The organism is Lacticaseibacillus sp. 30 (genome assembly GCF_053819265.1).
Map to the genome: position 1 here is coordinate 57,672 of NZ_JBSOQX010000006.1, position 57,671 is coordinate 115,342.

Consider the following 57,671-nt stretch of genomic DNA (forward strand, 5'->3'; position numbering starts at 1 on the left):
TTTTTGGTCAGCTGGCGCTTGAGCCGGGTATGGTGAAAAACACCTATGGCACAGGTGCATTCATTGTGATGAATACCGGCGAAAAACCGACCTTGTCCAACAACAACCTGCTCACCACCATCGGCTATGGACTTGATGGCAAGGTGACCTATGCACTTGAAGGTTCCGTTTTCGTTGCCGGCAGTGCGATTCAATGGTTGCGGGACGCCATGAAGTTGGTCGAGCGTTCAAGCGACTCCGAAGCCGCCGCACGAGCTTCTAAGAGTCAAAATGAAGTTTATGTTGTCCCAGCCTTCACAGGCTTAGGTGCGCCTTATTGGGATTCTGATGCTCGCGGTGCTATTTTTGGCATCACTCGTGGCACGACTCGCGAAGATTTCATCAAAGCAACCTTGCAATCTCTTGCTTATCAGTCACGTGATGTCGTGGATACCATGAATAAAGACACTGGTATCCCGATCCAAGCTTTGCGCGTTGACGGCGGCGCAGCTAACAACGATTACCTGATGCAATTCCAAGCAGATATTTTAGGCATTCCGATTGAACGAGCAGCCAATTTGGAAACGACGGCGATGGGCGCTGCCTTCCTCGCTGGTTTGGCGACTGGCTTCTGGAACAATACCGATGAACTGCAAAGTATCGTGAAGCTTGGCAAACGTTTTGAACCAACAATGGGCGCGCCTGATCGCGACCACCTTTATGAAGGCTGGCAGCAAGCTGTTGCTGCAACCCAAATGTATAAGCACAAGGCGAAGAAAGCTTGATCTATCAACCAAAAAATGATCGAGACTGACTCGATCCGTAATGAAGGAGAACAAAATGGTATTTTCCAACGAAACGCGCAAACAAACGATTCATCAATTAAAGCATACCGAGCTCGACTTGCTCATCGTCGGTGGCGGCATTACCGGCGCTGGGGTGGCGATTCAAGCAGCTGCCAGCGGGATCAAAACCGGTTTGATTGAGATGCAGGACTTTGCGGAAGGCACCAGTTCGCGTTCGACCAAATTGGTACACGGCGGTATTCGCTATCTTAAATCTTTTGATGTTGGCGTTGTCGCTGACACTGTTAAAGAACGCGCCGTCGTGCAAGGGATCGCGCCGCATATCCCGCGGCCATTCCCAATGCTGTTGCCAATTTATCAAGAATCCGGCAGTACGTTTGACATGTTCAGCGTCAAAATTGCCATGGATCTCTATGATCGATTGGCTGGTGTTGAAGGTTCTCAGTACGCCAATTATACCGTGACAAAAGATGAAGTCCTTCAACGTGAACCACAATTGTCCGCTGATAACCTGCAAGGCGGTGGCGTTTATCTCGATTTCGTCAACAACGATGCACGCCTTGTGATCGAAAACATCAAAGAAGCTGACGAACTTGGCGGCTTGATGGCCAGCCATGTTAAAGCGGTCGGCGTGCTGCACAATGACGCTGGTCAAGTGGTTGGGCTGCATGTTAAAGACTTGTTGGACGACACTGAATTCGATATCCATGCCAAACTGGTCATCAACACAACCGGTCCATGGGCTGATAAGTTCAATGCACTTGACGATCACGAAAAACACGCGCCAACTTTGCGGCCAACCAAAGGTGTTCATCTAGTCGTTGACGGTTCTCGCTTGCCAGTTCCGCAACCAACTTACATGGATACTGGCTTAAACGATGGTCGGATGTTCTTCGTGGTTCCGCGAGAAGGCAAAACGTATTTTGGTACCACTGATACAGATTATACCGGCGATTATGAACATCCCCGCGTTGAGCAAGAAGATGTCGATTATCTGCTGAAAGTCGTCAATAAACGCTTCCCCGAAAGCCATATGACGATCGACGATATTGAAGCTAGTTGGGCTGGGTTGCGACCACTGATCAACGACAACGGTAGTTCCGATTATAACGGCGGCGGTGCTAACAGCGGCAAAGTTTCAGACGATTCATTCACGGCCTTGATCGAGGTTGTGAACGCTTATGAAGACGATCAAGCAACCCGCGCCGATGTTGAACGTGCCATTTCCAAACTGGAAACAGCACATGCAGAAGCCGGATTAAGCCCGTCCCAAGTTTCTCGCGGCAGTTCGCTTCACCAAGCGACAGACGGGCTCATCACCCTTTCCGGTGGTAAAATTACAGACTATCGGAAAATGGCCGCTGGTGCCCTCGCACTGATTCGCCGTATTCTGGTCGATCGTTTCAACGTTGACGCGCCAGCAGTCGATTCCAAAAAGCTGCAAGTTTCCGGCGGACATTTTGATCCGACCAATGTTGAAGAAACCATGGCCTTCTACATTCGGATTGGCGTTGATGCTGGTTTATCGGAAAAAGAAGCCCAAGATCTGGCTAACCGCTTCGGTTCCAATACCAGCCGAGTGCTCACTTACGCTGTCGATGGTCCTGCGCCAGGATTAAGTCTGAAGGAAACCATGAGTCTACGTTATTCACTCAATGAGGAAATGACGCTCACACCGGTTGATTATCTCTTGCGCCGAACCAATGCCCTACTTTTCCACGCTGAAACACTGGCTGAGTTGAAACAGCCGGTTGTTGACGAAATGGCGCAAACACTGGGATGGGACGACTCGGTGAAAGCCCAACAACTGGCCGCCTTGAATGCTGCCATTGCCGACAGTCAACTGGCCTATCTAAAAACGGCACCAGCACCGGTTCATCCTGAATAGAAAGAGGAATCAACATGTGGACACAAACATTAGGTGAATTTATCGGCACCTTCATCCTGATTCTCCTCGGTGACGGCGTGGTGGCGGGCGTGTCACTCAACCAATCAAAAGCAAAGGATGCTGGCTGGGTTGCCATCACCCTTGGTTGGGGACTAGCTGTCACCATGGGCGTTTATACCGCGGCTTTCCTTGGCCCAGCCCATCTCAATCCGGCGGTGACCATCGCTTTTGCCGCCATCGGTCAATTTTCTTGGTCATGGGTGCTGCCGTTTGTCGCTGCCCAAATGCTTGGTGCTTTCTTAGGAGCCGCCGTTGTCTGGCTGCATTACTATCCACATTGGACGAAGACCAATGACCAAGCAACCATCTTAGGCGTTTTTGCGACTGGCCCAGCCATTCGCAACTATACCGCTAACTTCTTGTCTGAATTCATCGGCACTGCTGTCTTGATTTTTGGCCTATTAGCTTTTGCGCAAGGCAAATGGACAGCAGGTTTAGCTCCGATGGGCGTTGGTATCTTGATCACTGCAATCGGATTGTCACTTGGGGGGACAACCGGTTACGCAATTAACCCGGCGCGGGATCTCGGCCCACGCTTGGCGCACGCCATCCTGCCGATTGCCCATAAAGGCGGCTCTGATTGGGGTTACTCGTGGGTACCTGTTCTCGGTCCTTTAGCTGGCGGCGTTGTTGGCGCACTCATCTTCGTGACATTACCATAAGTTCAATCACTCATTAAATTATTCAAGCAAAAGGCTACTTAAAAAGCTGAGATCGCGGCATCAACTCTGCCATGATCTCAGCTTTTTTGTGCGAGTGCGAGAACGTTCGTTTACTTCATCAAGGCCGCAACCTGCGCCTGTAATGCCGGCACCACATCGGTCATAAACCATGGATTGCGATTGACCCAACCATAGTTTAGCGGCGAAGGATGCACAATTGGAAAATAGTCAGGTAAGTACGCCCGGAAATTTTTGACAGTGGCAGTCAGCGTTTTTTCGCGATGCTTTCCTAAATAATATTTTTGGGCGTAGGCACCAATCACAATTGTAAGTTGAATCTTTGGCATTAACGCTAACAAAGACGGATGCCACTTGGCCGCGAAATCTTTACGCGGTGGCAAGTCACCTGACTTACCTTTGCCGGGATAATAAAAATCTAACGGCAAAACTGCAATTTTACCGCTGTGATAAAACTGATCCTTGGTGACGCCCATCCAAGTTCGCAAGCGGTCACCACTTGGATCATTCCAGTATGTTTTTGTCGTTTGTGCTTTTCGTCCTGGTGCCTGACTGGCGATGAGGATCGTTGCTTCAGGTTCAATATGATATAGCGGATCCCATCCTTGGGCGGTAAAGTCAGCGTTATCGGGATCCTGACGAATAGCCTCAAATATTTTATCTGCATCTGTCACGCTTGAATCCCTCCTTTAACAAACTTAGGCCATGCTTTGCTACGTTCAAAATCCGCAGCCAACTGCCGCGCATCGTGAATTAAGGACGTTGGATAGTCCATGGTTGCCAACAGTGCTATGGCATTATGCGAAGTGGCCGGGCCTTGATAGAGCAAATAGTCAAAGACAACGCCATCCTCCTTCGTCACTTTCTCTTGAAAATGCCAGTTGACGCATTGATCGCCCATAATGTCCGTCAATTCATTATCATGTGTCGCAACCACGACCAAACTCGGATATTGCTTTAGCCAATTAATGACACTCGCTGAAGCGGCAATTCGTTCGACGGTATTCGTCCCTTTTAGAATTTCGTCGATAAAACCATAGACGCGTTTCTTTTTGGCAACAGCATTGAGCAGCCGCCGAATGGCTTTAATTTCTGCAACAAAATAGCTATCGCCTTCACTCAGATCATCACGCACCGCCATAGCCGTGATGACCTCTCCCGGCTCCATCGTGAAACTTGTCGCTGTCACGGTATTGATCGTTTGTGCCAAAATGGCATTGATCGCAATACTTTTGACGTAGGTCGACTTACCGGAAGCATTGGCACCGGTGATCAACGCATTTTTCTGCCAGTCAACTGGGTTGGCAACGGGATGTTTCAACAAGGGATGGGCTAAGTCAGTAGCGGTCATGCCGCCTTTAGCAAAAACTGGCTGCGTTGTAGTCGCTTCCGCCGTGCGAAAATTAGCAATGGCAATGGCCAACTCTAAATCGCCCAGCCGTTGCCACAGGGCTAGCGCCTCAGCATGGTGGCTGCTTAAGCGATCGAGCACTGTGTTGTAGGCAATAAAGCTCAGCATGAACATAATGCTAAGATACTCAGTTAAAATGTCGCCCATGCTGCCGGTCTTGGTCCGGAAGACAAACGCAAATCGCGTGATGCCGCGCATTGGTTTAACTGCTTGTCGCAATGCTGCTTGAGTCGGTTGGCTAATTTTGGCGAGACGTTCTGCTGTGATAATCGTCCGGACAAGGTAACCCATAGACGTAATTTCGGCATCAAGGCCTTCACGTTTCAAAATGTAGTAGAACACGTTGACCAGCAAACTGACCACCATCAAGGTCACCCCAATTGCCGGCCACAATAGCGTCAACAAGACACCGATAAATGGAAAACCGCCCATTACTTTGAATCGCCATGCATTCGGCAAGGCTTTTTTGGTGGTTGTCCGTAGATAAAGTTGGCTATTGTTCGCCGGCTCGATGCCAAGTCCGGCAAACGCCATTTGCACTTTCAATCGGCTGTCAGGATGATCTTGAAAAAAGGCAATCAACGCCTCGTCAACAGCTGGTTTGCCTAAATCATAAGCCCGCAATTGTGCATAAACCCGTTCAGCGCCAACACTACTTTGGGTGACGTTCAGCTGTTCGAACACGTCTAACATATCAAGATCCTGCCAAGTCAGGTCGTCAACTTGGCAATCGTGATTAACTTGGGCTTCATGATCAAGATAGGCGGCTTTTAAATAGCGCTCACCTTTTGGCCGTTTTTCAGGAAAAGTGCCCCAGTCAGCTAGCAATTGGCGCTTGAGCTTTTGCTGTCGCTGCCAGGTTAACAAACCATTGAGGACAATCATCGCAACAATAAAGCCGGTGACGCTGAGAAGAATCGTAATGGGTTGTGACATATTGATCACTGCTTTCTTAGCTGATGTGACCAGATTGGTGAGACTTTCAATAACAACTTGCGCGGGTCACACACACTTATCTTGTCGGTTACTTATGCTGATATTATCTATCAGATGGGTTTGAAAAACAAAATTGAAGTAGAGATGAGCAAGAATTCTAAAATTCAAACAATTATGATGTGCTAGATTCCAAACAATGCAGAAAAGCTCTATGCAAGAGTCCCCTACCGTGCAAACACCGGAATCTCCGGCCAGCTGGGCTGGCGATGCGCAGCTAGAGCGGAGACGGCGCTTCGCCTCCATCTGGCCTACGATTGCTCCGCCTTGGCACTGGGATCTTTATAAATTCCAATAAGTCATCCATGAGCAAACAAACAGGCGAACAATTTCCCTGACTGCGGAAAATTGTTCGCCTGTATAGTAACTGCGTATGATGTCACAAGCTGTAACGTTCAAGGTGATATCGGCAATTACGCCTTTGACTTCTTTTTATCAGCCGGATAAATATCGGCTACCTGTGCCTGAGCAGTTTCGTGTTGCGTGAATTCATCATAGCTTGTGTCCGCACGGTCAACAACACCGAGTGGCCCAACCTCGATAATATGATCAGCAATGGTTTGAATGAACTGATGGTCATGACTGGTGAAGATTAATGAGCCTTTGAAGTCGATCAAGGCATCGTTCAAACTGGTGATGCTTTCCAGATCAAGATGGTTGGTTGGATCATCCATGATGAGGACGTTTGCCTTGCTTAGCATCATTTTAGCCAAGTACGAACGGACCTTTTCGCCACCAGACAAGACATTCAGTTGCTTGAGCACTTCATCCCCAGAAAAGAGCATCCGACCGAGGAAGCCACGCAAGAACGTGTTATCTTGTTCGTCTTGTGGCGCAAACTGCCGCAACCAATCGAGAATGTTCAGATCATCATGATCAAATTCAGGATTCAAGTCTTTTGGCATAGCGGCACGGCTGGTGGTGACACCCCATGTGATGGTGCCGGTGTCAGGTTTAAGCTCACCTGCTAGCAGCTGCATCAGCACAGTAGCGGTCACGTCATTACGGCTGATGATCCCTGTTTTGTCACCTGGCCGCAAAATGAAGCTGACATTTTTCAGTACTTCATGACCATCAATTGTCTTGGAAACATTCTCGACCCGTAACAAATCGTTACCGATTTCGCGTTCTGGCTCGAACTTGATGTACGGATATTTCCGTGTGCTAGGCCGAATATCATCTAACGTAATTTTTTCAAGCTGCTTTTTACGTGAAGTGGCTTGCTTGGACTTTGAAGCGTTGGCGGAGAAACGCGCCACGAATTCCTGCAATTGCTTGATTTGTTCTTCTTTTTTGGCATTCGCTTGGCTTTGCAGCTGCAAGGCCAGTTCAGAACTCTGCTTCCAGAAATCGTAGTTGCCGACATAAAGTTCGATCTTACCGAAGTCAACATCACACATCATGGTGCAGACCGCATTCAGGAAATGCCGGTCATGAGAGACAACCAAAACGGTGTGTTCATAGTCAGCTAAAAAGTTCTCAAGCCAGTTAATCGCTTGCGGATCAAGCCCGTTGGTTGGTTCGTCGAGCAGCAGAACGTCGGGTTTGCCAAACAACGCTTGGGCAAGCAACACCTTGACCTTCTCCCCTTCAGGCAGATCAGCCATGAGTTTCTGGTGCTCACTTTCCGCAATGCCCAATGACTGCAACAGCTGAGACGCGTCGCTTTCAGCGTTCCAGCCGTCCATTTCGGCAAACTCGCCTTCCAGCTCGGCTGCCTTATTCCCGTCAGCTTCAGAGAAGTCTGGCTTAGCATACAAAGCATCTTTTTCCGTCATCACCTGATAAAGTCGTTCCCAACCTTGCAAAACAGTGTTCATCACCGTTTGATTGTCGAACGCAAAGTGATCCTGACGCAGACTGCTCATCCGCTCATTCGGCGACAAACTAACCGTCCCGGTCGTTGGGGTCAGTTCACCTTGGATGATTTTAAGAAAAGTCGATTTTCCCGCGCCGTTTGCGCCAATAATGCCATAGCAATTACCGGGCGTGAATTTCAAATTAACGTCTTCGTATAGCTTACGGTCGGAGAACGTCATTGATACATTGTTTACTGTGAGCAATTTTATACCTCGCTTAAAAGATTTCTACATATATTAGCAGATATTTGGGGGTTTCACAAATACGCCAGTCAGACGTTATTGAGGAGCTAGTAAACGAGACTGACCAGCTAAGCATTGTCTGATGCCTGCAACCGAGTTCCAGTCTATGAAGTATACGCAATCACGCTAAGCTGCTGACAGCATGATAGGATCATCATCATTTCATGAGGTGTACGTATGCCTAAACAAATCCATGAATGTAGTGACCGGGTAACCATTGCAGCCGTATTGAAGCGGTCAAAAGTACCGACCTTCAGGAACTCATGGATTCAGCATTCAATGAGTCAGATCAGGCAAATCACGATGTTCTCCTCGCGTTGTATCACTATGTGCTTGATACCCGCCAACAAGAAGTCACGAACCAGAAGCACTTCACGATCTAAAATCGACCATTAAAAAGGCGGATTCCGTTATGGAATTCACCTAGTTGACATAGTGCCCACTATCAGAAGTAGCTCGCCAACCCCGACCTGATAAGGCCGCAAAGCTGAATTTTGTGAAATCTCATCGGTTTAGTTGCCAACTACCTATTTCAGCAGCAACCCAGCCACAAAGACTTAGTGAAAATCCACCTAGATTGTACCTGGTCATTTGTTACTTTTTGTCCCAAATAATCGGGTCCAAAACTCCTAACGCGCTCTCGTCTCATTTGAGTCACTAAGCATTTTTGCGTTATCTACGGTACCTTCCGCCTTAGTCGTCAGAAGCACCTCTGGCTCCTTCCAAGACACCTCCAGCGGCTTGAGCTTCTGCTCTGCCATCAGTTACGCTGCTGCAACTAATCCAGCAATTTTTGCGTTTTTTCTATTTGCAAATCTTTGGCGGTAAATTGTTTGTCACGGTCAGCTCTCAAATACACGATTGCGCCCTTCATAGCAGATTCTCCTTGTCGCTCTTTGGCGGTACTTGTCAGTCTCTTTGCTGTTTTTTAGTGGTTTTTTGGTGACAAAAGCTTTGCTGCCTCGTCCCGTATAAGCCACTCTACATCAGCGCTGACAATATTTCGGTTTCGGTTATCCTTTTGTCGTTCGTTGGTAATCTTTGGTAGCAGTACTAGATGCTTTGCTTGCTAGGTCTCAAGTCACTTGCAAACCGCTTTATTGTCTTTTCCATAAGTAACCTCATCTCACATCATGCTAAAACATATTAAACGATTTTTTAAATATATTAATTTATAGAAAAAATATAGTTAAGAATTAATAGATACTTTTTAAATAACAACAACTATAATATAGTTATTAAACGCTCATAAAACCCACTTTATCTCTTAAATTCAATAAATTTAATTGCATTGCTAGTTGATGCATGAGATAATTTTCTTGTATCAACTGGCACATCTCATTAACGCACCTAAATAAGGGGTTCTACGATGAAGAAAGCACGTAACGTACTAGCTGTACTGGTTATGTTTGTTGGGATTGGCGCATTCACTTCTGCTAACCCAGTAGGAGCAGATTCATGGCGATTGGTTCAGAAATGGTTCAAGTCTGATTACAATATCTACACAAAGAAAAACACAGATTTTGATTTTCAGAATAAAACCATTCCGGCCAGCGCCTACTACCTAAACACTGACTGGTATCAAATCGGTAGCGGATGGAATTATATTCGGTATCAAAACACTCGGCATTATCACGGTGGATATTAATTTTAAGGTGACACTTGGAGGCAGAGGCTTTATTGCGACTCTGCCTCTTTTTAAATTATACGGAGGCCTTTCGTCTGATGATGACAGTTACTAATCTATCGGTAAAAACACGATTCCCGATCGTAACGGGATTTACCTACACATTTGAAAAAGGCACAATATATTCGATAATTGCCGTAAACGGGTCTGGAAAAACAACTATCTTCCGTGCGCTAACGGGATTAATACCGATATCTTCTGGTAAGGTTGAGATCCTAAAGCAACCTCTAAGTAAAATGAGACGTTCCTTCTTTTTTTATGAAACGTCTGATTGGCTAGATAAACACTTGAATGGCTTGGACTATCTAAGATTTGTAAAGACACAGTGGAAATCAGAAATCCTATTGACCGATGTGATCACCAAGTGGCAAATGTCTGATTTCATCAATTTAAAAATTTCAAAGTATTCTTTAGGCATGAAACAAAAGTTACTAATTGCAATGTATATAGTCAGTGACGCAGACGTTCTAATTTTTGACGAGGTAAATAACGGCCTAGATGAAAGCTCCAGAAAGCTTCTTTATTCTCAGCTTCTCTCCCTAAAAAAAGCTGGCAAGACTATAATACTATCTTCACACTATCTTAACGACGTTAAGGATATTACTGACCACATGTTTACGCTAAAGGACCAAAAACTCTATGAAGAATAAGACAAATGTTGGCTTATGGGATATTAAGAAAATATACAAAAATCCAATGAGCATGGTCCTCATCGGATTGGTGCTGCTTTGCGTGGGTATAACCTTTTATTTCAACAATCAAACGTCAAAGGTTATTTCATTCGAGAGCACGATCGCCAAAGAAATCAAGAATTATAAGTTAGGGATCGCTGTTCTTGAGAAAGAAATACGTTCGGGTTCCTTCAGCGACCAACAAAAGGCGATGCGCCGCAACGATATTAAGTTATCCCAAAAGCTTTTGAAACGAGACCTAAGTATTCAGAAATATTTGGCTTCTAAAAAGTGGTCTCAAGCATATGCTCTAAGGCTAAAAACCATTGATATGGATAAAAAGCTAAATCAGAATGAAACTACCGACCCCACTCGCAAGCCTTTAGAGAATGCAATAGAACGCGAGAGACTCCGCTTTCTTGCTCTAAAGAAACGAAATGTGCAAAAATACAACGAAGACTTTTCAGCCAACGGAACTGGCTTCTTTTTATGGACATGGCAAAACATTATTCCTGTTCTTCTGACATTAGTATCAGTCTATATAGCGGTTAATCTGTTTGGAGAATCATATAGATCACGAATCAATGTAAGTTTGTTGATCCCCCAACTTGAACTCGTCATCAACATGTGGCACATAGGCATTACGTGGATAGTAAGTTCGGTACTACTGCTTATGACCAGTTTACTTACGTTATCTACAGGAACTATAGTAAATGGCTTCGGCAGTTTAAATTACCCTGTTCTTTTTTATGAATTACCAACAATGTCAATGAAGTTCAATGATTTGTATCAAATCCTCCTGCCTTCGTTCTGTCTCCAAGCTATATCAAGCCTATTCATTCTAGTTTTCGTCATGCTCATATGCTCTATTGCTAAAAACAAAATGGCATCCTTGTTCATCTCTCTTATTTCCACTATCGGATTATTTTTATTAACCTCTACCGTTGATCCGCTTAAAAAGATTGGGGAACTGTTACCCACAACCTATCTGCAATCTGTTTCAGTTACCACAGGAGCGACTGCGTACTCATTGAATAATCCACGCATAACATTTTCCATGGGCATCATTATGTGCTCTTTAGCCCTAGTGGTTCTTATTGTCTTGATTTCCCTAATTTCATATTTCCGTCGTATTAGAACCGCTCGTAACCAGAATAGCATTGAATCCCCCTTATACTGATACATCCCACAATCCGATGTTGACTAATTGTCATTGATAGTTCTAAGTCCCGATTTAGGTAAGACAAATCAGGTGTTTTAATTCTTTGAAAAAGAATTAAAACGGTCGTCTTATCAATCTGTGTCCATGAGGATGGATCACAATTCACAGTTATCAAACAAAAGGCAAACGACTTCTGCGGAAATTGTTTTGCCTTTTCATATTCATATGGGTAATTTATTAGAGTTTTAAAGATATCAGCGCCAAGGCGGAGCAATCTTAAGCCAGATGGGACTCAGCCGTGCAAACAACACAGCGACCTGACTTGGAGCTGATGTTGTTAGGCGACTTCGAGACCGGGTTTTGGACTCGAAGCGCCGTCTCCGCCCTTGCTCAGCGGTGCAAGCCCCACCTGGCCAGAGATTGTGGATTTTGGAGCGGCAAAGGATTCTTTAGCCTAGACCCTGCCCAGATTATTCGGAATCTCATGAATCACAAGTTCAATGCGAGAATTATGACCCATCCTCATGTGGGGAGTTAAGAGGGGGGAGCGACACGGAAGCGATAACCAATTGTCTAGCAACTGAACCACTTACCATTCAAAAGGAAATTCTTAAAGTCGCTGCAAGTAAATTGTACCTTCAATTCTACACTTTTGCGGCCTCGCAGTGAGGTGGTTGGTTTTCATGATCCCCGGCGTCCCCAAATTAATTTTCGGCTTGCCCCCGATCAATAAGGGGAGCTTTAAAATTAGCGGTGTCCATCAATCTTGCCTTGCATCAACTGGACAACAACTTGAAGCAATTGCCTTATTACGCAAACGCCAGCGATCTCAGGACCAACCTCAACGATTTGCCCACCATCGTCAGCAAGCTGCCGATGGATCGGGACGGTCTCGCCCAGCTCAATCATAGGATCGACAAGTGGTTAAAGGATCTAACTTAGTATTCTAAATAATGATCAAAAACTAATAACTTTAATTATCTGCCTGTGTTCGTATCGAGTTTTCCTTGATAGCACGATAGAGCCAAATAATAAATCCATAAGGAGAGGTCAAAAAGTTTCACTTTCTTCTCTAAATTAAGTTGCCGATAAAAGCAGAGAGAGAATGATCTTCCATGTATCAAATACTAGCTGGAATCTTCGGAAAACTAAAGGACAACACATCATTCACTAGGATGGTGACTATATAACTGAGTCAACTATCCTATAAGCAATCAGGTCAAAAAACTGTTTGTCTATCATTGGCGTATTCTGTTATTAAAGGCTCGCAAGGACAGCATCTGTCACCTAAATGATTTAGTTGAAAAATACGTTCACTTTATCAGACCTCATAGCATACTAATTTTCCCTGATACATCCAAGCCTGTTCACCAAAGGTACCGGTTTCTAGCCGCCCTGACTCTACCCCTTGAAAAGACTACCTTAGAACTGAGCATTGTGTTTTTCATAGCATCAATGGACTAACTCATCCAATACATCCATCAGTCACTTGGAGGGCACTATGAATAACCTCATCACATTCAGTCTCATTCTCGCTGGCATGCTGCTACTTTTGCTGCGAAAAGGCACAAAGCGGCAACGGCGGGCGAATCGGCGGTTGGCGGCGACCTTGCTGTTGTTTGGCTTAGCCAGCGGCGGTTATACCTACACGCAGCAACACACCACACTGCTGGGAACACCGCCCCAATCAAGTTCAGTTAGCAACAGTGTGCCGGCAACGGATGGCACCTCGCGCCAACCGGTCACGCAACTGGCGCAGCTCAATTACAACAACACTGCCGAGATTACCGTCAACAATAACGAGCCTGGTTTTACGAAAGCAGAACTTGCCACTGATAAAGGCCCGTGGACAACATTTAGCAATCTCGATAGTCTCAACCGTGCTGGTACTGCCAATGCTTTACTGAATCAAGCTATCATGCCAACTGCCAAGCGCGAGCCGCTGACTTGGAATCCAACTGGGTGGCACAACAAGAAAGTGCATGGCGAATGGCTGTACAACCGCAGCCATTTAATTGGTTTTCAGCTTTCCGGTGAAAATAATAATCCGAAAAATTTGATGACTGGGACGCGGCAGTTAAATTCGCCTTTGATGCAGGCCCATGAAGATGATATGGCACATTATTTGAAACAGTCACGCCAACATTTTATTCGTTATGAAGTCACCCCGATCTTTCGCGGTGATGAACTGTTACCACGCGGTGTGGCGATGCGTGCGCAAAGTATCGGCGACAACACGATTCATTTTAATGTCTACATCTTCAACGTTCAGCCTGGTGTGACCCTCAACTATGCAGACGGTACTAGCCAACTTAATTAGCGATTGCCTAGAATTCAATCGAAATAATATTCGGATTGTCGGCATAAAACGTCAGCAGGCGCCGCATGTCTTCATTGGCTTTACTCTCCACATGCAGGTTCATTTTAACTTCGTCGCCTTCATGTTTAATGGACACATTCAGGACCTTGATATGGTACTTGCCTAATGTTTCGCGTAAATGTACCATGTCAAAGCCTTCGCTGCGGACCCGAATTGTCAAAATGCCGTTATCCCCGCTGGGCAGCCAACGATAATGATGGTGGAGCAGGACTTGAATGCAGAGCACTAGGACAGTTGCGGCCAAGCCGATGAGGTACAGCTTCGCCCCAATTGCCATCCCCACAGCCGCTGTCGTCCAAACCCCGGCAGCTGTCGTTAAACCATTCACGTTATTGTGGCGAACCAAAATGGCGCCAGCGCCTAAAAAGCTGACGCCACTGACAATCTGAGCCGCGACACGTGAAGGATCCAATGCCATATTTTTCAAATCTAAAATATCAAAAAAACCGTATTTTGAAACAATCATAATCAAGGCCGCACCCAACGCCACAATCATATGTGTGCGGATACCGGCATTTTTGAAGCGATTCTTGCGTTCATAACCAATGGCAAAGCCGCAAAGTGCAGCCACCACCAGTCGAATGACAAGTTCGGCTTGATCTGCTACTGAAATCATCAAACAATCACAACCTTTGTTCTTACTTTACCACCGAATGCCTAGGTTAAAAACATCGCGAAATCGTTGCAATCAGCCACCGCTATGGTAGACTATAGTAGGTTAGAATGATTCTAATTTGGAGGCGTAACGATGACCATAAATTTACGTGATGTACAGGATGTCTATAAGGATGCCGGGTCTGACATTATTTTTGCTACGCTTGACCTTAAGCGCGAAGATGCCGCAGCCGACAAAGCCATGATTGCCGACTTAGCAGAGCACTTACCAGCATTCATCAATAGCATGAACATTCGCTACCCAGATGCAAAGTTGGCGGTTGCATTTGGCTTGTCGCGAAAAGCGTGGGATTATCTTTTCCCAGCTGCACCGGTGCCTAAAGAGTTGGAGGAATTCCAACCAGTTGTCGGGCCAAAATATACCGCAGTGGCAACCCCAGCTGATCTGTTCTTCCACATTCGCTCGCAGAATTCAGCCGTTCCGTTCGAACTCATGTCAGAGATCATGACCATCATTGACGATCAGACTGTGACACTCGATGAAACCCATGGCTTCCGCTATTTCGAAGGCCGAGCGATCATTGGCTTTGTCGACGGCACGGAAAATCCAAGCGCACTCGACACGCCAGAGTATGCGGTGATCGGCGATGAAGATCCCACATTTGAAAACGGCTCCTATGCTTTTGCGCAAAAATACCAACACAATATGAAAGCATGGAACGATTTGACGACGGAGGACCAGGAAAAAGCCATCGGTCGAAAGAAGTTCAACGATATTGAGTTAGCTGACGAAAAGAAGCTGCCAAATGCCCACAATGTGGTTTCTCAGGATAATGACGGCGGCGTTGAACATAAAATTGTGCGCATGAATGTCCCGTTCAGTAATCCGGCCAAAAACGAAAACGGAACCTACTTCATCGGCTATGCCCGTCATTGGACGGTCACCAAGCGTATGTTGCAAGGCATGTTTGACAATTCTGATCGGTTGCTTGATTTTTCGACGCCAGAAACTGGCGAATTGTTCTTCATTCCGTCCAAATCTGTGCTCGGTCAAATCGCAGACGGCGAACTTTAATGAACGTGTTTGTTTAGGAACACAGGGAAAACAGCTACACTGAGGGCTACCAAACACCACCATCTTGGGTTTGGCATGGTCGCAATTAGTAGCCGCTTTTCCCTGTGTTTTTGCATGGCGCCTGCGCCAGTTTCCAAACCTTGCGTTCACTTATATTCATTTAAAAACCAATTTTCGTACATAGACCAATGGTCAATTTTTCTGCTTGCCATAAAATCGTCAAGTTTTCATGTCACATAAGCTAACGCGGCTTCAGTTTTTTTACCGCTTCGAAAATCCTTTGATAGCAGTCTTTCTCCTTTCAGCACCAGATTTGCTCTAGGCCAATAGATCGACCGAATCGCTATTCCATTGAAAATGCCATGCTACAATACCGCCATCAATGGTAATGAGGTGGCAGAGATGAATTTAGCTGATACTGGGTTTGTAATTATTGCGAGTACATTAGTCTGGTTTATGACGCCGGGACTGGCTTTTTTCTACGGTGGACTGGTTTCCAAACGCAACGTGATTAATACGATGCTGTCGGTTTTCTACATCACCGGGATTGCGATCCTACTTTGGGTCGCTGTCGGCTATGAGCTCAGTTTTAATGGCGATCTTTTCGGTGTCATCGGTCAGGTTCATCATTTCTTTTTGAGTGATCTTTCGCTTGGCGCGGTGACCACGGCGAAAATTCCAACCGGCGTGTATGTGCTGTTCCAAATGATGTTTGCCATCATCACGCCGGCCTTGTTTGTCGGCGCTGTCGTTGGTCGGATGCATTTTAAGTTTCTGACTTGTTTTATCGTCTTGTGGTCATTGCTAGTTTATTACCCGCTTGTCCACTTGATCTGGAGTCCGCACGGTTTATTGGCCGGTCTGGGTGTGCTTGATTTTGCAGGCGGCACGGTGATCCACATCAATGCTGGCATTACCGCCTTGACGCTATCCGCCTTTCTAGGTCGCCGCACGGATGAACATATCACACCGTATAATCGGCCTTGGGTGCTTCTAGGCACGGCCATTTTATGGATCGGCTGGTATGGATTCAACGCCGGCTCTGCACTCGGTGTTAATCAAGCGGCGATGACGGCAGCATTAACGACTTCGGTTGGCGCCGCCGCGGCGTTGGTCACATGGATGTGTCTGGACATCTGGCAAACCGGCCATCCAACGCTGATCGGAACTTGTACCGGTGCCTTGTGTGGGCTTGTCGGGATCACCCCGGCCACTGGCTATGTCACGAGTTTTGGGGCAGCATGCATTGGCGTTGCGGCAACGTTGACAAGCTACTGGTTTATCAGCAAAATCAAGCCACGGCTAGGCATTGATGATACTTTAGACGCCTTTGGCTGCCATGGGGTCGCTGGGATTGTCGGCAGTATTTTGACTGGTGTGTTCGCCAGCAAACAGGTCGCCCCCGACATTGCGCACGCTGGCTTGGCTTATGGCGGTGGATGGCAGCTGCTCCTAATCCAGTTTGTCGGCACCGCCATCGTGATCGTCTTAGTTGGTGCTATGGTCAGTCTAATCACTGTAGTTCTCAAACAATTCGTCAGCATTCGGGTCTCCCCTGCTGCTGAAAAAATGGGGCTGGATTACAGCGAACACGATGAACCAGTTGATGAAACTGTCGCTGCCAGTTGGGCCCGCGGTACTTATGTCAGTCAAAATCCTGATGAATTTAAAGGCCAGTTACATGGTTTTGATCCCCAGCCGCGAAGAGAAAATCGGTAATCTACTGATGGCCGGTTCGTTCATTTCCACCATGTATCACCTTCATAGCGACCTAGCTGCGTAAGAGGTTTCCACCCCTAAGCGGCTAGGTCGTTTTAATTGTTTTTTCTTTCTTACCATGGGTAAAATGCCGACATATAGAGGCTTAACGTGAACCAACGCAGAAGAAACCGGCGTGTAAGCTGCCTCAGGTGCAGGCAACTGCGCTGGTGAGCACGTTAATGAGGAGGGAACAAGATGCTTGGATATGGGTTTAGTCATGCTGGCGGGCCAGAAGTGATTGATGCGATCGACTTGGCCACACCAGCGCCAGGACCACAGGAAATTCAAATCAAGTCCCAAGCGATCGGTCTGAATAATCGTGATCGCATTGCTCGTCAAATGGGTGGCAGTGGCTTAACGGTGCCGGGTTATGATGTTGCTGGCATTGTCAGTGCTGTCGGCGATCAGGTAACGCAATTTGCACTTGGTGATCGCGTCGTTGCGCGCACCACCAGTGCTTACGCAGAAATTGTGACGGCCGCAGCTGACATGAGTGTGTTACTGCCTGAGTCCATCCCGCCTGAAAACGGTGTGGCTCTGATCACCCCCGGCGTGACCGGTTATCGAATGGTCGAACTTGGGCATATTCACGATGGCGAAACCGTCATCGTGAAAGGCGCCTCTGGCGGTGTCGGTTCCGCAGCCATCCAATTAGCCGTTGCCCGCGGTGCTTCGGTGATTGGTATCGCCGCCAGCCGCCATGAAGTTGATGTGAATCAACTAGGGGTTGAACATTTTGTCGCTTATGACCGCGGGAATCCTGTCAAGGAGCTTGCCAAAACCGCCGACGTCGTGATTAATGCCGCCATGGACGGGATCGGTGGTGATGATGATGTCGCCATGGCCAAGGACAATGGGCTGATCGTATCTGTCAGTCATCACGAACCGCTCCTCAACCGCGGCATCCGTTTCATTCATACCCGACCGCTTGGCGGCTCCGAAGTCGGCCAAGCACTTAAAGTCTTGATTAATCTTATGTCTCAAGGCAAATTAACCGTCAAAGTCGGCTATGTATTGCCTTTTACCCGCGAAGGCTTTGTGAAAGGCCACCAATTGCTGGATGAGCCGCATGAAGGCCGAATTGTGATTCAAGTAACGCCCTGATCGCGTCTGTTTTTTAGCACGAGAAGCTAACGGCGAAAAACTTCTTTAAGAGGCAAACTAGTGCTCCGGTTTTTTCCAAAAATGTGGACCTGATGACACTAGCTAACGGTTTTGTCACGCTAAGCGTTTTAGCTTGTTGTCACCATAAGCCGGTGGTAGTCTGATAAGCAGCAAGATAGCTCGCCACTGATTTGTTTCGTCAACTTTTATGAAGGAGATTCTCTCATGGCACAAGAAATCTTAATCACAACCACCGAAAACATTCCCGGCAAAAAATATGAAGTGATCGGCGAAGTTTTCGGCTTAACAACACAGTCAAAAAATGTTATCAGCAACATTGGTGCAGGCTTGAAGAACATTGTCGGCGGTGAAATCAAAGCCTACAGTGATATGCTGCATGAATCACGGGAAAAGGCGATCGAGCGGTTACGCGACGAAGCCCAAAAAGCTGGTGGCGATGCAGTTGTCATGATGCGGTTTGACTCCGGATCAATTGGCGGTGACATGCAAAGTGTTGTTGCATATGGCACGGCTGTGAAATTTCTCAACTAAAAAGCATCCCTTCTTCAGCCGAATAACTGCCCATCATGTGCGCCAGAAGTCAGTAGGATTTGCTGAGCAAAATTGGCTCTAGAGAAAAGTTCATCTCTAGTTTTGATTTTCTTAGTCTCTGTCTGCTAAATGACTTCTGGTGCATTTCGTTTTTAACAGCAGAAGTTTCGACTGCCCACTGCCAATTCATTTTTTGAAAGGATTGTCACGATGTCAATTTTGAATTATGCCAAGCAGTCTTCCTGGCCAAATGGTTTCGGCTTCCAGCAATCACCGATTGATCTTCGTCAAGCGACAACCACTGTCGACACTGACATGACGATTCTCACACCATGGATGACCGATCAAGAAATTGATGACCAGGTCACCATTCGGCTCGCTGGCCAAGGAACGACTCGGATTAATGAAACCACTTGGACTTTTGTGCAGGCCCATTTTCACGTGCCAGCGGAGCATATCGTTGCTGAGAAAACGGTGGCGGAGCTCCATTTTGTCCATCAATCGGCCATTGGTGCGCTTTGTGTCGTGGCGGTTTTAGTGCCAGTTGGTCAAGCTAACCCGATCATGGCCGATGTGCTCGATCATTTTCAACCACATGTCACGCAGCCAATCAACTTTGACCTGACTCGCCTACTGCCAAAACAAGGTACGGTTTATCAGTACCTCGGCTCGCTCACCACCCCGCCGTTAACCGAAGGCGTGACTTGGTATGTCATTGAGCAAACCGAGATCACAATGAGTTCGAATCAGCTCGCCCGCTATCAGCAGTTTTTTGAACCGAATAATCGCCATGTGCAAGCGATCAATCGGCGACCAATTTTCCGAGGCGTTTTCAAGCAACTGAAGCGTTCAGCAGGAGATGACCCTCTTCATGGCCAAATCAGCAAAACGCTGGCGGCGAGTAAGCATATCGGTACTGGTAATTTTGCTTCTCGCTAGCGGCGGCTATTGGCTTTGGTGGCAACTGGGCAGCCGCGCAATTCACCAGCAAATCTATCGTCATACGGGTATCGTCACAGTTTTTGTCCCTGGTTATGGCAGTAACAGCCTCACCTTCGGGCCAATGGTTCAACGCTTCAAGCAGGATAAGGCATCCGATCAAGTCACTACGATTCATGTCAGTGCTGACGGCAAACGCACGATCACTGGAGCCGACCGCTACAATGGCAAAAATCCGCTCATCAACGTTGTTTTTGCCGATGCTAAGTCACCACAAAAGGAAGTCCGGCAACTCACCGACTTGCTGCACTGGCTTCGCGTCCAGCGTCATGTGACTCGTGTGAATCTGGTAGGTCATTCAATGGGCAGCAATCTGAGCTTTAATTACATGACGACACCGCATGCCAATCTTCAGCCGCAAGTGATCAATTATGTCTCGTTTGCGAGCGAGTTCTATCGTGATCCAACGACCCAGATTCGGGCGTTACCGAAAACATTGCATATCTTAGTGATTGGCGGACAGGTCTTCGGGGCAAAAGGTGACTGGGCCGTCAGCCTTGCTGGTGTCAAACGTTTAGCCGCCAAATTTAAGGCGGCTGGCTTATCCACCACCCTCTTTGTTTATACTGGCACACCAGTTGGCGCTTATCACTCGACGCTGCACCAAAATCCTTATGTGGATGCTGAAATCTTGCACTTTTTATTTACCTGAGTAGCTAAAAACTATCTGCAGCTTGTGGCTTGATTCTCACAAGCTGTTTTTTGTTGCCTCGATAAAATCGCATTCCCAACTCATTTGTAAATTGCCAAGAAAAAATTCTATTTTTCATTTGCTATTTTCAACCACTTGCCAAGCATTTTGCACCACTTACCGCCTTTCTCGAGACACTTGGCGCAATCGTCGTTATGCTAAGGCCAACAAATCGAAAGCAGGTGACATCAATGGCCATTCTTGAAGCAAAGGGTCTGACCAAAACATTTGGTCCGAAAGTAGCAGTGAACGGCATTAATTTGACGGTTGACCGTGGGCAATTCGTGGCCTTCTTAGGTCCTAACGGCGCAGGTAAATCGACGACAATCGGCATGCTGACAGGCTTGATTCAACCGACCAGTGGCAGCATTACCGTCGCCGATCACACACCTGAGCAAGTGGCCTATCGTCAACAGATTGGGGTTGTCTTTCAGGATAGTGTCCTTGATCGCCAACTAACAGTTAATGAAAATCTACGATTGCGGGCGCGCATGTATCAACACCCAGATACTGCTTGGTTCGATCAACTGATTAAGCAATTTGACCTGGCACCTATTTTGAATCAGACATATGGGACATTGTCAGGTGGTCAGCGACGCCGAACCGATATTGCCCGCGCCCTTTTGAATCATCCCCAAATTTTATTTTTAGACGAACCGTCAACCGGATTAGATATTCAGACGCGCCAAACGATTTGGTCAGCGCTGGCTGCTTTACGCGTCCAAACGCAATTGACCGTCATTTTAACAACCCATTATTTGGAGGAAACGGAAAATGCTGACTTCGTTTACGTCATTGATCGTGGCGAAATCATTGCAGCAGATACCGTTGTTGACCTGAAAAATCGCTATGCTGCTCATCAACTGACAATTCAAACAACAGCTGCCGATCGCGTCAAAACAGTCGCCAATCAAGCCGGATTGCGGGCCAATATCGTTGCCAACGAGGTGCACGTCAATATCCATCATCCGCAACAGGCTATTGCTTTGCTGACGGAACTCACCGATGCCATCACCGACTTTGAGTTCCATCCAGCTGATATGAATACGATCTTCGTCACGTTAACCGGAAAGGAGATTCGCTAATGCTAGCTTTTATTAAACGTAATCTATTGTTGTTTTTTCGCAATCGCGCCGGCGTTTTCTTTTCAGTTTTGGGCGCACTGATTGCCTTCGTTCTCTATTTGGTTTTTCTCAAAAAGAATATGACCGGACTGTGGCCCATCAGTCATCCTGAAAAGCTGCTTGATCCCTGGCTAATCGGCGGCACGCTTACCATCACGGCAGTTACGACCACGCAAGATGGCTTAGCAAGAATGATTGTTGATCGTGAGAATGGTAATTTAAGCGACTACCTGTTGACCGAAGCTTCTTATCTGCGCATTCAATTTGGCTATCTGGCCAGTGCCGTCATCATCGGCACCATCATGCAGCTGCTCATGTTCGGTGCCATGTCAGGCGCCTTCGCCCTGCTTGATCATGTCGTTATTCCATGGCAACTAACTGGCAAAATCATTGCTCTCGCATTGTTCAGCAGTGTGGTTTGGACAAGTTTTAATTTACTTATTTTGAGCTTTGTTTCCCGCGTGACCACCATGAGCGGCATTGCAACCATTGTCGGTACTGCAGCAGGCTTCTTCGCTGGGGTTTACATGCCAATCGGGGCAGTTCCCAGCGGCGCACAAGCCTTGATGAAAATGACCCCCTTCCCATATAACGCCGCTGCTTATCGCCAGATTCTGTTGCAAAAGCCGTTAGCCACGACCTTCACTGGCAAGCAAGAGGCTGCAAGGGCGAGTTTTGAAAAAATGTTGGGTGTTCGCATTGACGTCAACGGCTTGCTTTCTAGCAGCCACACTTACATGATTCTGATTGGTTTTACGCTTGGTGTGAGCATCCTTATTTTCCTTCTTGCCAGATTCAGTCGAAAGGCCGCCCTCGCCCGCGTATAATGAAACGTAATCGTGCGATACGCTGGCGTCATGCGGAAGGAGACTGAGCCTATGAAAGTTTCATTTGATCAAGATCCTGACTTGAATCCGGATGATATTGAGGTGCTCATCAAGGCTGCGCGGCTTTCACCGGCTGTGTTGCAGCTCTTGCAACAAATTCAACAATTATCCGACAATCGACCAACCCTTCCGCTAACTGTTGGTGACCGCGTCGTGGTACTGGCCGTTAATGACATCGTGGCAATCGAAGTCTACGGTGACGAGCTCACGGTCCACACGATGACCAAGGTCTATACTTCGCGTGGCCAGCTAAAAGCCATTCGCGCTAAGCTTGATCCTCAGCTTTTTATTCAGGTAGCCAAAAGTACCATTCTGAACATCAATTATTTGACATCACTGGAAGCTTCTTTTTCCGGTAATATGACCGCCTTCATGAGTAATCAGCAAAAATTGACGGTCAGTCGTAAATTTCTTCCTGACTTGAAACGTTTATTAGGATTGTGAGGTGGCCCTTATGAGAATCGCAAAGCAGTTATTGACCGAGGCCGTCATTGGCATCATGATCGGCGCAACCGTTTATCTGACCACTTTGATGTTGCATTTAGACACGATTAATCCAACACCGCGTTCTATCGCGGGACTGTTCATCATGAGTGCCGTCATTGGCATCCTATCGTCGATTTTCGATCTTGACTGGCTCAGTTTACCAGTTGCATATGGCACCCATTTCATCAGCACCTTTCTGGTCGTCCTTGCAACGAACTACCTGATGGGCTGGCAATTCTTGATTGGCTCCGCCTTAACCAGCTTCATCATTTCGTTCATCGTCATCTACGCCTTCATTTGGATCGCCCTATACCTCTCTTGGCGCGTGACGGCTAGAAAAATGACGCGCATTTTAAAAAAGCGGTTGAAGAAGTGAGTTGTCGTTGTGTCACTAACGCATAATCTGTTTAAAGTGTCGGTTATTCTATTCTGGTTAGGTTGTTCCCGGTAGTTCCGCGGTCGCCACCCCCGAATCACCGCGTAGCCAGCTCAGGCTATCGGAACCAACATCATTAGCATAGCAATAAAGATGCTCAACCCAATGAAAAAGAATACTTACAAGCCATCCTTATTGTCAGCATACCCGCCGTTGTAGAAAACGCGCTCACAGTCGCAGGAACTTCCGTATAAGGACCTTGAAGCAAAAGGACCAAAAACCGGCCCTTTCACTTCAAGGCCACTTACACTACAGTTTCTAAGCGCTCCTGCTCGCGCTCTCAGACCAATGAGCGGTTATTTTTTTGCATTGGTGCTAAAATAGAAAGGTCAAATAAGGTCAATCAAGGAAGTGATCATTTTTGAACCAGGTTGTTATCTTTGGCATCATGTTGGCAATCGTCATTTTAGGCAACATCTTGGCACGGCACGTTCCTAAGATTCCGTTGCCATTCTTCTTGATCGGCCTTGGGGCGGCATTAGCCGTTATGCCTTCTCTTCGTAATTTCACACTTGATCCATCGGTCTTCTCCTTTGCGATCATTGCCCCACTGTTGTTTAACGAAGGTCAAAATGCTTCACGTATTCAAATTGGCCGCTCTTTAACCAATATCGTGTCGTTGGCAGTCGGCCTCGTGCTGGTTTCAGTCATTATTTTAGGCTTTGGCGTTCATGCGCTGTTTCCAATCATTCCACTAAGTCTTGCCTTCGCACTCATTGCTATCGTCACGCCAACAGATGCATCAGCGGTCAGCGCCGTTGCCCAAACCAATCCTTTGAGCGACAGCCAAATGCAACTATTGTCCAATGAAAGTCTGTTCAACGATGCAGCCGGCATTGTCGCATTCGATCTGGCACTGACTGCCTATGTTTCCGGACAATTTTCACCAACAGACGCCTTGCTCGATTTTCTCTTCGTCTTCTTCGGCGGTATCCTGGTCGGGGCAGTCTTAGGTATGCTGATCGTGAATTTGCGGGCCTGGCTGATTCATATCGGCGACGATGAGCCGTTGATCATGGTCGGTATTCAGTTACTGACGCCATTGTTGGTTTATTTTCTAGCCGAAGAACTTGGCCTGTCTGGGATTCTGGCGGTTGTTGCTTCTGGGATTGCGCAAGGTGTAGAGCGCGATCGTTTGCGACTGACCAGTGCCCGCATGCAAATCGTCAGCGCCAATGTCTGGGAAATGGTAGCGGCCATTCTTTCCGGACTCGTCTTCGTTTTGCTCGGCCTCTCGCTGCCCAATGTCATCGTTAGCGCCTTGCGCGGACAAGCTGGCTTGTTCAGTTTGCTTGTGGGTATTGGCATTTTCATTTACGCAGCCAAGTCACTGGTTCGCCTACTATGGAGTCGAACCTTGCTGCGAACTGGTAAAAAACACCGCTGGCGCAACGCCGTCATTATGATGCTGGGTGGTGCGAATGGGACCATCACCTTATCTTTGGCGTTTTCAATGCCACAAATTGTTAATGGCCACAGTTTTCCGCTCCGGCAAGGCTTGATTCTAATCGCGGCAACTGTCATTTTACTCAGTCTGATTGTGCCGGTACTGGTTCTACCATTCTGCGTGCCTAAGCAGCCAAAACGCAATCGCCAATATGTTTGGTTGCGCCGAATGTTATCAGCTGGCATTGATGCCATGCGGGATGAATCCGTTCATCATAGCGAAGCCCAAATCGTTGCAGACGCGTTGTCTCAGGAAATGATTCTGAACGATAAACCTTCGCGAAGAATGCAACGGGATATCTTTGATGCCACCATAAAAGTTGAGAAAAGAACCATTGAAGCTTTACGGGTCAATGGGACCATCACGCATGACGAAGCGCACTATTACAATCGCTTTATTGATTTAAATGATTTCACAGCAGATCAGCGAACGTGGAAAAATCTTTTTCTCCGCTTACGGTTCACCTTTAATATGGGACGTATGTATAAAGGTCTAGACGAAGCGCAAAATGCTTTTTTAACCACACCGCTTAACCTTGAGCCGATTTTTTGGAAACGGCAATTTACTGAGCACGGTGAAGATCTATTACCTATCGAGCAGGCCGGCTATGATGCGGTGATGAAGTACTTGGCAAGTGCCGAAAATAGTCAAAATCGTAGTGCCATCAACATCGTTCGCCGCTTCTATCGTGATCGGCATCGCCGGGTTCATACGGATTCTTTCGATGGTGATGTGCTATATGCCATGTTCCTAAAGGCATTCCATGCTGAATTTGAGTTCATTCAAGGTGCTTTTGCTGAAGGCAAACTCAACCGGGAGATCATGCAACGGTTGCAGACACGCATTACTTTTGACGAAATTACGTACCTACAAAATCAGAATAGTTTCATTGCTTAAAAAGAACACACTAAGTAACAACGCTTGATTATCTAAAAAAAGGGTACTGCAATGGTTAAATTGCAGTACCCTTTTTGTCATTTAAAACCCAATTAATGCTTGGCTTTATCGTCAGAATCAAGTGCCATTTCCAGTTCGTCAGCGGCAGTCTTCGTCACGCTTTCGATCTTTGCAAGCACCCGGCCATATGGTTTTGGATCCTTGTTGATATACCGTAATAGTCCTGCCATCCGCGCTGTCATGTCATACCAGCTTTGGTTTGGCATACCGGAGATTTGACCGACCCGGGCATTTGGCAAAACATCGATGAGTTGCTCGACCGCATTTTTGACAACCGGCAGCGCACCGCGTACCTGATCGGAATCGGCGTAAGTGGCATCAAAGATCAGCTGCATGAAGCGATCAGGTTGTGAATGTTTTGATGGTGTTGCAGCTCGTTCGGCGCGCACACCCATCACAACCTGCTGCAAGCCAAGTAACGTCAATCGGACTAATTGATCGTGTTGCGAAACGCCCAACTCAGGCATTGGCGTGATCCCAATGAGGCTCAGTTCGTCATTACTAAGCCGCAGAGCAGCATTGGCAACAAAGTCTGACAGTTGCAAGCCGAGATGCTCGCGAGAATCTGCAAACTCAAACCGAACCTTGATTGGTCGTTCCAAGGAAAGCGTCAAGTAGCGACTCACAATATCAGCGCCCATCACCAGCTGATTACCTTCCAATTCATTCCGATGATCGATCATGATCACAATACTGTCAAAAGTAGTGTCAACATCACGCAACACGTGAATCGTGGCGCCGATGTATGGATACAGATATTCCATTGACGGGGCGAAATCAGGATACGTCGTTTTCTGTGAAAAGACGGTATACATCCCCATGTTTTCATGGTCAGCTGCTTTGATCAGCTGTGTTAAGGCATCAACCTGTTTACCGCGGGCTTTAACTTCATCCCCTGGTTCCCAGCCATAGGGATAGAGCGCATTACGGAAGCCAATGAGACTGTCGTCGTCGCCTTCTGGGAAAATAGCCGCGATCCCCATGTGCATGGTACGCGGATCTGGACGGTGCTCTTCAAAACTTTCATCAATAAAGAGTTGCAACTGTTTGCCAGCTACCAACGGTGCTTCATCATGAGTACCATAATTAGTATGCATGTTGGTACCGGTCGTTGCCTGTTGACTGGTCGTATCGCTGGTACTGCTGCTTGCAGTATTAGCTGAATTGTATTTGCCGTTACGGTCATTTAAAGTTGACCGAATCACACTTGGTGTATGCGTTTCAACGTGATTAACCACTGCTGGCACATGGCGATTGTCGGTCGACGCTTTGGCTGTCATTGACTGTGAGGCACTTGATGCCGCCGGCTGAGTCATTGGCTGCCAGTTTTGAGGATCAGCGTTGGCTGCGAATCGATTTTGGCGCGTGCGGTTAGGCTGGCGATTACCATTTGGCTTATTGCGATTATTGCGCGTATAGCCATTATCACGCCGGGCAGGTTCGTGATCGGTTTTATTCACATTGCGCCGTGGGGCCGTTACTGTCCGCTTCTTGATGTGACGCTCTGTCTGATTGTCGTGACGCTGCTCAGTCGATTGCTGACTTGAAGATGAGCTAGCCGATACAGATGACCGATTAGCTTCAGTCTGACGTTTCTTAGCCTCAGCTTCTGCTTCCTGTGTCGCAACATCCGGCTGCTGGCGAATCGTGAAGCGATGCTGCCGCGTCGGAATTTTTTTCTGAACAGGCGTCTGTTTCGGTGTTTGCTCGTTGTTGTTGTGCTCTTGCTGATTGTTGGGGCGCTGGTTTTGCCGTGACGTGACAGTTGAACGCGTCACCCGTTTAGCAGTGCGCCGTGCCGGTTTTGAACTTGCTGCTGCTTCAGTTTGTGGTGCAGTCGGCGTTTGGCTAGTTGCTTGCGACTGCTGATTGGCTGCCCGCTTAGTTTGAACACGCGAGGCTTTTGGTGTTGTCGCTGATTTACTTGCTGACACTTGTTCAGCCGATTTAGTTTGTTTGGCTTTTGCAGCTGGCTGCTTCGCTGTCGCGGCTGGTTTAACCTGTTTACTTGCAGCTGGTTTCTTAGGCGCCGTCTTCTTAGCTGGCGCCTTCGTAGCGGTTTTGTGAGCTTCTGCTGGCACCTTGCCAGACTTAATGATGCTTTCAATCTTAGCCGCGGTCTTGCGGCTCACGCTTTGGCCGCGCAGTGCTTTACGCAAAGTCGGCACGGAAACACCCATCGCTGCGGATGTCGCATTGGTGTTCAACTTGTGTTTTGCCATATAGGCATTTAATGATGCCGTGAATTTGTTTTTGTTATCCAAAATATTTCCTCATATCCTACTTTATTGAATGATCCGTCACTAGTTTACCGCAAAAGCCGATAACGGACATAGTGACTTGAATGTCAAGAAGCGTGTTAACGGTGATGCCTATTTCATGTCTACGTTTCATAGCCACCTGTTTGCGCCGGTTAGACTTTTCTTGTATAGTCATTACTTGTATTTCTCAAGACGAAAGAAGCGAAAATAACCATGCAACGAAAACTCAGCAGCCGTCACATGCAAATGATTGCGCTTGGCGGTACCATCGGCGTTGGCCTTTTCATGGGAGCAGGCGCCACGATTAAATGGACAGGGCCATCTGTTCTGATCGCCTACATCATTGCCGGCCTATTCCTTTACATGATCATGCGTGCATTGGGCGAGATGCTTTATATTGATCCGGCAACTGGTTCATTTGCCAAGTTTGCCAGTGAATACATGCATCCGATTTTTGGCTATCTCACTGCTTGGAGCAACATTTTCCAATTTGTTGTTGTTGGTATGTCCGAAATGATCGCAATTGGCGAATATTTCAAATTCTGGTGGCCCGGGTTGCCGGGTTGGCTGCCGGGGTTAGTGGCCATCACCTTCCTTGTACTAGCAAATCTAATTTCGGTGCGAATGTTTGGCGAATTGGAATTCTGGTTTGCCTTGATTAAAGTCGTGACGATCGTTTTGATGATCATTGCTGGCCTTGGCGTCATTTTATTTGGGATTGGTAATGGCGGCCATCCGGTTGGTATCAGCAATCTCTGGACCCACGGTGGGTTTTTCACCGGCGGGTTTAAAGGCTTCTGTTTTGCCTTGTCAATCGTCCTCGGCTCCTACCAAGGCGTTGAGCTGCTTGGTATCACAGCAGGTGAAGCTGAGAATCCGCGACCGACCATCGTTAAAGCAGTGAAAGACACGATTGGTCGAATTCTGATTTTCTATGTTGGTGCGATTTTCGTGATCGTCGCCATTTACCCTTGGAATCAGCTCAGCACGTTAGGGTCGCCGTTTGTTCAGACATTTGCCAAAATCGGCATCACATTTGCCGCTTCACTCATTAATTTTGTAGTGATTACCGCTGCCTTATCTGGCTCCAATTCTGGCATTTACTCAGCCAGCCGAATGTTATACACCTTAGCTGATGCCAAACAACTGCCACGAATTTTCACCAAACTAAATCGTCATGGGGTACCTTTTTATCCGGTCATCGCCGTGGGCGGCGGGATTTTACTGGGCGTCATTTTGAATGCTTTACTGCCTCACATTGCACCAGCCGCGAAAAATGTTTTCGTGCTAGTTTACAGTTCCAGCGTCTTGCCTGGTATGGTGCCGTGGATCGTCATCTTAGTCAGCGAAATTCGCTTTCGCAAAGTCCACGCTGATCAGATGGCCAACCATCCTTTCAAAATGCCATTCGCGCCTTACAGCAATTATCTCACACTTATTTTCCTCGCGTTCACTTTATTTTTCATGCTACTAAACCCAGAAACAAGTGTTTCATTATTAGTAGGTGTCGTCTTTCTTGGTTTGGTCGTGCTGCATTACTTGTTGTATCAACGTCGAAAGCCTGCGACGCAACCTGTTAAAGCTAATCGGCAATAGCAAATTTCAGCAACTAATTGATATGGAGAAGTGTGAAAACTGTCTCGTGACCTGCAAAAAAATGCACGTTCATGCGTAGGTAACACGCTTTTTTTATCTTCTTTCACAAGCGCTATTTAAAGCGGTCATTTTTTTCACAACTTGTATAATAGATGTGTTGAAAGAAAGGAGTCGGATCATGAAAACAATCAAGATTGGTGGCGTCAATGTTCCGATCATGGGTATGGGCACTTGGTACTTAGGCGAAGGCAATGCGGCACAAAGTGAACAGGAAGCTGCTGCCTTAAAGTATGGACTGAATCATGGTTTGACCGTGATTGATACCGCGGAGATGTATGGCAACGGGGCGGCTGAGTCACTGATTGGCAGTTTTCTTGGTGATTATGATCGCGCCAACATCTATCTGATCTCAAAGTTCTATCCGTCACACGCAGACAAGCGACAGATGCGAACAGCCCTAAAAAATAGTCTTAAACGATTGCGAACTGATTATCTCGACCTATATCTGCTTCACTGGCGCGGGTCAACCCCGTTAGCAGAAACTCTCGAAGGCCTGCAGGATTTGCAAAAAGAAGGTTTAATTAAGCAATATGGTGTGTCGAACTTTGACGTTGATGACATGGATCAATTAACGCTCGAACCGGGCGGCGACCAAATTGCGGCTAATGAAGTGCTTTATAACTTACAATCGCGCGGTATTGAATATGATCTGCTGCCACAGCAAAAGCAGGCCAACATTACCACAATTGGTTACTCGCCATTTGGGTCAGGCAGTGGCAAGTCAATTAAACTGCCACCGGAACTAAGAACTTTGGCCAAAGAGAAAAACATTTCAACCCATCAACTGATGCTCGCATGGGTGCTGCGTCATGGCGACGTGCTCACGATCCCTCGTTCAGGTGAAGCAAGCCACATGGCGGAAAATATTGCTGCTGCCGACGTTACTTTTTCACCAGATGAATTGACATTGTTCGAACAAGCCTTCCCAGCCCCGCGGCATCATATCCCACTTGAAATGATTTAACGATAACAGCATGAAGAAGGTTAGTCGTAATTTCTTCGTACGACTTGTAATTGATTAGATTCCGAATAATCGTAGGAGGTGCTGGGCTAAAATCTTCTTGCCGTGCCAAACTCCGCAATCTCCGGCCAGCTGGGGCTGGAACGCTGTGACGGCGCTTCGAGCCCGCAAAGCCCGCGGTCTCGAAGTCGCCTAACAACATCAGCTCCAAAGCCCGGTCGCTGTGTTGTTTGCACGGCTGAGCCCCATCTGGCCTACGATTGCTTCGCCTTGGCACTACGGTCTTAAAAATCGCAATCAACAATCCATGAGCAGGCAAAAAGACCAATTCTCCTGCAAAATGCAAAAAAACTGTTCTTTTTTAACTGGCTGATAATTACGTTTCACCCCGTTCCTTTTTTATGGCCGCAGACCGAACTACTTCAAGGCCCTGACGGAAGGCGTTCTGTGACCACAAACAGATTATCTGAAAAACTCACCGCACTAAACTTTTTAGCATTCCTGCCTGCAATTGCTTTCTTGCTGTCATAAAAAACGTTATACTAATAGCAATCATTTTCCATGAAAGGATATTTGTTTTGAAAATCTTTGTTGTCGGTGCCCACGGCCAAATCGGCCAGTTGCTGGTCCACAAACTGCTTGATCGTGGTGATACAGTTACAGGCGGTTATCGTGATCCAATCGCGCAGACACCTGATCCCGAGAAAAACTTTCGCGCTGTCGAACTTGATCTTTCATGGCCGGTTGATCGCTTAGCTGACCTTTATGCTGGTCATGACGCAATTGTCTTCGCAGCAGGGTCACGCGGTCAAGATCTTCTTGGCGTTGATCTAGATGGTGCTGTCAAAACGATGAAAGCTGCTGAACGCGCTGATATTAGTCGATTCATCATGCTCAGCGCCCTTGATGCTGAAGATCCGGACAAGTGGCCAGACCAGTTGCACGATTATTACATCGCCAAGTACTACGCTGACGAATGGCTCATTCACAACACGGATCTGGATTACGTCATCGTCCAGCCAACCGCGCTCACCAACGATCCTGCACAAGGCAGTATCACCTTGCAACCGCAACGACCATCAACCATTCCACGCGCAGATGTTGCTGACGTCCTAGTAGCAGCCTTAGACAGCAATCGCCATCGAGACACAGTGAAGATTGCAAGTGGTAATGAAGCGATTGTGAAAGCATTACATGTTTGACGCCAGTAGCTTCACGTGGTAATTTAAGGCTAAGTTAAATTCGAAAGTGAGGTTTCGTCCATTGAAGTAAGCCAATTGTTGAAAATGTCCAAGTCCTGTCATCATCAACGGGATTAGTACGGACTTTTTGACAATTGGGCTTGATCAAGGACGGCACCCCCGTTTATTTTGGTCAGTCCCAAAGTGTTATTGGGCTGGCTTTTTTGTTGCATACAAGCCAGCGCAGTTATGCTGCCAAATAACCCAATAGCAAGGCTGATGCCGCTAACTTTCAACACTTTTCAGCCATAAAAAGTCATACCGATTCACGTTCTGATCACGCAGGCACATCCCCGAAAGGACGTGGCTGTATGTCTACGATTCAAATTAAACAGCTCAATTTTGCTTATGACGGTCAAGCACCGCTTTTTACGAACACAACCTTTGACCTTGATACCAACTGGCATCTCGGATTGGTCGGTCGCAACGGCCGAGGCAAAACCACTTTGTTGCGAATTTTACAACAAGCACTACCCTACAGTGGCACGGTGACTGTTCCCTTGCAGTTGCAATATTTTCCTCAAACGCTGGATGAAACCCAACTGACGCTGACTGCCGCACAAGCCATCACCGATGTTGCGCAATGGCAACTCGAACGTGAACTAAATCTGCTCCACGCTGATCCTAACATTCTCTGGCGCCCATTTGTCGATTTATCTGGTGGTGAGCAAACAAAAGTGCGTCTCGCCTTACTGTTCATTCAAGACAATGGTTTCGCACTCATTGACGAGCCAACCAATCACCTCGACCTGCGCAGCCGCCGACAAGTCGCCGCCTATCTCCAACAAAAACCCGGCTTTATTGTCGTCAGCCATGATCGTGATTTTTTGGACAGCATCACCGACCATACGCTAGCAATCCAGCGGCAGCAAATCACCCTTTATCAAGGCAATTTCTCCACCTTCATGACCGAAAAAGAACGGCAAGATCAAACTGAACTGGCCAAAAATGGTCAACTTAAAACTGAAATTACCCGACTTAAACGAACGGCCCATGATAAAACAGTTTGGGCGGAAAATAAAGAAAAGAGTATCTATGGTAATCCGCACATCAAGGACAGCGGTCATAATGCTGGTCGCGGGTTTATTAGCGCTCGAGCTGCACGGACGATGAAAAAAAGTAAAAATCTCGAACACCGGATGACTAAAGAAATCGATGAGAAGGAAAGTCTTCTGAAGAACCTAGAAAAGGTTGATCCACTCACCATGCTGCCGGTGTCAACCCATCACCATCAACTTGTGGTCGCTGAAAAGGTCCAAGTCGGGTTCGATCTACCGCTTTTCCAGCCGATCTCTTTTACTTTGACCCGCGGCGATCGGATTGCCATTGTTGGTGACAATGGCAGCGGCAAGTCGACCTTGATTCGCGCCTTGCTGAAGCAGTTCACCGGCATGCAGTCAGGGCATCTCACCTTGGCACCCGTCAGTCTTAGCCTTGTTCGCCAACAATACACCGATAACCGCGGTACATTAGTCGACTTTGCCAAACAGCATCAGCTTAGCCGTGAAACCTTGCTTAACAACTTGCGCAAACTTGGCATGCCGCGAGCCGACTTTAACACGCCGATTGAGCATCTGAGCATGGGCCAACAGAAAAAAGTCGAACTAGCGCGATCGCTAGCCACCCCGGCCGCTTTGTACATTTGGGACGAACCGCTCAATTATTTGGACACTTACAACCAAGACCAACTGGTTGCCGCCATCAAACATTATCAACCAACGATGCTTTTTGTCGAACACGATGAGCATTTTATCGAGCAGGTTGCGACAAAAATCATTCGCCTGCAACCATGACTGACTGAGCTTTTATGGCGACACTAGCAATAACTGCTTAGTTTTTGTGGCAAAACAAAACCCATTGAAAATGTTTGTTATCCATTCCAAAACGCCTTGGTACGTAGCGATTCAGGCGTTGCAACCGAGACACAATGCCCCCATGTAAAGCGGTTCCATGTTATACTCACGGTGATAGCTATAAGAAAGGATGAATAGCATGGCAGAACGTTCTTTGTATCATACCTATGTCCGCAACGAAAATGGTTTAGTCGGTGAAAGTTATGTCGAAGGTAATCAAGGCTTAGCGTTGGGTGTTTCTAGCTCCTTGATTGACGCCCCTGGGACCAACCCGGAGCAGTTCATTGCTTTTGCCTTGTCTACCTGTTTTAATGCGACCATCCGCATCGTGCAGCATCGCGAAGGCACTGCTGAAGATTCCCAGCTCCGTACTCGTGTAGACATCACCCGTGACAAGATTGGCTACAAATTCATCGTAGACGCACAAATCTTGATGCCGAGCCACACCCGCGAAGAAGCACAAAAGATTGTCACTCAGGCACTGGACGAATGCCCAGTTGCCAAACTTTTGAAAGAAAATGAAAATGTCAGCTTCCGCATCGTTGATGATTTCACAGACGAGCCAACGCTAGGCGAGTAAGTTATCAGCGCCACGACTTTTTCTCAAAGATAATAAAGAAGGTACCGGCGTTTAGGCTGATACCTTCTTTGTTTTTTCGTCAAGAAACGCGGTCACTCGACTATTGAACGCAACAATGCGCTAGCGTATGGACTAATTGGAGGTTGTTAAAATGTCAAAATCATCTTTGTGGGTCCGCCAACATCATCTTGTTTTGGCACTTAGCCTGCTACTGGGCAGTGTAGTTTTCCTTGCTATCGGTTTATGGGCAACGATTTTACTGTTGTTAACTGTCCAACCAACTGTTTCATTAATTCTCGTCCTGCTTGGCGGCTGGCTTGTACTTGGCGGGATCGCCGCCAGCGCCATCACCTTGTGGCAAATCATCTGTTCATCGCAGCAGGTCACCCGCGGCGTTCGTCGCTTGCAATGGCTCCTAGGCGGCATAACCATCATCATTGCTGCCATCAGCTTAACCTTCAGCTATCTATGGGCCGAAAGTGGCGATGCACCAGGATTAATCTTCATAGGCTTGTTTGTCGCTGCGATGCCATTTGCTTGTTGGGTGCTTGTTAGTGTGTGGCAATTAACCTTGAAGCAGCAAGCGTGAGAGCCTGTCTAGAATGAAATCAGGTGGCTTGGACTACTACAAGGACCAGCGCCGCAATAATGCTGTCGCAGTCGCAAAAGCCTGAATATAGGTGCTCCTGTTTGCGCTCATAAAAAAAGACCCAATCGGTTTCCCGATTGGATCTCCTTTAACGAACCAAGAATTAAAGCTTGGTAACGTTAGCAGCCTGAGGACCACGATCAGATTGTTCTACATCGTAGGAAACAGCCTGACCTTCGTCAAGACTCTTGTAGCCTTCGCCATTGATGGCGCTGAAATGTACAAAGACGTCTTGGCCGTCTTCACCAGTGATGAAGCCGTAACCCTTATCAGCATTGAACCATTTAACTGTACCTTTTTGCATGAAAATGAATCTCCTTTTCAAAACTAACAACAACAGACAACCGTAATCCTAAAAAGGAAATTCACGTAACATGATGTTTCCCGTTCAAGTATTACCATGTACAGAGTATAACACGTTCGGAAAAAAACACCTAATTATTTCGTGTTTTTTTCTAATTAATGTCTAAATATACCTACATGCCTTGATAATACATCGCGTCAGCCACTTTCAGAAAGCCGGCAATATTGGCGCCGGCCTCATAATCACCGGCCATACCATATTCAGCGGCAGCATCCGCGCTAGCTTTAAAAATATGCTGCATGATGTCATGCAGTTGGCCATCGACTTTTTCAAAACTGTCACTGAGGCGCCGCGAATTTTGACTCATCTCGAGTGCGGAAACGGCTACCCCGCCAGCATTGGCCGCTTTTGCCGGGCCGTACAAAATACCAGCATCAGTGTAGGCAGTGATGGCCTCTGGGTCACTCGGCATATTTGCACCTTCTACCACCGCGATGACGCCAGCAGCCTTAAAACGCGCAGCCTGAGTGCCGTCAATCTCATTTTGGGTAGCGCAAGGCAGAGCTAAATCATACTGAAGATCCGCGTCCCAAACCGAGCCTTCATAATAATGGGAGTCAGCAACCCGATCTGCGTAAGCTTTTATGCGCCCACGTTCCACTTCCTTAATCTGCTTAACGACCGCGACATCAATACCATTTTCGTCTACGATATAGCCGTTTGAATCAGAAACCGTGATCACCTTGACCCCAAGCTCCTCAGCTTTCTGCGTGGCGTAAATGGCGACATTCCCGGCGCCTGAAATCACCGCCCGCTTGCCAGCCAAAGATTCACCGTTGGCCTTCAATAACTCGTCTGTATAGTAAATCAAGCCATAACCGGTCGCCTCTGTCCGCGCCAGCGATCCGCCATAACTCAACCCCTTGCCAGTCAGAACGCCGCGTTGTGCGCCTTTAAGCCGCTTGTACTGACCATAAAGATAACCGATCTCGCGCGCACCCACGCCAATATCGCCCGCCGGCACATCTAAATCCGGTCCGATATACTTACTGAGTTCCGTCATAAAGCTTTGGCAAAAACGCATCACTTCAGCATCTGACTTACCTTTCGGATCAAAATCGGCGCCGCCTTTCGCCCCACCGATCGGCAATGTCGTCAGACTGTTTTTAAAGATTTGTTCAAAGCCCAAGAACTTGACGATGCTCAAATTCACGGAAGGATGCAGGCGCAAACCGCCTTTGTATGGTCCGATTGCCGAATTAAATTGGACGCGGAAGCCGCGATTGATCTGGATTTGGCCTTTATCGTCCTGCCACGGTATGGCAAATTGAATCGCTCGTTCTGGTTCAACGATGCGTCCGAGAATATTAGCTTTCATATATTCAGGATGTTTTTCGAGAACCGGTGTGATGGTTTTTAAAAAAGTTGATGCGGCTTCAAAAAATTCTGGTTGGTTCGGATCGCGTTGTTTGAGGGTTGTGAGAATGGACTGTACGTAAGATGCTGCTGACATGAGGAACCACCTTTCTGGAAGAAAATGTGACAAGCGTTGTTTCAAGACTAACAGAAAGATGGCAGTTTGATAAGAAAGTTATCTTGATATTAAAAATATTCCCAGTCGTTTATCAAGCCCTGCATGCAGACCTCTGTTACAATGAAATCGGATACATGCAACAGCTTTGGCGGCAATCGATTTTATGGCGCGTCGTAATCGGCTTCATGACTGCTCACTCTTAGTCGTTTGTCGCAGTTTTGGGTACCTGTCGTCAAGATCTTCATGAGGAGGAATTTGAGATGCGGAACAACGGCAATATTATTTTAATTGGTGATGGCGCGATTGGATCAAGTTATGCGTTCAACTGTCTCACCACCGGCGTCGGCCAGAGTCTTGGTATTATTGATGTTAACGAAAAACGCGTGCAAGGTGACGTCGAAGATCTTTCTGATGCCCTACCTTACACGTCACAGAAGAATATTTATGCGGCCAGCTATGAAGATTGCAAATATGCCGATATTATCGTCATCACAGCCGGAATTGCCCAAAAGCCAGGTCAGACACGCCTACAACTTTTGGCCATCAACGCAAAGATCATGAAAGAAATCACACATAACATTATGGCAAGCGGGTTCAATGGGTTTATTCTAGTCGCATCCAATCCAGTCGATGTCCTTGCCGAATTAGTCTTGCAAGAATCCGGCTTGCCACGTAATCAGGTGCTGGGATCAGGGACGGCGCTTGATTCAGCTCGCTTACGGTCTGAGATCGGTCTGCGTTATAACGTGGACGCCCGGATTGTGCACGGCTACATCATGGGTGAACACGGCGATTCTGAATTTCCAGTTTGGGACTACACCAACATTGGCGGCAAACCGATTCTTGATTGGATTCCTAAAGATCGCCAGGATAAAGATCTGCCTGATATTAGCGAGCGCGTCAAAACGGCTGCTTATGGCATCATTGAGAAAAAAGGTGCCACTTTCTACGGCATTGCTGCCTCATTAACCCGTTTAACCAGCGCCTTCTTGAATGATGATCGCGCAGCATTCGCAATGTCCGTCCATTTGGAAGGCGAATACGGCTTGTCAGGTGTTTCCATCGGTGTACCGGTAATCCTCGGCGCTAATGGCTTGGAACGCATCATTGAGCTGGATTTGAACCCAGAAGATCATAAGCGTTTAGCCGATTCTGCAGCTATTTTGAAAGAAAATCTGAAGAAGGCTCAAGAAGCTTAGGCTCGTCAGGTTAAGCGCTCAGCTTAACGGTGTCTCTCCAGACGAGTATCACTAAGCCACCGTACCAAAAAACCGCTGTCCGAGACCGCGCGTCACAACGCGGGCAATCTCAGGCAGCGGCTTTTTTAATCTTTTTCTTGTCCTAACGCAGCAGTTTCTTGCTCAACCGCTGATCCCTTTGTCAGAGCCGAGTGACGCATGCCGTACAGGAAGTAAATGGCACAGCCGATCAGGAACCAGACACCGGAATACAGTTTGGCTTGAATGTCGAGCCCAAGGAAAACGATAAGTGATCCCAGGAAGGCAACTGCTGGCAAAACTGGATACAGTGGCATCCGGAAGCGCGGTTTGGCGATATCTTGGCCTTCACGCGGACGCAATCGATAGATTCCCAGTGTCACGAACATAAAGGCTATCAAGGTGCCAGCCGAAATCAGTTGGGCCAAAAAGGCAAACGGGAAGAAAGCGCCGATCAAAACGCCGATGGTAATCAAAACAGCCAAGGCATGATTAGGCAGCTTACGACTGTTCAGCTTACCCAGTTTTTTCGGCAGCATGCCATCACGGCCAAAACTGTAAAGCAAGCGCGACCCAGCCATGGACATCCCGATCAAAGCCGTGAACATTCCTAAGACCGCAATGCTTTCAACCACAACGGCAATGACTGCATGGCCAGAATGACGCAATGCCCAGCCAACGGGCTCCGCGTTATTGGCATAATCCTGATATGGGAACATACCTAACAACACAAGACCAACCGAAACGAACAAGAACACTGCAATCAGTAACGAACCCAGAATACCGCGTGGCATCGTTTTCTCTGGGTCAATGGCTTCCGCAGAATTAGCAGCGATGGAATCAAAGCCAATATAAGCAAGGAAAATCATTGAAACTCCGGCATAGATCCCCTGCCAACCACCAAATGGTGTACCGTCAGCATTGAGATGATAAGCAGGAAAGAATGGATGGAAGTTTTCAGGGTGAATCGCAGTCAAGCCGACCACCAAGAAAAGCAGGATTGCCAGCACCTTCATGACAACCAAGATGTTTTCAACGCGCGCAGCACTTGATACCCCCCGCGACAATAACAAGCCGACCAGCACCATGACGACCACTGCAACGAGATCGACCATGCCACCATCGGTCCCAACCGGATTCGCCAAGGCTTTAGGAAAATTCACGCCAATGGTTGCCAGCAGCCCGCGGAAATTAGCTGAAAGTCCTGACGCCACAAACGCCACTGCGATAAAATATTCCGCCAATAAAGCCCAGCCGGCAATCCAGCCAAAAAATTCGCCGAAAACAACATTGATCCAAGAATAAGCCGAACCGGCAAATGGCATCGCCGCTGACATTTCCGCGTAGGCAAACGCAACCAGCCCTGCGACTATCGCGGCTACTAAGAAAGAAATCGACACAGCGGGACCAGCATGTTTTGCCGCCACCACCCCTGGTAATGTAAAAATCGAAGCCGACACAATCGTCCCGACCCCTAACGCAAGAAAATCGCGGACGCGTAAAACGCGCGGTAAATGTGAATCCTTATCTTCATAAACACTTGGATCTTCTTTTCTAATCAATCGTTGCCAAACTTGCCCCATCGGTAACCTCCATGGCACTGCTCATCAAGCAGTCAGTCTCTCACATATTTAAAAAACGTATGAGAAATAGGTTAGCACATTTCAGCTTGGCTGGAAAGCGTTGTGAGTTTAAAGACATTCGTTATTGTCTGATGTGAATTCAAAAACACTCGTTATCATTTTGTCTCAAATTAGCTGGACATAAAAAGAATCGCGAAAATTCGCGATTCTTTTGACTGAACTAAACTTGTTCACTTTCTTCAGCTTCATTAGCCTTTTCAGGTGTGACAACTTCTGCCGTTCCCTTGCCTGCCGCTTTGACCTTAGCTCGAATATCAACCGGATGTCCTTCACGGCGATCGTCGGCATACTCGGCAGTCGCAGTGAACAGCAAGTCAGACGCGGAGTTAACAGCCGTTTCAACCGAATCTTGAACCACGCCGATGATAAAACCGATACCGACAACCTGCATGGCAATATCATTTGAAATGCCAAACAATGAAGCCGCCATTGGAATTAACAACAGTGAGCCACCTGCGATCCCGGAAACCCCGGTAGCCGAGATGGCAGACAAGAAACATAGCAATAAGGCTAGGAAAATGCTGACATGTACCCCCATGGTATTGGCGGTTGCCAACGTCATGATCGACACCGTAATCGCTGCGCCACCAGAATTTGCCGAGCCACCAAGCGGAATTGAGATCGCATAACTTTCTTCATTTAATCCGAGATCTTTTGATGCCTTCAAGTTGATGGGAATATTGACAGCGCCGCTTCTTGTAAAGAATGCCGGAATACCACTGACTTTCAGCGTCCAAAAAGTCAACGGATACGGATTTTGCCGGGTCATCAACCAAACCATGAATGGGTACACGACTAAGTAAACAAATACCATCGTGGCAACCAGCAGCATGAGCAGCTGACCATATGCCATGACCCCTTTGACACCAGTTTTGCTCAAGGACTCGTGTAACAACCCGACAATCCCAAACGGTGCGAACTGAATGACATTTTGAGCGACAGCGCTGACAGTATCGGCCAATTCCGTGACCACCTTTTTGGTCACAGCACTGGTCAATCGTAAACCGGAACCGATCAGTAAGGACCAGAAAAGAATAGCTAGGTAATTACCTTCAACCAATGCAGAGATTGGATTGGCAACGGCATTGGTTAGTAAGCTCGTCACAACAGTCCCCAGATCTTTCGGTGCACTTTCGGCGATCTTCATCGCACCGGGCAACACCAATTTGATCGGAAAAAGATACGAGACCGCCACGGCAGCAATTGATGAAAACAACGTGGCACTGAGATAAAGCACAATGACGGTGCCAAAGTGGTTCTTCGCACCTGAGCGATACTTAGAGATCGCCGACATAATTAATAGAAAGACCAGTAGTGGCGCAATCGCTTTTAAAGCGCCAACGAATAATTTACCGAGAACATCAATAAAGGACCAGGAGGGCACCATTACCCCTAACACTGCCCCAACAATGATCCCAATGACAATTTTTAAGATCAACGAAACATCTTTGTACCGTTTATACATCTTGGCCCCTCCTTCATATAAAATTAACTTTCCATGAGAGCACTTCTTAGTTTGCCTTATTTTTACAACAACTGCAAGCAATTTAATTCAAATAGGATCACTTTTTAAAGCAAGGACAGGGAAATTGAATAACACGCTTAATTAAAAGTGCTTATCCACCATTGCCATGATTTGCTCATTTTTAACCAAGCGTTAGTACCATGTATCGTCATACGAGCACCTTGCTCTTCGGCATGCCTTGAAATCGAAAAAAGCACGATGTCCGCTGACATCGTGCTTTTTTAATCAATTGTTGCCGCTCACGCACACATGAAAACCGTACGTGTTGGTGAACACGCCATTATTCAACTGTTTTGCCTAAACGCTTTTTCTTTGGCGCCGTTTTTGCTTGATTGGCGTCAGCATCTTTATAACCAAAGAAGTAAACCAGTAGGAAGGCAGCCACAAGCGTCACAATGGAAGCAATCCAGAAATTCATTAAGTTATTGGGACTGTTTGCCCAAGCCGGCGCATCAAACGAGAAGAACCCGATGAAGCTACCGGTGAAGCCGAACATGTTAACCCCAAGCAGCCCATTGACCAGACCGCCGATTGCAGCGCCGATACTTGCAAAGATGAAGACCCGGCCATACTTCAGGTTAACCCCGTACATGGCTGGTTCGGTAATCCCGCAACAGGCACTGATAAAGGCTGAAAGCGACAAACCTTTCAGGGCTGGATTGTGTTTTGTCTTCACCCAAACTGCCAACGCACCGGCACCTTGTGCGATCATGGAGATCGAGACAATCCCGTTCAGAATTGATTCAGGATGTGCCGATGATAATTGTGCGGCGATAATCGGAATGACCGCCCAGTGCAGCCCGAAGATAACCAGCACCTGATAGAGACCGGCAATGATGGCACCTGAAATCATTGGGGTCAAATTCAGCAATGCTTGAATCCCTGATGTCAAAGCGCCTGATGCCACAGTGAGTAATGGTCCGACAACCAGAACAACAGTCATCCCAACCAAGAAGATTTCAACCAACGGACTGAAGATCATTCTAAGCACCAATGGCATCCAACTCTTGATCCACGGTTCGAGCTTCGCCGCCATCCACGCCGCAAAGATCATTGGAAAAATAGAATACGTGTAATTGGCAATGTGCACTGGCAAACCGAAGAAGTTGGCATTAATACTCATGCCTAGCAATGTGCCGCTGACTTTACCTGCTGTGGCGATTTGCGCAATAGAAGGATAGATCAGGAACGCGCCGATAATACCAACAATCACCGGATCAGAGCCAAGTTTTTGTGCCGCGGTGAAGCCAACAAGTATCGGTAGAAAGTAGAAGGTTGCGTCGCCCATCGCGTTAATAATTTCATAGGTCGGATTAGTCGTTGATAAACCGCCCCATTTTGTTAAGCCGAGCAAAATCCCTTTTAACATCCCGCTGGCAGCCAAAAGCCCAATAATCGGAATCATCGAGCCTGTGATTGTCCCAATTAGTGCCTGCAGCCCGTGTTTGATTCGGCCCATCGCACTGGTATCTTGAGCTTCTTGCTGAGTCTCCTGGATTGCCTGCGCCGTTCCTTCCGCGTTAGCATAACTGGGACCCAATTGTTTAATTGCTTCATCATAAACGTCAGTGACCGCTTGCCCAATGACGACCTGATACTGACCATTGCCATGCGCAACATCAATCACACCAGGAATATTTCTAACGGTGTCATCATCTGGTAACTGTTCATCCTTCAGATAAAAACGTAACCGCGTAATGCAATGAATCAGGCTATTCACATTCTGCGAACCACCAACATCGGCAATAATCTGCCGAGCGGTTGCGGCATATTTGCTTTCGTTCTTCGGCGCAGCAGCGGCTGTTGCGGCCATTGGCTTTGGCGTCATCACGGCAACTTCTTCACCGCGGTTCACTTCACCAGCATTGACGTCGAGATGATCGAGGACTTCTTTGCTATTGGTAATCGCAACAATGACGGTTGTCTTTTTCCCAGCTTTCTTAATTGCGTCCAAATCCATCGATCCGATGAGATCACCTGCTTTGACACGGGCATCCATAGCCGTATCAATTTCGAACGGTGCGCCTTTCAGCTCGACTGTGTCGATTCCCAAATGAACCAATAATTCTGCGCCGTTATCGGCTTTGATGCCAATCGCATGTTTGGTGTCCGCGATCATCATAATCCGCCCGTCAACTGGTGCGGCAATCTGACCATCAGTCGGATCGATGCCAAAACCGTCACCCATCATTTTCTGTGAAAAAACCGGATCAGAAACATCGGTAATTGCCATGGCCAAGCCGGAGACCGGTGCCATGAGCTGCAACTTTTTCGTATCTGCCATTTCTTGTTCCCCCTTTTATCAACACGCTTGCTGGCACGAAAACCCAGCTGCGCTTTGTCTTAAGTGCCTTCTTCTAGCGAACCAGCCAAATCACGCTTTCTGCAATAACCCAATCGTCACGTATGGCGGCAATGTCATGGTTGCGGTTGGCGTCAATGTAGCTTCGTTCGTGATTAATACTTTTGCAGTTTGAAACTTTTCGGGTAGCGGTACGGTCATTGTCTTGTCGCTGAAATTATTCAGCACCAGCAATTGTTGTGTGCCATATGTTCTTATATAGGCATACAACCGATCAATTTCAGTTCCAAACGGCGTGTAGCTACCGTCACTGATCACTGGATACTGTTTACGCAATGCGATCAGCTGCTGATAAAATTTAAAAATTTCACCATGTGCAAGCTCAGCCTGCACATTAATTGCAGCTTGATTTGTTGGTCGCAACCAAGGCGTGCCAGTGGTAAAGCCTGCATGGTCCGAGGCATCCCATTGCATTGGCGTTCGGCTATTATCTCGGGCTTTCGCCAAAATAATGCCGAATGCTTCTTTTTCAGACATGCCTTTTCCCAGCAGTGCTGCATAAGCATTCTTAGCTTCCACATCCACATAATCTGCCATGCTGGTGTAAACAGGATCAGTCATCCCAATCTCCTCGCCCATATAGATATAAGGTGTGCCGCGGCTCAAATGAATCGCTGCTGCCAGCAATTCTGCGCTTTTAACCCGATATTGCCCGACATCGCCAAATCGATTGATGGCCCGCGGTTGATCGTGGTTGTTCCAAAACAGTGCCTGCCAACCACCACCTTGATCAAGTCCCTGACCCCAAGTGTGGAGAATATCGCGCAAGGCGTTGAAATCATATGGCACCTTGCTCCACTTTTCACCGTTCTTGTAGTCTGTTTTAAGATGATGGAATTGAAAAACCATTGAAAGTTCATGGTTGTCCGGTTTGGTATAAGCAATCGAATTGGCAATTGTGGTGGAACTCATTTCGCCAACCGTCACACGATTATCATCTTGACCGAAGCTGTTTGCTGCCAGCTCCTTCAAATAGTCCTGAACAATCGGTGTATCGGTATACAACGTTTTGCTGGCCACACTTGGCGGTGCATCAACAAGCTTATCGGCTTTACCAATAACATTGAGAACATCGAACCGAAAACCATGGACACCTTTTGCTCGCCAAAAATTGATAATGGCAGCAGCTTCTTGTCGAACCGCTGGATTGTGCCAATTCAAATCTGCTTGGCGCCGTTCATATAAATGCAAATAATAATTGCCTGTATCGCCAAACGGTGCCCAAGCTGGGCCGCCAAACTTGCTTTCCCAATTTGTTGGCAAACTGCCATCCGGCTTTGGTGGTCGAATGTAATAGTATGCCTGATAATGTTTGTCACCTGCTAAAGCCTTTTGAAACCAAGCATGCTCTGTGCTGGTATGGTTCAGCACCATGTCCAGCATGATGTCGATACCTGCCGCTTTAAGTTTTTTGGCCAACTCGTCAAAATCGGCCATGGTCCCAAAGCGTGGATCAATTTGACGATAATCTGCGACGTCATAACCATTGTCATACTGCGGTGAAACAAAAAATGGATTAAACCAAATCATGTCGACATGTAATGACTTGAGGTAATCGATCTTGTCGATAATGCCGCGCAGATCGCCAACCCCATCGCCATTGCTGTCATAAAAAGACTTGGGGTATAGCTGATAAATGACTTTATTATGAAATCCCATGGTGACTCCCTTTCCTGAAAAGCGTTTGCTGAGCTTGAGACCTAAACACAAAGGCTTTCAAAACCACTTAAATTTTGAGTCTCAACATATCAGATCACGCTATGCTTGAAACGCGTTCGTAGGCGCAGAAACCTGCTCACGCTCTATGGTCTTGTACGCCGGGCGAAGTCGTGGAACTTGAAGCGATCTGCCCGGTGCCGTGACTCTGTGTATTGAAATTTTCTAGTGTCTGCCAAACTACTGCAACTGCGAACAACTACAACCATGGCGCCCTCAGGAAGATTTAGATAACGACGATCTTCTTCAGTTGCCGTTTCAACCGTAATCTCTTTTGTGGCATAAGCAATTTCCAAGCCAATTTGTCCTTCGAGATACGCATACAACGAATCCCTTGCCACCGACTCCGGAATCGGCGGCACGACTCTTGGATCCAAATAATCGATATCAATGATATCCGGCTCTTTTTCCAAGTAACGCACTCGCTTCAGCAAACGCATCTGCTTGACTTCAACATCCGGATCAACATCTTTAAAGGACTTGGCCGGAAGTGCGGCAAAATGATTGGCCAACACCACGGTTCTTGTCTGCAAGTGAAGCTGCTTAGCCAATTCGGCATAACTGACGACACCTGACACCGGGAAGACATATTCTTGGCGATTGATCACGATTGATCCTCTGCCTTTCTGCGATTGAATGAAGCCATCATCTTTGAGCAGCCGCAAAGCTTTACGTACCGTGTCGCGCGATGCCTGATACATATCCTGCAGCGTATTCTCGCTCGGCAATAATGAACCAGTCGTATAAATTTCGGCCTCGATCTTATCTTTCAAATCCTGATAGATCACATCATACTTCCGCATGCCTTCTCCTCCAGAAATCGCTTTCACTTGCAAACTTTATTTTACCTGTACGTACAGGTATGTCAACTAATAATGTTTAAACGCTTTTAAATACTTCGCGTTATGAATCATTAATGTTGATATACCGGGATTTTAGCGTGCAAAAAAAATCCATACATCTGTATGGATTTTTCCAGAGCTTATTCATTTATAAACTTCATTGTTATAGACCAATACAACCGTCAATTTCCCCATTCATTCGTTGATCACGAGCAGCCTTTTTCGAGGCTGTCACAGTATTAGCCAATCAATGTTGCCTTTCGAGTGAATCCGTCACCTTTTCATCACGAGCCACAACGCTGAACTGCCGGCGAATGCGAATCGAGAGAATAAAAGCAACCAATTCAAGCGCAACGAAGAAAATCAAACTGTAAGTATAGCTGTGGAAGTATTGATCGCTAAGGCTAAGCAGGGTCGGTCCAACAACTCCAGCAACTGCCCACGCCGTCAAGACATAGCCGTGAATAGCACCTAACTGTTTCGTACCAAAAACGTCGCCAAGGTAGGCCGGAATGACAGAGAACCCTGCACCGTAGCAGGACATGATCAGGCATAAGGCGATCCCGAAGAGCAATGGTGAGCTGAACACCAGAATGCCGGCCAACATAGCGACATCCACCGTAAAAATCAGTGTGTACGTCAGCGGACGGCCAATCAGATCCGAGAGTGTTGCCCAAGCCAGTCGACCAAAACCGTTAAACAAACCTACGACCCCGACCATCATCGCTGCCGTAGCCGCAGACATGCCGGTTTGCTGTTGCGCCATCGGTGACGCAACAGCAACCAGTCCGATCCCACAGGTAATGTTGATGAAAAACATCAGCCACAGGTAGCGGAATGAACGCGTTTTGACTGCCTGGTTTGCTGTCATGGCAGTACCGGTCAAACTGACACTTTTAGCAATATCAGCAGCAGGAACCTCACCCGGACGCGGCTTCCGGATAACCTGCGCTGCTGTGAGCATAATAAGTAAATATGCGGTGCCGAGCACATACATCGTTGGCACCAGTCCAATCCCAGCAATCAAGTTCTGAGCAATCGGACCGGTCAGCATCGCAGCAAAACCGAAGCCCATAATGGCCATGCCGGTTGCGAGCCCGCGCTTGTCTGGAAACCAAGCAATGATGGTTGAAACCGGGGTCACGTAACCCGCACCTAATCCCAAACCACCAACAACACCATACCCAATGTAAAGTAACGGCAAAGACTCAAGTTGCACCGCCAGTCCTGTCAACAGAATGCCAGAGCCATATAGCAACGCCGCAACTGTCCCTGTCAGTCGCGGACCAAATCGCTCAACCAGCCGACCCATAAAGGCGGCGCTCATCCCCAAGAAGAAGATCGCGATACTAAACGCAACTGTCACCGATGACAACGCCCAACCGGTTTGTTTGGCAATCGGTCCCGTGAAAACACTCCATGCATACACGGAACCAATCATCAGGTGAAGCAAAATGCCGCCGATAGCGACCAGATATCTACGCTTACTCATTCGTTACCTCCATCATCCCAATATTTATCAGAACCGTCCTACCCATTGTTCTGATATAAAAAGGATAACATATATTATTGAGGCTAGGAAGCCATTGCAACCGTTTCACAAACGAATAAAAATAAAAAAGACTCCGATTTTATTCGGAATCTTTTTACAAGTTATTCAAACACCATTTGATTGTGGTAAAGCTCGGCATAGAAGCCATTTTGCGCGAGTAATTGCTCATGACTCCCTTCCTCAATGATGTTGCCATCACGCAAGACAACGATTTTGTCGGCATTCAAAATGGTCTTTAACCGATGGGCAATGACAAAACTCGTTCGCCCTTGAATGACGTTATCCATTGCCGCTTGAATTTTGGCTTCCGTAACGGTATCAACATTACTTGTCGCCTCATCGAGAATTAACAACCGCGGATTGGTCAAAATAGTTCGCGCAATCGACATCAACTGCTTTTGTCCTGCCGAGAAAACACTTTGTTCATCTGAAACAAAGGTATCGTAGCCTTCTGGCAAGCTCACGATGAAATCGTGGATGTTAGCCTGTTTGGCCGCTGCTTCCACCCGCGCCTGATCAGCATCGGGATCGCCGAAGCGAATATTATCGCGAATTGTGCCGGAAAAGAGTTGCGGGTCTTGCAAGACAATACCGACATTTTGTCGTAATGAGGCGAGCTTGAATTCGCGAACGTCGACGCCGTCAAATGTAATCGCCCCCGAGTCAACATCATAGAAGCGATTCAGCAAATTCATAACCGTTGTTTTACCGCTACCGGTTGGGCCAACCAAGGCAACCATTTCGCCCTTATCCACCTTGATGGTCACGCCATGCAAAATTTCTTTGCCAGGGATATAGCTAAAATGAACATTGTCGATCAGTAACTCATGCTTGAGTCCGTCAAGCGTTTTCCCTTCTGGCGGATCCACTTCATCAGGTTGCTCCCGCACTTCAGTAATCCGTCGGGCGCCAGTGATGGCCAGCTGAATCATGTTGAATAGACTGGTCAACTGGACAATTGGCTGATAATACTGCTGCGCATAATTGACGAACACAACTACCAAGGCCAGCGCCGCGCCTTGACTCAAAGAACCATTCAGTGCCAACCAAGAACCAGCAAAAATGACAATCGCGGTGTTCAACAATGACAAGCCCATCAACAATGGATTTAAAATACCGCTCCAGATCTGGCCGCGCAGGTTGGACTTACGCACCGCCGCATTATACGGCTGGAAACCGGCGACACTTTCCTGTTGCAAGCCATTAGTGATCAACATTTTTTGGCCTGTAATCTGCTCGTTGATATAACCGTTTAGGCGGCCAATATCATCTTGTTGGCGATCAACCGAGACACTCGCTTGATGCATGACGAAGGCCGACAGCCCAATTGCAACGGGTGTCGATGCCATTGTGATCCAGGCCAACGTCGCATTTTGGGTGAACATCATCCAGATAATCCCGATAAACTGGGCACCGCTTAAGAAGATTTCAATCAACGCCTGATTCATGGCGTTGAAAATATTATCCAGATCACTTGTAAACCGCGATAAAATATCGCCGTCACTGTGACTGTCGAAATAATTCACTTTCATCCGTTGCATTTTTCGGAATAATCCGACCCGCATGGTACCAGTCGAGTAACCACTGATTTTAGACAACAATAAGCTTGAGATAAGGATGCTAGTGGCATCAATGATGTAAAGCAAGACGAAAATCGCCAAGGTATGGTTAAATGTCGTAAATGTTGCTTGTGCCCTAGTTGCTGGGTTCATCCACTGCTGCACATAGGTTGCCAGTTCTTCGATCGCTCGTCCCATGTAAGTCGGTGCGACCACAATTGCCCAGGTAGAGATGCCAACCAAAATCGTCGTGATCAAAAACTCAATCCAATAAGGTTTCAGATAATGCGCATAAAATTTACCTGCATTTTTCAAGTCTTTCATTTAATCACACCCCCTCTTCCAATGCCTTTTGGGTGGCATAGATCTCTCGGTAAACATCGTTATGTTGAACTAAATCATGATGTGTGCCACTGCCGACTAAACGGCCTTCATCAAGCACTAAGATACGATCTGCCTTGATGATAGAACTGATCTTTTCGGCAATGATAATCGTCGTCGTATCACCCAGCTCGTGTGCCAGTGCCTCTTGAACCAATTTCTCTGAATGGGCATCTAAAGCCGAGGTCGCATCATCCAAAATCAAAATTTTCGGCTGGCCGATCACGCCACGGGTAATTGACAGACGCTGCTTTTGACCACCGGAAAAGTTAGAGGATCGCTCCTCAACTTCGGCGTTGTAAGTGCGTGGCAAGCGTTCAATAAATTCAGCCGACTGAGCTATTCTTGCCGCCCAGCGCATCGCATCTAGATTGACGTTAGGATTCCCCTGCTGCAAGTTTTCCGCAATTGTACCGGAAAAAAGCGTTGATCGCTGCAAGACGAAGCCAACCGTTTTCCGCAAATCGGCTTCGGTGACAGCACGGACATCGTGACCGCCAACCTTGACAATCCCGGTATCTGGATCAAACAGTCTGGGAATCAACTGTGCCAATGTGGTTTTACCACTACCAGTTGCGCCAACAATACCGATCATTTCACCAGATTTCACCTTGAAACTGATGTCAGAAATGGTTGGCTTTTCATCACCAGGATAGGTGAACGTCACGTCATCAAATTCAACCGCGCCATCTAAGTCACGGTGCGGGCCAGAGACGAATGTCATACTCGGCTTTGTGTCCATGACTTCTTGAATACGTTTGAGTGAAACCAACGCACGTGAAGCAAATGTCAACATGAAGCCACCATTGATAATGGCAAACAGAATCTGCATCAAATAGTTAATAAAGCTTGTAATTGCCGCCAGATTGCTAGGATGACTAGTAATGTCCTGTCCGATCAGCCAAATACTACCAGCCATGGCTAAATTAGCCACAAGGAAGAACGCCGGCATTAGTAGGGCGAACAAGTTCCCGATCTTGACGCTGACATCCCGCATTTCATCACTGGACTCAGCAAATGTCTTGATCTGATTCGCGCCTTGAACAAACGACTTCACCACGCGCATGCCCATCAGATTTTCTCGGGCTAACGTGTTGACGCGCTCAATTAATTGTTGCATCCGGCCAAAGTATTTGCCCATATGACTGAACGAGAAAAAGCTGACGCCAAAAACTAAAATCATCATCACCGCAATAACCCACCACAATTCGGGCAGTGTCATGATCGCGAGAATGACCGCGCCAACGAATAAAATCGGGATTCGCGTGACTTGTTGAAAGAAGCCCATGATGATTTGCTGAACTTGATTGATATCGTTGGTCATTCGAACAACCAAGTTCGATGGCGAAAACTTTTCAACATCCGCGTACGCCAAACTCTGAATCTTAGCATATTCGTCTGCACGCAAATCCGTTGCCACACCCAGCGCAACCCGCGCCGCGTAAATCGTGTTGACGATCCCGCCAATAATCCCGATGATCGCCAGTCCGATCAAATACAGACCATTAATCCAGACTGTCTGCTTATCATTTTTCATGATGGCATTCATGATTACCTGCAACAAATGCGGCTGCCACAACGTTGCAAAGGCCACAATCAAAATCGCCAAAACCGACCAGATCACGTCCCACCGATATTTTTTGATGTACGGAAACAATACCCTCATGATGTCTTTCTCCTTCTATAACTTGTTTTAATAGCTTACCGCAATTTGGAAAACAAGTCAGTGAAAAAGTTTAAGAGCGTGAGCCACCCCGCTTAGAAACCGGAGTGTAAGCGGCCTTGGACGTGATGGCTGGGCTTTGGCCATTGCGTCCAAGGTCCTTACACGCAGGTTTCTGGGGTGGTGATCGCGTTTAAGAGCGTGAGCAGGCGCGTTTAGAAACCGGAGCATAAGCGGCAGCAAGTGCGATGACCGCACTTTGGTCATTGTGCTTGAGGTCCTTATGTGCAGGTTTCTGCGCCTGTGATCGCGTTTCGAAGCAGAGCGTGAGCCACCCCTCTTAGAAGCCGGAGCATAGGGCAACAAAGCCTACATTTAGCTTTCTATGCCGAGTTGGCTACGCGGCGATTCGGGGTGGCGACCGCGAAGCTAGCGCACTGGGCACGACTTCAAGCCCGCAAAACCCGCGGTCTTGAAGCTCGGCCTTTGTCTAGGCGGAGAAAACCACTCCGCCTAGACAAATTTCAGTGCTGAGCCCATCGCCGCTCCGCCAGTTCTCTTCTTTTAGTTCAAGCGTTTAAATCGTCTGCTGTTGCCGCGAAAAAAGGGTTCGCAGTCGCACTTCGCTACGCCGAACTAACCGCTACTTCTCACGCTCTTCGAACAAAGTTCTTGACAATAACAAGCTTCGTCAGTAAACTAGCCTCAACATTGAAATGCGGAAAGATGAGTAGTTGTTAGTTTTTTGCTTAGAGAGTGTCCATTTGGTGAAAGGACATCAAGAAACGGCAGCGAATATGGTCTTGGTGATGCAGGAACGCTGAGCGATTGCGAGGCGGTCATGGGGACGCCCATTATTGCGTTAGGTCTCACAGCTATTTGCTGTCGGACTGATTGAGGAAAGTCGTGTGAACGGCTTTCAAACCAAGGTGGTACCACGGTAAGCCGTCCTTGGCGCAGACAATTTGTCTGCGCTGAGGGCGGCTTTTTTGACATTCACGATTTTCTCGCTAAACATCTTTCGTGAACCCAAACAAGCACCGCACCTTTCCGCAACTAAATTTCCGCTATAACGCGTTTGTCAGACCAGCAACCGGTCTGGCTCGCGCTCACTAACTGAGGAGGATTTCTTTATGACAACAACAATCATCGGCTACCCACGCATTGGCGAACATCGCGAGCTTAAATTTGCGACCCAGAAGTATTTCAAACATCAAATCACAGCACAGGAATTACAGGAACAAGTGAAAGCCCTGCGGCAGCATAATTGGGAAACTGTTCAAGCGGCTAGCATTAACCAGATTCCGACTGGCGATTTTTCCTTCTTCGATAACACCTTGGATGTTGCCAACTTGTTGAATATCGTGCCAAAGCGATATCAAGCGCTGGGTCTGTCGCCGCTGGACACCTATTTTGCCCAGGCGCGCGGTTATCAAGGCGAGGCTGGTGATGTCAAAGCTTTGGCAATGAAAAAATGGTTCAACACCAACTATCATTATCTGGTTCCTGAATTCGATCAGGACACACAAATTAAAGTGACAGACTGGCAACTATTTGACCAGTTTGAAGAAGCAAAAGCATTAGGTATCAATGCGCGCCCGACCTTGGTTGGTCCATACACGTTACTAAAGCTGTCACGGTTCATTGATGTCACCCCAGATGATTTTGTAGCAGACTTAATTGCTGCATACACCGACATTATCGGACGCTTGCATGCTGCTGGTGCTGAGTGGATTCAGGTGGACGAGCCGGCCTTGGTCTATGACCAGACGGACGCTGACCTCGCCTTGTTCGAACGGCTGTACACCCCACTTCTGGCTCAAAAGCAAAGCGCCAAAGTGTTAGTCCAAACGTATTTTGGCGACTTGACCGACTCATTTGATCGCATCAGTAAGTTGCCATTTGACGGTTTTGGCCTTGATTTTGTTGAAGGCCATGCCAACCTTGATCTTCTGAAAACGCAAGGCTTCCCTGCAGGCGCAACTCTTTTTGCCGGTATCATTAATGGCAAGAACATCTGGCGCACACATTATGCCGATGCCTTAGCAACCATTAAAACGCTGGCAAAGATCACAGATAAGCTGGTGTTAAGCACCTCAACCTCCTTGTTGCATGTGCCATACACCTTACGCAATGAAACTCATTTAAAGCCTGAGGAAAAACAATACCTCGCATTTGCTGAAGAAAAGCTCAGTGAACTGCACGAATTGGATGCTATCTTCGAAACCGATGCTGATCACAAAGCCTATCAAGCCAACGTCGCTTTGTTCAGCAAGCCCCGGTACGCAGAAAATAAGGCATTGAATGAAAAGATTGCTGCCTTAACTCCGGCCGACTACACGCGGACGCCGGAACGGAAAACCCGGTTGGCGATTCAAGCTAAGGCGTTCAAGCTGCCGCTATTGCCAACAACAACGATCGGCTCGTTCCCGCAAACCGCTGAAGTACGACGCAATCGGGCAAAACTTCGCCGGCATGAAATCACTGAAGAACAATACACCGCCTTCAATCACAAAGAAGAAATCGAATGGATCAGATTCCAAGAGGAAATCGGCCTTGATGTTCTTGTTCATGGTGAATTCGAACGAAATGACATGGTTGAATATTTTGGTGAAAACTTTGGCGGTTTCCGCTTCACGGACAACGGCTGGGTGCAAAGTTATGGTACGCGCGGTGTGAAACCACCCATTATCTGGGGTGATGTTTATCGCACCAAGCCAATCACCGTTGCTGAAACTGTCTTTGCCCAAAGTCAAACCGACCACCTCGTTAAGGGGATGCTCACCGGTCCAGTCACCATCTACAACTGGTCCTTCCCGCGTGAAGATCTGAGCCAAAAGACGAGCGTTGAACAAATTGCATTGGCTTTGGAAGATGAAGTACTTGATCTTGAAAAGCATGGCATCAAGATTATCCAAATCGACGAACCGGCTTTGCGAGAAAACTTGCCGTTGCGCAAGAAAGATTGGTACCCGAAGTATCTCGATTGGGCAGTACCAGCTTTTCGGTTAGTCGGCAGCAAGGTCAAGCCTGAAACACAGATTCACACCCATATGTGCTATTCGCAGTTCGGTGATATCATCAAGGCGATTGACGACCTCGATGCCGATGTCATCTCGTTTGAAGCGGCCCGTTCCGACTTCAGTCTCTTGGACATCCTTAAGGCAACCCATTTTCAGACTCATGTTGGTCCTGGTGTTTATGACATCCATTCCCCACGGATTCCTTCAAAGGACGAAATTGTGCACATCATCCACGAAATTCTGAAACGTCTGCCTGCCGATCATGTTTGGATCAATCCTGACTGTGGCCTCAAGACTCGTGATGTCCCAGAAACCAAGGCCAGCCTCATCAACATGGTGGCAGCGGCTAAACAAGTACGTAAGGAACTCACTCATGAAAATCAACCAGTGCTTTAAAGATCATCAAGTCATCTCATTTGAAGTTTTCCCCCCGCGCAAAAATGCGAGCAATATTGCTTTGACTCCGATTCTCAACACCCTCGATGCGGTCAAAGAAGCCGATCCTGACTTCGTTTCCGTAACCTTCGGCGCCAATGGCAACAAGCCTCACATGGGGACACTCGAAGTTGCCAAACTGATTAAAGATGAGTTTGATATGGAACCCGTGGCCCATCTGCCAGCCGCTCAACTCACCCGAGAACAGGTAGATGCAGAACTGCGCGGTTTTCAAGATGCTGGCATTGATAACATCCTTGCTTTACGCGGTGACATACCCAAAAGCGGCCGCGTTAGTAACGATTTTCCCTATGCCTGTGATCTGATCGAACACATTCACCAAGTCGGCGACTTCAACGTAGTAGCAGCCTGCTATCCAGAAAAGCATCCTGAATCTCCTGATGTGGTCAGTGATATTCACCATCTCAAAGAAAAAGTCGACTCCGGCGCAAGCCAACTGATCAGTCAACTTTTCTTCGACAATCAGGTTTTTTATCGATTTCGCGAACGAGCACAATTAGCCGGGATCAACGTGCCTATCGAAGCCGGCATTATGCCAGTGATCAATGAACACCAGATCGAACGGATGGCCACCATGGCCGGTGTCAACTTGCCACCAAAATTTGTCGCAATGATGCAGCATTTTTCTGGCAATAAAGAAGCGATGCGTGATGCTGGTATTGCCTACGCGATTGATCAAATTGTCGATTTGCTGGTGCATGGCGTTGATGGGATCCATATCTACACGATGGACAATCCAACCGTCGTCAAGCGCATTGCTGCTGCGACTCAGACGATTCGGAATGCTTAATTCAGCTTGATTCTTTCTATTAAATGGTCACGGCCCGATGCCGGGGCCATTTTGTTTGAGGCCACTTATGCTCCGGTTTCTAAACGTGCCTGTTCGCGCTCTTGTTGACAAGACACCTAAAATTGCGCATTCTCATTATTAACAACTATCTTTTCAGAAAGGATTCGTGCTGTGAACACAAAAAGTCTGATCATCAGTCAAGATCTTTGTGGTGTGGGTCAAGTCTCGATGAGCGTGGCGCTGCCGTTAGCGGCTGGGCTGGGGTTGACGCCGTATGTTTTGCCTACCGCACTGCTGTCTAGTCACACTGGCGGACTAGGCGTCAATACTTATCTTGATCTTAGCTCCGAAATGCCGGGGATTCTCAAGCACTGGCAACAACTGCAACTGCAGCCTGATGGCATTTACCTTGGTTATCTTGGTCAAAAGGCGGCCGGCCAATGGGATCGTTGGCTGCCTAAATTTCATGCCCCGCTCGTGTTGATCGATCCCGTCATGGCAGATAACGGCAAACTTTACAAGGGATTTGATGCTGCTTATGTGGCGACCATGCAACAGTTGGCGCATCGGGCAACTGTCTTGACGCCCAACATCACCGAAGCTCAGCTGCTTTTGGATGAAAAGCCAACAACGCTCACCGATCCTTCTGCCGTCACGGCTTTGGCGAAACGCCTGCATGCCCAATTTGACAGCGCCGTTCTCATCACCGGCGTGCCTTTTCACAAACAAATTGCGGTGGTCGGCATCGATGCATCCGGTACCACGCTGGCCTTGGCTCAGCCAAAAGAAACGGGCCATTATTTTGGCACTGGCGATCTTTTTGCTGCTGCCTTGGCGACGGGTTTGTTAAAAGGCCAAAACTTGCGGCAAGCGGCCGCAACTGGCATGGTTGCCGCCCGGCTTGCGATCAAGGCCACGCTTGCCACTGATGCCGATCCAAAGTACGGCCTGAATCTGACTGGCGTCATTCCTGCGCTAAGCAAACAACTGCCATAAACTGCCACATACCGTGCATTACTATCAATATTTTGGAGGCGATTACGATGCAAACATCCCATAATACGTTAAAGAATATTATTTTCACCGGTCTATTTGCTGCCATTATCTTCATTGGCATTTCACTCTTACGGATTCCAATTCCGGCAATGGTTGGTCGGCCATTCATCCACTTTGGTAATCCTTTAATGGTGCTTGCCATTCTTTTCCTAGGTGGCCGCTTAGGTGGTTTGGCCGCTGTCATCGGTTTGGGCGGGTTTGATCTGCTGAACGGCTATGCGGCTACCTCATGGTTGACTGCCCTTGAAGCCATTGTGATGGCCATCGTTGTCAGCGCTTTGGTCAAAGCCTTTAAGCATAACGATCAACCGCGCAATATCATCATAATTGGTATTCTCGCAGGCCTGACAAAAATCGTCACTTCTTATCTCACTGGGGTTGTTGAGGCGCTCATGGTCGGTAGCGTTTTCAAGGCAGCCGTGGTCGGTGCCTTCCTGAGTTTGCCTGCCACCGTGATCAATTCAATTGCAACGGCCATTATCGTACCAGTATTATATTTTATTCTTCGGCCACTCTTTCGTCGGTTCACAAACTGACCGATTTTTCGTTTTTTATTTGGCTCTCGTTTGGCCTAGTCCATTAAATTAGCGAACCTCTTAACATCACGTTGTCTCTCGTGATGTTTTTTATTGTCGCCAAAAAGCGTTATTCAAAAGTTGTTTCTCTATACAACAATAATCTTTTCTGTCATAATCGGCCCAAAGAAGTATGCAGACAAGCGCGTTTCATTTCTTGCTGACACCTTTTTAGACGCGTACCTACTCAACCCTACAAGAGGAGGCCTATCATGGCAGAACCAATCGTAACACTCAGCCACATCCAGAAAAGTTTCGGATCCAAGGAGGTTTTAAAAGATCTCAACTTTACGATTACTCCAGGAAGCATTGTTGGTTA

The 57,671-nt window shown here is 47.4% G+C and carries 46 protein-coding genes (2 of these 46 cut by a window edge); 31 read left to right on the forward strand and 15 right to left on the reverse strand.

Going from position 1 to position 57,671, the window contains the following annotated elements; translation table 11 throughout:
• The 3 genes in view from glpK to ACWPAB_RS05720 are tightly spaced (at most 55 nt apart) and all read left to right on the forward strand, a layout consistent with a single transcriptional unit that may run on beyond the window.
• A protein-coding gene (gene glpK, locus ACWPAB_RS05710) for a glycerol kinase GlpK (RefSeq protein ID WP_003569146.1) crosses the window boundary here: on the forward strand, window positions 1–764 show its 3' portion. 754 nt of this gene lie to the left of the window's left edge; only the last 764 of its 1,518 coding nucleotides appear in the window; its start codon lies beyond the left edge, outside the window; the stop codon is at window positions 762–764.
• 55 nt (window positions 765–819) lie between these two features.
• Complete coding sequence (gene glpO / locus ACWPAB_RS05715) at window positions 820–2,673, forward strand: type 1 glycerol-3-phosphate oxidase (RefSeq protein ID WP_003569144.1); 1,854 nt, start codon at window positions 820–822, stop codon at window positions 2,671–2,673.
• A gap of 14 nt (window positions 2,674–2,687) precedes the next feature.
• Entirely contained in the window at window positions 2,688–3,395 is a 708-nt protein-coding gene (locus tag ACWPAB_RS05720; RefSeq protein ID WP_003573922.1) for an MIP/aquaporin family protein, read from the forward strand.
• Window positions 3,396–3,505: 110 nt separating this feature from the next.
• Here ACWPAB_RS05720 and ACWPAB_RS05725 read toward each other — a convergent pair whose 3' ends face one another.
• The 3 genes from ACWPAB_RS05725 to ACWPAB_RS05735 all read right to left on the reverse strand — a co-directional run bounded on the left by ACWPAB_RS05725 (window position 3,506) and on the right by ACWPAB_RS05735 (window position 7,880).
• Window positions 3,506–4,087: a uracil-DNA glycosylase family protein gene (locus tag ACWPAB_RS05725; protein WP_003607408.1), complete on the reverse strand. Its 582-nt coding sequence runs from the start codon at window positions 4,085–4,087 to the stop codon at window positions 3,506–3,508.
• The gene (locus tag ACWPAB_RS05730) at window positions 4,084–5,760 is read right to left on the reverse strand and encodes a MutS-related protein (protein ID WP_003587347.1); all 1,677 of its coding nucleotides are present in this window, start codon (window positions 5,758–5,760) and stop codon (window positions 4,084–4,086) included. The genes ACWPAB_RS05725 and ACWPAB_RS05730 overlap by 4 nt, the downstream gene beginning before the upstream one ends.
• 470 nt (window positions 5,761–6,230) lie before the next feature.
• The gene (locus ACWPAB_RS05735; RefSeq protein WP_003577948.1) at window positions 6,231–7,880 is read right to left on the reverse strand and encodes an ABC-F family ATP-binding cassette domain-containing protein; all 1,650 of its coding nucleotides are present in this window, start codon (window positions 7,878–7,880) and stop codon (window positions 6,231–6,233) included.
• A 1,408-nt stretch (window positions 7,881–9,288) separates the two neighbouring features.
• On the opposite strand from ACWPAB_RS05735, the gene ACWPAB_RS05740 reads away from it, so the two are divergent.
• The 5 genes from ACWPAB_RS05740 to ACWPAB_RS05760 all read left to right on the forward strand — a co-directional run bounded on the left by ACWPAB_RS05740 (window position 9,289) and on the right by ACWPAB_RS05760 (window position 13,759).
• Window positions 9,289–9,567 (forward strand): hypothetical protein, encoded by a 279-nt coding sequence (locus ACWPAB_RS05740; RefSeq protein ID WP_003563688.1) that lies wholly within the window; start codon window positions 9,289–9,291, stop codon window positions 9,565–9,567.
• 77 nt (window positions 9,568–9,644) lie between these two features.
• Window positions 9,645–10,256: an ATP-binding cassette domain-containing protein gene (locus ACWPAB_RS05745; RefSeq protein ID WP_003563686.1), complete on the forward strand. Its 612-nt coding sequence runs from the start codon at window positions 9,645–9,647 to the stop codon at window positions 10,254–10,256.
• Window positions 10,246–11,457, forward strand: a complete 1,212-nt coding sequence (locus tag ACWPAB_RS05750) for a hypothetical protein (protein WP_003569129.1) — start codon at window positions 10,246–10,248, stop codon at window positions 11,455–11,457. The genes ACWPAB_RS05745 and ACWPAB_RS05750 overlap by 11 nt, the downstream gene beginning before the upstream one ends.
• A gap of 735 nt (window positions 11,458–12,192) precedes the next feature.
• Window positions 12,193–12,381: a hypothetical protein gene (locus tag ACWPAB_RS05755; RefSeq protein WP_003563665.1), complete on the forward strand. Its 189-nt coding sequence runs from the start codon at window positions 12,193–12,195 to the stop codon at window positions 12,379–12,381.
• 559 nt (window positions 12,382–12,940) lie between these two features.
• Window positions 12,941–13,759 (forward strand): DNA/RNA non-specific endonuclease, encoded by an 819-nt coding sequence (locus ACWPAB_RS05760; protein WP_003587345.1) that lies wholly within the window; start codon window positions 12,941–12,943, stop codon window positions 13,757–13,759.
• A 7-nt stretch (window positions 13,760–13,766) separates the two neighbouring features.
• On the opposite strand, the gene ACWPAB_RS05765 is transcribed toward ACWPAB_RS05760, so the two are convergent.
• On the reverse strand, window positions 13,767–14,435 hold the full coding sequence (locus ACWPAB_RS05765; protein ID WP_003587342.1) for an MgtC/SapB family protein: 669 nt from the start codon (window positions 14,433–14,435) through the stop codon (window positions 13,767–13,769).
• Window positions 14,436–14,567: 132 nt separating this feature from the next.
• Between ACWPAB_RS05765 and ACWPAB_RS05770 the strand changes: the two genes are divergently transcribed.
• The 11 genes from ACWPAB_RS05770 (at window position 14,568) to ACWPAB_RS05820 (ending at window position 25,893) form a co-directional block, all read left to right on the forward strand.
• A complete protein-coding gene (locus tag ACWPAB_RS05770; RefSeq protein WP_003563657.1) occupies window positions 14,568–15,509 on the forward strand; it encodes a Dyp-type peroxidase in 942 nt (313 codons plus the stop codon).
• A gap of 402 nt (window positions 15,510–15,911) precedes the next feature.
• Window positions 15,912–17,228: an ammonium transporter gene (locus tag ACWPAB_RS05775; protein ID WP_003590128.1), complete on the forward strand. Its 1,317-nt coding sequence runs from the start codon at window positions 15,912–15,914 to the stop codon at window positions 17,226–17,228.
• Between the two features lie 237 nt (window positions 17,229–17,465).
• Window positions 17,466–18,374: a quinone oxidoreductase family protein gene (locus ACWPAB_RS05780; RefSeq protein ID WP_003590125.1), complete on the forward strand. Its 909-nt coding sequence runs from the start codon at window positions 17,466–17,468 to the stop codon at window positions 18,372–18,374.
• Window positions 18,375–18,599: 225 nt separating this feature from the next.
• Window positions 18,600–18,926, forward strand: coding sequence for a heavy metal-binding domain-containing protein (locus tag ACWPAB_RS05785; RefSeq protein ID WP_003563651.1), 327 nt, complete (start codon window positions 18,600–18,602; stop codon window positions 18,924–18,926).
• Window positions 18,927–19,136: 210 nt separating this feature from the next.
• Complete coding sequence (locus ACWPAB_RS05790; RefSeq protein WP_016380725.1) at window positions 19,137–19,865, forward strand: carbonic anhydrase family protein; 729 nt, start codon at window positions 19,137–19,139, stop codon at window positions 19,863–19,865.
• Window positions 19,798–20,577: an alpha/beta hydrolase gene (locus tag ACWPAB_RS05795; RefSeq protein WP_003587332.1), complete on the forward strand. Its 780-nt coding sequence runs from the start codon at window positions 19,798–19,800 to the stop codon at window positions 20,575–20,577. The genes ACWPAB_RS05790 and ACWPAB_RS05795 overlap by 68 nt, the downstream gene beginning before the upstream one ends.
• A gap of 230 nt (window positions 20,578–20,807) precedes the next feature.
• Window positions 20,808–21,701 carry an ABC transporter ATP-binding protein gene (locus tag ACWPAB_RS05800; protein ID WP_016381736.1) on the forward strand — a complete coding sequence of 298 codons (894 nt, stop codon included), beginning with the start codon at window positions 20,808–20,810 and terminating at the stop codon, window positions 21,699–21,701.
• Window positions 21,701–22,567 (forward strand): ABC transporter permease, encoded by an 867-nt coding sequence (locus ACWPAB_RS05805; RefSeq protein WP_003587328.1) that lies wholly within the window; start codon window positions 21,701–21,703, stop codon window positions 22,565–22,567. Before ACWPAB_RS05800 ends, ACWPAB_RS05805 begins: the two co-directional genes overlap by 1 nt.
• Before the next feature lie 51 nt (window positions 22,568–22,618).
• A complete protein-coding gene (locus ACWPAB_RS05810; RefSeq protein ID WP_003563640.1) occupies window positions 22,619–23,071 on the forward strand; it encodes a LytTR family DNA-binding domain-containing protein in 453 nt (150 codons plus the stop codon).
• A 10-nt stretch (window positions 23,072–23,081) separates the two neighbouring features.
• Window positions 23,082–23,489 carry a DUF3021 domain-containing protein gene (locus tag ACWPAB_RS05815; RefSeq protein ID WP_003577939.1) on the forward strand — a complete coding sequence of 136 codons (408 nt, stop codon included), beginning with the start codon at window positions 23,082–23,084 and terminating at the stop codon, window positions 23,487–23,489.
• A 421-nt stretch (window positions 23,490–23,910) separates the two neighbouring features.
• Window positions 23,911–25,893, forward strand: coding sequence for a cation:proton antiporter (locus ACWPAB_RS05820; protein WP_003587325.1), 1,983 nt, complete (start codon window positions 23,911–23,913; stop codon window positions 25,891–25,893).
• A 92-nt stretch (window positions 25,894–25,985) separates the two neighbouring features.
• Here ACWPAB_RS05820 and ACWPAB_RS05825 read toward each other — a convergent pair whose 3' ends face one another.
• Complete coding sequence (locus tag ACWPAB_RS05825) at window positions 25,986–28,217, reverse strand: DUF3800 domain-containing protein (protein WP_003590116.1); 2,232 nt, start codon at window positions 28,215–28,217, stop codon at window positions 25,986–25,988.
• A 210-nt stretch (window positions 28,218–28,427) separates the two neighbouring features.
• Here ACWPAB_RS05825 and ACWPAB_RS05830 point away from each other — a divergent pair, with 210 nt between their 5' ends.
• From ACWPAB_RS05830 to ACWPAB_RS05855, 6 genes are all read left to right on the forward strand, one after another.
• Window positions 28,428–29,810, forward strand: a complete 1,383-nt coding sequence (locus ACWPAB_RS05830; protein WP_003587320.1) for an amino acid permease — start codon at window positions 28,428–28,430, stop codon at window positions 29,808–29,810.
• A 178-nt stretch (window positions 29,811–29,988) separates the two neighbouring features.
• Window positions 29,989–30,834, forward strand: coding sequence for an aldo/keto reductase (locus tag ACWPAB_RS05835; RefSeq protein WP_003563630.1), 846 nt, complete (start codon window positions 29,989–29,991; stop codon window positions 30,832–30,834).
• A 575-nt stretch (window positions 30,835–31,409) separates the two neighbouring features.
• Window positions 31,410–32,033, forward strand: a complete 624-nt coding sequence (locus tag ACWPAB_RS05840) for an SDR family oxidoreductase (RefSeq protein WP_003573864.1) — start codon at window positions 31,410–31,412, stop codon at window positions 32,031–32,033.
• 350 nt (window positions 32,034–32,383) lie between these two features.
• Window positions 32,384–33,865, forward strand: coding sequence for a ribosomal protection-like ABC-F family protein (gene abc-f / locus ACWPAB_RS05845; RefSeq protein WP_003590114.1), 1,482 nt, complete (start codon window positions 32,384–32,386; stop codon window positions 33,863–33,865).
• 199 nt (window positions 33,866–34,064) lie between these two features.
• Entirely contained in the window at window positions 34,065–34,505 is a 441-nt protein-coding gene (locus ACWPAB_RS05850; protein ID WP_003563625.1) for an OsmC family protein, read from the forward strand.
• Window positions 34,506–34,656: 151 nt separating this feature from the next.
• Complete coding sequence (locus ACWPAB_RS05855) at window positions 34,657–35,094, forward strand: hypothetical protein (protein ID WP_003587315.1); 438 nt, start codon at window positions 34,657–34,659, stop codon at window positions 35,092–35,094.
• A 163-nt stretch (window positions 35,095–35,257) separates the two neighbouring features.
• On the opposite strand, the gene ACWPAB_RS05860 is transcribed toward ACWPAB_RS05855, so the two are convergent.
• The gene (locus ACWPAB_RS05860) at window positions 35,258–35,458 is read right to left on the reverse strand and encodes a cold-shock protein (RefSeq protein WP_003563620.1); all 201 of its coding nucleotides are present in this window, start codon (window positions 35,456–35,458) and stop codon (window positions 35,258–35,260) included.
• A gap of 172 nt (window positions 35,459–35,630) precedes the next feature.
• Window positions 35,631–36,971, reverse strand: coding sequence for an NADP-specific glutamate dehydrogenase (gene gdhA / locus ACWPAB_RS05865; RefSeq protein WP_016381661.1), 1,341 nt, complete (start codon window positions 36,969–36,971; stop codon window positions 35,631–35,633).
• Window positions 36,972–37,252: 281 nt separating this feature from the next.
• On the opposite strand from gdhA, the gene ACWPAB_RS05870 reads away from it, so the two are divergent.
• Window positions 37,253–38,191 carry an L-lactate dehydrogenase gene (locus ACWPAB_RS05870; protein ID WP_003563599.1) on the forward strand — a complete coding sequence of 313 codons (939 nt, stop codon included), beginning with the start codon at window positions 37,253–37,255 and terminating at the stop codon, window positions 38,189–38,191.
• Window positions 38,192–38,316: 125 nt separating this feature from the next.
• Here ACWPAB_RS05870 and ACWPAB_RS05875 read toward each other — a convergent pair whose 3' ends face one another.
• The 8 genes from ACWPAB_RS05875 to ACWPAB_RS05910 all read right to left on the reverse strand — a co-directional run bounded on the left by ACWPAB_RS05875 (window position 38,317) and on the right by ACWPAB_RS05910 (window position 51,455).
• Window positions 38,317–39,792 carry an APC family permease gene (locus tag ACWPAB_RS05875; RefSeq protein ID WP_003583616.1) on the reverse strand — a complete coding sequence of 492 codons (1,476 nt, stop codon included), beginning with the start codon at window positions 39,790–39,792 and terminating at the stop codon, window positions 38,317–38,319.
• Between the two features lie 220 nt (window positions 39,793–40,012).
• Complete coding sequence (gene sstT, locus ACWPAB_RS05880; RefSeq protein ID WP_003563595.1) at window positions 40,013–41,317, reverse strand: serine/threonine transporter SstT; 1,305 nt, start codon at window positions 41,315–41,317, stop codon at window positions 40,013–40,015.
• 340 nt (window positions 41,318–41,657) lie between these two features.
• Window positions 41,658–43,661: a glucose PTS transporter subunit IIA gene (locus ACWPAB_RS05885; protein ID WP_003587311.1), complete on the reverse strand. Its 2,004-nt coding sequence runs from the start codon at window positions 43,659–43,661 to the stop codon at window positions 41,658–41,660.
• Window positions 43,662–43,751: 90 nt separating this feature from the next.
• On the reverse strand, window positions 43,752–45,398 hold the full coding sequence (gene treC, locus ACWPAB_RS05890) for an alpha,alpha-phosphotrehalase (RefSeq protein ID WP_016381659.1): 1,647 nt from the start codon (window positions 45,396–45,398) through the stop codon (window positions 43,752–43,754).
• Window positions 45,399–45,541: 143 nt separating this feature from the next.
• Window positions 45,542–46,258, reverse strand: a complete 717-nt coding sequence (gene treR / locus ACWPAB_RS05895) for a trehalose operon repressor (RefSeq protein ID WP_003587307.1) — start codon at window positions 46,256–46,258, stop codon at window positions 45,542–45,544.
• A gap of 286 nt (window positions 46,259–46,544) precedes the next feature.
• Window positions 46,545–47,789 carry an L-lactate MFS transporter gene (locus ACWPAB_RS05900; RefSeq protein WP_003573843.1) on the reverse strand — a complete coding sequence of 415 codons (1,245 nt, stop codon included), beginning with the start codon at window positions 47,787–47,789 and terminating at the stop codon, window positions 46,545–46,547.
• 161 nt (window positions 47,790–47,950) lie between these two features.
• A complete protein-coding gene (locus ACWPAB_RS05905) occupies window positions 47,951–49,732 on the reverse strand; it encodes an ABC transporter ATP-binding protein (protein WP_003563585.1) in 1,782 nt (593 codons plus the stop codon).
• A gap of 4 nt (window positions 49,733–49,736) precedes the next feature.
• Window positions 49,737–51,455, reverse strand: coding sequence for an ABC transporter ATP-binding protein (locus ACWPAB_RS05910; RefSeq protein ID WP_003573839.1), 1,719 nt, complete (start codon window positions 51,453–51,455; stop codon window positions 49,737–49,739).
• A 1,130-nt stretch (window positions 51,456–52,585) separates the two neighbouring features.
• On the opposite strand from ACWPAB_RS05910, the gene metE reads away from it, so the two are divergent.
• The 5 genes from metE to ACWPAB_RS05935 all read left to right on the forward strand — a co-directional run.
• A complete protein-coding gene (metE, locus tag ACWPAB_RS05915) occupies window positions 52,586–54,871 on the forward strand; it encodes a 5-methyltetrahydropteroyltriglutamate--homocysteine S-methyltransferase (RefSeq protein ID WP_003590103.1) in 2,286 nt (761 codons plus the stop codon).
• Window positions 54,849–55,721: a methylenetetrahydrofolate reductase [NAD(P)H] gene (gene metF, locus ACWPAB_RS05920; RefSeq protein WP_003563579.1), complete on the forward strand. Its 873-nt coding sequence runs from the start codon at window positions 54,849–54,851 to the stop codon at window positions 55,719–55,721. The genes metE and metF overlap by 23 nt, the downstream gene beginning before the upstream one ends.
• 171 nt (window positions 55,722–55,892) lie before the next feature.
• Window positions 55,893–56,717: a PfkB family carbohydrate kinase gene (locus ACWPAB_RS05925; RefSeq protein WP_003587298.1), complete on the forward strand. Its 825-nt coding sequence runs from the start codon at window positions 55,893–55,895 to the stop codon at window positions 56,715–56,717.
• A gap of 47 nt (window positions 56,718–56,764) precedes the next feature.
• Window positions 56,765–57,313, forward strand: a complete 549-nt coding sequence (locus ACWPAB_RS05930) for an ECF transporter S component (protein WP_003563576.1) — start codon at window positions 56,765–56,767, stop codon at window positions 57,311–57,313.
• Between the two features lie 251 nt (window positions 57,314–57,564).
• Window positions 57,565–57,671, forward strand: the beginning of a protein-coding gene (locus ACWPAB_RS05935; RefSeq protein WP_003563574.1) for an ABC transporter ATP-binding protein. Its footprint extends 688 nt past the window's final position; the window shows 107 of its 795 coding nt (coding positions 1–107); the start codon lies at window positions 57,565–57,567; its stop codon lies beyond the right edge, outside the window.

Coding starts and splice junctions, on each gene's coding strand:
- ACWPAB_RS05815 (WP_003577939.1), top strand. CDS start 23,082: ATGAGAATCGCAAAGCAGTTATTGACCGAGGCCGTCATTGGCATCATG.
- ACWPAB_RS05810 (WP_003563640.1), top strand. CDS start 22,619: ATGAAAGTTTCATTTGATCAAGATCCTGACTTGAATCCGGATGATATT.
- ACWPAB_RS05930 (WP_003563576.1), top strand. CDS start 56,765: ATGCAAACATCCCATAATACGTTAAAGAATATTATTTTCACCGGTCTA.
- abc-f (WP_003590114.1), top strand. CDS start 32,384: ATGTCTACGATTCAAATTAAACAGCTCAATTTTGCTTATGACGGTCAA.
- ACWPAB_RS05800 (WP_016381736.1), top strand. CDS start 20,808: ATGGCCATTCTTGAAGCAAAGGGTCTGACCAAAACATTTGGTCCGAAA.
- ACWPAB_RS05875 (WP_003583616.1), bottom strand. CDS start 39,792: ATGGGGCAAGTTTGGCAACGATTGATTAGAAAAGAAGATCCAAGTGTT.
- ACWPAB_RS05770 (WP_003563657.1), top strand. CDS start 14,568: ATGACCATAAATTTACGTGATGTACAGGATGTCTATAAGGATGCCGGG.
- ACWPAB_RS05795 (WP_003587332.1), top strand. CDS start 19,798: ATGGCCAAATCAGCAAAACGCTGGCGGCGAGTAAGCATATCGGTACTG.
- ACWPAB_RS05790 (WP_016380725.1), top strand. CDS start 19,137: ATGTCAATTTTGAATTATGCCAAGCAGTCTTCCTGGCCAAATGGTTTC.
- ACWPAB_RS05745 (WP_003563686.1), top strand. CDS start 9,645: ATGATGACAGTTACTAATCTATCGGTAAAAACACGATTCCCGATCGTA.
- ACWPAB_RS05835 (WP_003563630.1), top strand. CDS start 29,989: ATGAAAACAATCAAGATTGGTGGCGTCAATGTTCCGATCATGGGTATG.
- ACWPAB_RS05760 (WP_003587345.1), top strand. CDS start 12,941: ATGAATAACCTCATCACATTCAGTCTCATTCTCGCTGGCATGCTGCTA.
- ACWPAB_RS05780 (WP_003590125.1), top strand. CDS start 17,466: ATGCTTGGATATGGGTTTAGTCATGCTGGCGGGCCAGAAGTGATTGAT.
- ACWPAB_RS05860 (WP_003563620.1), bottom strand. CDS start 35,458: ATGCAAAAAGGTACAGTTAAATGGTTCAATGCTGATAAGGGTTACGGC.
- ACWPAB_RS05805 (WP_003587328.1), top strand. CDS start 21,701: ATGCTAGCTTTTATTAAACGTAATCTATTGTTGTTTTTTCGCAATCGC.
- ACWPAB_RS05775 (WP_003590128.1), top strand. CDS start 15,912: ATGAATTTAGCTGATACTGGGTTTGTAATTATTGCGAGTACATTAGTC.
- ACWPAB_RS05830 (WP_003587320.1), top strand. CDS start 28,428: ATGCAACGAAAACTCAGCAGCCGTCACATGCAAATGATTGCGCTTGGC.
- ACWPAB_RS05740 (WP_003563688.1), top strand. CDS start 9,289: ATGAAGAAAGCACGTAACGTACTAGCTGTACTGGTTATGTTTGTTGGG.
- ACWPAB_RS05900 (WP_003573843.1), bottom strand. CDS start 47,789: ATGAGTAAGCGTAGATATCTGGTCGCTATCGGCGGCATTTTGCTTCAC.
- glpO (WP_003569144.1), top strand. CDS start 820: ATGGTATTTTCCAACGAAACGCGCAAACAAACGATTCATCAATTAAAG.
- ACWPAB_RS05785 (WP_003563651.1), top strand. CDS start 18,600: ATGGCACAAGAAATCTTAATCACAACCACCGAAAACATTCCCGGCAAA.
- ACWPAB_RS05885 (WP_003587311.1), bottom strand. CDS start 43,661: ATGGCAGATACGAAAAAGTTGCAGCTCATGGCACCGGTCTCCGGCTTG.
- metF (WP_003563579.1), top strand. CDS start 54,849: ATGAAAATCAACCAGTGCTTTAAAGATCATCAAGTCATCTCATTTGAA.
- ACWPAB_RS05870 (WP_003563599.1), top strand. CDS start 37,253: ATGCGGAACAACGGCAATATTATTTTAATTGGTGATGGCGCGATTGGA.
- treC (WP_016381659.1), bottom strand. CDS start 45,398: ATGGGATTTCATAATAAAGTCATTTATCAGCTATACCCCAAGTCTTTT.
- ACWPAB_RS05910 (WP_003573839.1), bottom strand. CDS start 51,455: ATGAGGGTATTGTTTCCGTACATCAAAAAATATCGGTGGGACGTGATC.
- ACWPAB_RS05730 (WP_003587347.1), bottom strand. CDS start 5,760: ATGTCACAACCCATTACGATTCTTCTCAGCGTCACCGGCTTTATTGTT.
- ACWPAB_RS05855 (WP_003587315.1), top strand. CDS start 34,657: ATGTCAAAATCATCTTTGTGGGTCCGCCAACATCATCTTGTTTTGGCA.
- ACWPAB_RS05720 (WP_003573922.1), top strand. CDS start 2,688: ATGTGGACACAAACATTAGGTGAATTTATCGGCACCTTCATCCTGATT.
- ACWPAB_RS05905 (WP_003563585.1), bottom strand. CDS start 49,732: ATGAAAGACTTGAAAAATGCAGGTAAATTTTATGCGCATTATCTGAAA.
- ACWPAB_RS05850 (WP_003563625.1), top strand. CDS start 34,065: ATGGCAGAACGTTCTTTGTATCATACCTATGTCCGCAACGAAAATGGT.
- sstT (WP_003563595.1), bottom strand. CDS start 41,317: ATGTATAAACGGTACAAAGATGTTTCGTTGATCTTAAAAATTGTCATT.
- gdhA (WP_016381661.1), bottom strand. CDS start 36,971: ATGTCAGCAGCATCTTACGTACAGTCCATTCTCACAACCCTCAAACAA.
- treR (WP_003587307.1), bottom strand. CDS start 46,258: ATGCGGAAGTATGATGTGATCTATCAGGATTTGAAAGATAAGATCGAG.
- metE (WP_003590103.1), top strand. CDS start 52,586: ATGACAACAACAATCATCGGCTACCCACGCATTGGCGAACATCGCGAG.
- ACWPAB_RS05765 (WP_003587342.1), bottom strand. CDS start 14,435: ATGATTTCAGTAGCAGATCAAGCCGAACTTGTCATTCGACTGGTGGTG.
- ACWPAB_RS05750 (WP_003569129.1), top strand. CDS start 10,246: ATGAAGAATAAGACAAATGTTGGCTTATGGGATATTAAGAAAATATAC.